General features: G+C 74.3%; 53 protein-coding genes and 1 tRNA gene (1 of these 54 cut by a window edge). 33 read left to right on the top strand and 21 right to left on the bottom strand.

The features are described 5' to 3' along the window. Window positions 1-2,931: the 3' portion of a transcription-repair coupling factor gene (mfd, locus tag ACFVS0_RS04130; RefSeq protein WP_430587238.1), read on the top strand. Its footprint begins 675 nt before the window's first position; only the last 2,931 of its 3,606 coding nucleotides appear in the window; its start codon lies beyond the left edge, outside the window; it ends in the stop codon at window positions 2,929-2,931. Window positions 2,932-2,963: 32 nt separating this feature from the next. Here mfd and ACFVS0_RS04125 read toward each other — a convergent pair whose 3' ends face one another. Then, window positions 2,964-4,163 carry an oxygenase MpaB family protein gene (locus ACFVS0_RS04125; RefSeq protein ID WP_430587237.1) on the bottom strand — a complete coding sequence of 400 codons (1,200 nt, stop codon included), beginning with the start codon at window positions 4,161-4,163 and terminating at the stop codon, window positions 2,964-2,966. Between the two features lie 201 nt (window positions 4,164-4,364). Next, window positions 4,365-4,799, bottom strand: coding sequence for a TIGR03618 family F420-dependent PPOX class oxidoreductase (locus tag ACFVS0_RS04120; protein WP_430587236.1), 435 nt, complete (start codon window positions 4,797-4,799; stop codon window positions 4,365-4,367). Between the two features lie 189 nt (window positions 4,800-4,988). Between ACFVS0_RS04120 and ACFVS0_RS04115 the strand changes: the two genes are divergently transcribed. Together ACFVS0_RS04115 and ACFVS0_RS04110 are read left to right on the top strand one after the other, a co-directional pair. Then, window positions 4,989-6,407 carry a hypothetical protein gene (locus tag ACFVS0_RS04115; protein ID WP_430587235.1) on the top strand — a complete coding sequence of 473 codons (1,419 nt, stop codon included), beginning with the start codon at window positions 4,989-4,991 and terminating at the stop codon, window positions 6,405-6,407. A 79-nt stretch (window positions 6,408-6,486) separates the two neighbouring features. After that, window positions 6,487-7,158: a DNA alkylation repair protein gene (locus tag ACFVS0_RS04110; protein WP_430562388.1), complete on the top strand. Its 672-nt coding sequence runs from the start codon at window positions 6,487-6,489 to the stop codon at window positions 7,156-7,158. 20 nt (window positions 7,159-7,178) lie between these two features. Here ACFVS0_RS04110 and ACFVS0_RS04105 read toward each other — a convergent pair whose 3' ends face one another. Further along, the gene (locus tag ACFVS0_RS04105) at window positions 7,179-7,871 is read right to left on the bottom strand and encodes a hypothetical protein (protein ID WP_430587234.1); all 693 of its coding nucleotides are present in this window, start codon (window positions 7,869-7,871) and stop codon (window positions 7,179-7,181) included. A gap of 177 nt (window positions 7,872-8,048) precedes the next feature. Here ACFVS0_RS04105 and eno point away from each other — a divergent pair, with 177 nt between their 5' ends. Both eno and ACFVS0_RS04095 read left to right on the top strand, forming a co-directional pair. Further along, a complete protein-coding gene (gene eno / locus ACFVS0_RS04100) occupies window positions 8,049-9,332 on the top strand; it encodes a phosphopyruvate hydratase (RefSeq protein WP_430548825.1) in 1,284 nt (427 codons plus the stop codon). Between the two features lie 263 nt (window positions 9,333-9,595). After that, complete coding sequence (locus tag ACFVS0_RS04095) at window positions 9,596-10,435, top strand: septum formation initiator family protein (RefSeq protein ID WP_430587233.1); 840 nt, start codon at window positions 9,596-9,598, stop codon at window positions 10,433-10,435. A gap of 55 nt (window positions 10,436-10,490) precedes the next feature. Here the strand turns inward: ACFVS0_RS04095 and ACFVS0_RS04090 are convergent, their stop codons facing one another. Further along, window positions 10,491-11,342, bottom strand: coding sequence for an IclR family transcriptional regulator (locus tag ACFVS0_RS04090; RefSeq protein ID WP_430587232.1), 852 nt, complete (start codon window positions 11,340-11,342; stop codon window positions 10,491-10,493). Between the two features lie 71 nt (window positions 11,343-11,413). Here ACFVS0_RS04090 and ACFVS0_RS04085 point away from each other — a divergent pair, with 71 nt between their 5' ends. The 10 genes from ACFVS0_RS04085 to ACFVS0_RS04040 all read left to right on the top strand — a co-directional run bounded on the left by ACFVS0_RS04085 (window position 11,414) and on the right by ACFVS0_RS04040 (window position 19,962). Further along, window positions 11,414-12,484, top strand: coding sequence for a 2-dehydro-3-deoxygalactonokinase (locus ACFVS0_RS04085; RefSeq protein ID WP_430587231.1), 1,071 nt, complete (start codon window positions 11,414-11,416; stop codon window positions 12,482-12,484). Further along, a complete protein-coding gene (locus ACFVS0_RS04080) occupies window positions 12,481-13,098 on the top strand; it encodes a 2-dehydro-3-deoxy-6-phosphogalactonate aldolase (protein WP_430548829.1) in 618 nt (205 codons plus the stop codon). The genes ACFVS0_RS04085 and ACFVS0_RS04080 overlap by 4 nt, the downstream gene beginning before the upstream one ends. Before the next feature lie 28 nt (window positions 13,099-13,126). Continuing rightward, window positions 13,127-14,275, top strand: a complete 1,149-nt coding sequence (dgoD, locus tag ACFVS0_RS04075) for a galactonate dehydratase (RefSeq protein ID WP_430562382.1) — start codon at window positions 13,127-13,129, stop codon at window positions 14,273-14,275. A 90-nt stretch (window positions 14,276-14,365) separates the two neighbouring features. Next, the gene (locus tag ACFVS0_RS04070) at window positions 14,366-14,890 is read left to right on the top strand and encodes a DUF501 domain-containing protein (RefSeq protein WP_430587230.1); all 525 of its coding nucleotides are present in this window, start codon (window positions 14,366-14,368) and stop codon (window positions 14,888-14,890) included. Between the two features lie 67 nt (window positions 14,891-14,957). Next, window positions 14,958-15,938, top strand: a complete 981-nt coding sequence (locus ACFVS0_RS04065) for an exopolyphosphatase (RefSeq protein WP_430587229.1) — start codon at window positions 14,958-14,960, stop codon at window positions 15,936-15,938. 103 nt (window positions 15,939-16,041) lie between these two features. Further along, on the top strand, window positions 16,042-16,374 hold the full coding sequence (locus ACFVS0_RS04060) for a PadR family transcriptional regulator (RefSeq protein WP_430548833.1): 333 nt from the start codon (window positions 16,042-16,044) through the stop codon (window positions 16,372-16,374). Next, on the top strand, window positions 16,374-17,666 hold the full coding sequence (locus ACFVS0_RS04055; RefSeq protein ID WP_430587228.1) for a hypothetical protein: 1,293 nt from the start codon (window positions 16,374-16,376) through the stop codon (window positions 17,664-17,666). Before ACFVS0_RS04060 ends, ACFVS0_RS04055 begins: the two co-directional genes overlap by 1 nt. A gap of 112 nt (window positions 17,667-17,778) precedes the next feature. Then, window positions 17,779-19,230 (top strand): NAD(P)/FAD-dependent oxidoreductase, encoded by a 1,452-nt coding sequence (locus tag ACFVS0_RS04050; RefSeq protein WP_430548835.1) that lies wholly within the window; start codon window positions 17,779-17,781, stop codon window positions 19,228-19,230. A gap of 71 nt (window positions 19,231-19,301) precedes the next feature. Further along, window positions 19,302-19,375 (top strand) — tRNA-Leu (locus ACFVS0_RS04045). Between the two features lie 158 nt (window positions 19,376-19,533). Then, window positions 19,534-19,962: an Ltp family lipoprotein gene (locus ACFVS0_RS04040; RefSeq protein ID WP_430587227.1), complete on the top strand. Its 429-nt coding sequence runs from the start codon at window positions 19,534-19,536 to the stop codon at window positions 19,960-19,962. An 18-nt stretch (window positions 19,963-19,980) separates the two neighbouring features. On the opposite strand, the gene ACFVS0_RS04035 is transcribed toward ACFVS0_RS04040, so the two are convergent. Beyond that, window positions 19,981-20,898, bottom strand: coding sequence for a LysR family transcriptional regulator (locus ACFVS0_RS04035; RefSeq protein WP_430587226.1), 918 nt, complete (start codon window positions 20,896-20,898; stop codon window positions 19,981-19,983). Between the two features lie 72 nt (window positions 20,899-20,970). Here ACFVS0_RS04035 and ACFVS0_RS04030 point away from each other — a divergent pair, with 72 nt between their 5' ends. From ACFVS0_RS04030 to ACFVS0_RS04020, 3 genes are read left to right on the top strand one after another with little or no spacing between them, the layout of a single operon-like run. Beyond that, entirely contained in the window at window positions 20,971-21,909 is a 939-nt protein-coding gene (locus ACFVS0_RS04030; RefSeq protein WP_430562376.1) for an EamA family transporter, read from the top strand. Window positions 21,910-21,919: 10 nt separating this feature from the next. Then, a complete protein-coding gene (locus tag ACFVS0_RS04025; RefSeq protein ID WP_430548839.1) occupies window positions 21,920-22,327 on the top strand; it encodes a helix-turn-helix domain-containing protein in 408 nt (135 codons plus the stop codon). 14 nt (window positions 22,328-22,341) lie between these two features. Continuing rightward, window positions 22,342-22,908, top strand: coding sequence for a YciI family protein (locus ACFVS0_RS04020; RefSeq protein ID WP_430587225.1), 567 nt, complete (start codon window positions 22,342-22,344; stop codon window positions 22,906-22,908). On the opposite strand, the gene ACFVS0_RS04015 is transcribed toward ACFVS0_RS04020, so the two are convergent. The 4 genes from ACFVS0_RS04015 to ACFVS0_RS04000 all read right to left on the bottom strand — a co-directional run bounded on the left by ACFVS0_RS04015 (window position 22,905) and on the right by ACFVS0_RS04000 (window position 27,402). After that, window positions 22,905-23,513, bottom strand: coding sequence for a ClpP family protease (locus ACFVS0_RS04015; protein WP_430548841.1), 609 nt, complete (start codon window positions 23,511-23,513; stop codon window positions 22,905-22,907). The genes ACFVS0_RS04020 and ACFVS0_RS04015 overlap by 4 nt on opposite strands. Before the next feature lie 11 nt (window positions 23,514-23,524). Next, the gene (locus tag ACFVS0_RS04010; RefSeq protein ID WP_430587224.1) at window positions 23,525-24,166 is read right to left on the bottom strand and encodes a ClpP family protease; all 642 of its coding nucleotides are present in this window, start codon (window positions 24,164-24,166) and stop codon (window positions 23,525-23,527) included. Window positions 24,167-24,268: 102 nt separating this feature from the next. Continuing rightward, complete coding sequence (locus tag ACFVS0_RS04005; RefSeq protein ID WP_430587223.1) at window positions 24,269-26,737, bottom strand: hypothetical protein; 2,469 nt, start codon at window positions 26,735-26,737, stop codon at window positions 24,269-24,271. A 143-nt stretch (window positions 26,738-26,880) separates the two neighbouring features. Beyond that, complete coding sequence (locus ACFVS0_RS04000; RefSeq protein WP_430548844.1) at window positions 26,881-27,402, bottom strand: MarR family winged helix-turn-helix transcriptional regulator; 522 nt, start codon at window positions 27,400-27,402, stop codon at window positions 26,881-26,883. A gap of 135 nt (window positions 27,403-27,537) precedes the next feature. Here ACFVS0_RS04000 and ACFVS0_RS03995 point away from each other — a divergent pair, with 135 nt between their 5' ends. Together ACFVS0_RS03995 and ACFVS0_RS03990 are read left to right on the top strand one after the other, a co-directional pair. Then, window positions 27,538-28,770, top strand: coding sequence for an MFS transporter (locus ACFVS0_RS03995; RefSeq protein WP_430587222.1), 1,233 nt, complete (start codon window positions 27,538-27,540; stop codon window positions 28,768-28,770). A gap of 223 nt (window positions 28,771-28,993) precedes the next feature. Continuing rightward, window positions 28,994-32,404 carry an efflux RND transporter permease subunit gene (locus ACFVS0_RS03990; RefSeq protein WP_430587221.1) on the top strand — a complete coding sequence of 1,137 codons (3,411 nt, stop codon included), beginning with the start codon at window positions 28,994-28,996 and terminating at the stop codon, window positions 32,402-32,404. Between the two features lie 83 nt (window positions 32,405-32,487). On the opposite strand, the gene ACFVS0_RS03985 is transcribed toward ACFVS0_RS03990, so the two are convergent. Beyond that, the gene (locus ACFVS0_RS03985; protein WP_430562367.1) at window positions 32,488-33,357 is read right to left on the bottom strand and encodes an ABC transporter permease subunit; all 870 of its coding nucleotides are present in this window, start codon (window positions 33,355-33,357) and stop codon (window positions 32,488-32,490) included. Beyond that, window positions 33,354-34,322, bottom strand: coding sequence for an ABC transporter ATP-binding protein (locus ACFVS0_RS03980; protein ID WP_430548848.1), 969 nt, complete (start codon window positions 34,320-34,322; stop codon window positions 33,354-33,356). Before ACFVS0_RS03980 ends, ACFVS0_RS03985 begins: the two co-directional genes overlap by 4 nt. 411 nt (window positions 34,323-34,733) lie before the next feature. Here ACFVS0_RS03980 and ACFVS0_RS03975 point away from each other — a divergent pair, with 411 nt between their 5' ends. Continuing rightward, a complete protein-coding gene (locus tag ACFVS0_RS03975) occupies window positions 34,734-35,606 on the top strand; it encodes a Bax inhibitor-1/YccA family protein (protein WP_430548850.1) in 873 nt (290 codons plus the stop codon). A gap of 51 nt (window positions 35,607-35,657) precedes the next feature. Here the strand turns inward: ACFVS0_RS03975 and ACFVS0_RS03970 are convergent, their stop codons facing one another. From ACFVS0_RS03970 to ACFVS0_RS03960, 3 genes are read right to left on the bottom strand one after another with little or no spacing between them, the layout of a single operon-like run. Then, window positions 35,658-36,413, bottom strand: coding sequence for a hypothetical protein (locus ACFVS0_RS03970; protein WP_430587220.1), 756 nt, complete (start codon window positions 36,411-36,413; stop codon window positions 35,658-35,660). Next, a complete protein-coding gene (locus ACFVS0_RS03965; protein ID WP_430587219.1) occupies window positions 36,410-37,027 on the bottom strand; it encodes a TetR/AcrR family transcriptional regulator in 618 nt (205 codons plus the stop codon). Before ACFVS0_RS03965 ends, ACFVS0_RS03970 begins: the two co-directional genes overlap by 4 nt. Next, on the bottom strand, window positions 37,020-37,901 hold the full coding sequence (locus ACFVS0_RS03960; protein ID WP_430587218.1) for an alpha/beta fold hydrolase: 882 nt from the start codon (window positions 37,899-37,901) through the stop codon (window positions 37,020-37,022). The genes ACFVS0_RS03965 and ACFVS0_RS03960 overlap by 8 nt, the downstream gene beginning before the upstream one ends. Window positions 37,902-38,055: 154 nt before the next feature. Between ACFVS0_RS03960 and ACFVS0_RS03955 the strand changes: the two genes are divergently transcribed. Together ACFVS0_RS03955 and ACFVS0_RS03950 are read left to right on the top strand one after the other, a co-directional pair. After that, the gene (locus tag ACFVS0_RS03955; RefSeq protein WP_430548854.1) at window positions 38,056-38,493 is read left to right on the top strand and encodes a YciI family protein; all 438 of its coding nucleotides are present in this window, start codon (window positions 38,056-38,058) and stop codon (window positions 38,491-38,493) included. After that, window positions 38,490-39,800, top strand: a complete 1,311-nt coding sequence (locus ACFVS0_RS03950) for an RNA polymerase sigma factor (protein WP_430587217.1) — start codon at window positions 38,490-38,492, stop codon at window positions 39,798-39,800. The genes ACFVS0_RS03955 and ACFVS0_RS03950 overlap by 4 nt, the downstream gene beginning before the upstream one ends. An 84-nt stretch (window positions 39,801-39,884) precedes the next feature. Here the strand turns inward: ACFVS0_RS03950 and ACFVS0_RS03945 are convergent, their stop codons facing one another. Beyond that, window positions 39,885-40,847, bottom strand: coding sequence for a DMT family transporter (locus ACFVS0_RS03945; RefSeq protein ID WP_430548856.1), 963 nt, complete (start codon window positions 40,845-40,847; stop codon window positions 39,885-39,887). Window positions 40,848-40,931: 84 nt separating this feature from the next. On the opposite strand from ACFVS0_RS03945, the gene ACFVS0_RS03940 reads away from it, so the two are divergent. After that, window positions 40,932-41,837: a LysR family transcriptional regulator gene (locus tag ACFVS0_RS03940; RefSeq protein ID WP_430562360.1), complete on the top strand. Its 906-nt coding sequence runs from the start codon at window positions 40,932-40,934 to the stop codon at window positions 41,835-41,837. A gap of 83 nt (window positions 41,838-41,920) precedes the next feature. Continuing rightward, a complete protein-coding gene (locus ACFVS0_RS03935; protein ID WP_430548858.1) occupies window positions 41,921-42,322 on the top strand; it encodes an FKBP-type peptidyl-prolyl cis-trans isomerase in 402 nt (133 codons plus the stop codon). A gap of 116 nt (window positions 42,323-42,438) precedes the next feature. On the opposite strand, the gene ACFVS0_RS03930 is transcribed toward ACFVS0_RS03935, so the two are convergent. Then, window positions 42,439-43,716 (bottom strand): class I SAM-dependent methyltransferase, encoded by a 1,278-nt coding sequence (locus tag ACFVS0_RS03930; protein WP_430587216.1) that lies wholly within the window; start codon window positions 43,714-43,716, stop codon window positions 42,439-42,441. 68 nt (window positions 43,717-43,784) lie between these two features. Here ACFVS0_RS03930 and ACFVS0_RS03925 point away from each other — a divergent pair, with 68 nt between their 5' ends. Further along, window positions 43,785-44,120 (top strand): SelT/SelW/SelH family protein, encoded by a 336-nt coding sequence (locus ACFVS0_RS03925; protein ID WP_430548860.1) that lies wholly within the window; start codon window positions 43,785-43,787, stop codon window positions 44,118-44,120. Window positions 44,121-44,207: 87 nt separating this feature from the next. On the opposite strand, the gene ACFVS0_RS03920 is transcribed toward ACFVS0_RS03925, so the two are convergent. Continuing rightward, window positions 44,208-44,615 (bottom strand): DUF5997 family protein, encoded by a 408-nt coding sequence (locus tag ACFVS0_RS03920; RefSeq protein WP_430562358.1) that lies wholly within the window; start codon window positions 44,613-44,615, stop codon window positions 44,208-44,210. Window positions 44,616-44,669: 54 nt separating this feature from the next. On the opposite strand from ACFVS0_RS03920, the gene ACFVS0_RS03915 reads away from it, so the two are divergent. Continuing rightward, window positions 44,670-45,602 carry a LysR substrate-binding domain-containing protein gene (locus tag ACFVS0_RS03915; protein WP_430587215.1) on the top strand — a complete coding sequence of 311 codons (933 nt, stop codon included), beginning with the start codon at window positions 44,670-44,672 and terminating at the stop codon, window positions 45,600-45,602. A 34-nt stretch (window positions 45,603-45,636) separates the two neighbouring features. Here ACFVS0_RS03915 and ACFVS0_RS03910 read toward each other — a convergent pair whose 3' ends face one another. Next, complete coding sequence (locus ACFVS0_RS03910; protein WP_430548863.1) at window positions 45,637-46,233, bottom strand: biotin transporter BioY; 597 nt, start codon at window positions 46,231-46,233, stop codon at window positions 45,637-45,639. A gap of 301 nt (window positions 46,234-46,534) precedes the next feature. Between ACFVS0_RS03910 and ACFVS0_RS03905 the strand changes: the two genes are divergently transcribed. Then, window positions 46,535-47,431 (top strand): hypothetical protein, encoded by an 897-nt coding sequence (locus ACFVS0_RS03905; protein WP_430562355.1) that lies wholly within the window; start codon window positions 46,535-46,537, stop codon window positions 47,429-47,431. A gap of 13 nt (window positions 47,432-47,444) precedes the next feature. Here ACFVS0_RS03905 and ACFVS0_RS03900 read toward each other — a convergent pair whose 3' ends face one another. Further along, entirely contained in the window at window positions 47,445-49,001 is a 1,557-nt protein-coding gene (locus ACFVS0_RS03900) for an ATP-dependent DNA ligase (protein WP_430587214.1), read from the bottom strand. A gap of 101 nt (window positions 49,002-49,102) precedes the next feature. Here ACFVS0_RS03900 and ACFVS0_RS03895 point away from each other — a divergent pair, with 101 nt between their 5' ends. Continuing rightward, window positions 49,103-49,918, top strand: a complete 816-nt coding sequence (locus tag ACFVS0_RS03895) for a metallophosphoesterase family protein (RefSeq protein WP_430587213.1) — start codon at window positions 49,103-49,105, stop codon at window positions 49,916-49,918. Here the strand turns inward: ACFVS0_RS03895 and ACFVS0_RS03890 are convergent. Next, window positions 49,903-50,760, bottom strand: a complete 858-nt coding sequence (locus ACFVS0_RS03890; protein WP_430587212.1) for an aldo/keto reductase — start codon at window positions 50,758-50,760, stop codon at window positions 49,903-49,905. The two genes, ACFVS0_RS03895 and ACFVS0_RS03890, sit on opposite strands and share 16 nt — an antisense overlap. 59 nt (window positions 50,761-50,819) lie before the next feature. Between ACFVS0_RS03890 and ACFVS0_RS03885 the strand changes: the two genes are divergently transcribed. Next, a complete protein-coding gene (locus ACFVS0_RS03885; RefSeq protein ID WP_430587211.1) occupies window positions 50,820-51,704 on the top strand; it encodes an aminoglycoside phosphotransferase family protein in 885 nt (294 codons plus the stop codon). A gap of 78 nt (window positions 51,705-51,782) precedes the next feature. Here the strand turns inward: ACFVS0_RS03885 and msrA are convergent, their stop codons facing one another. Then, entirely contained in the window at window positions 51,783-52,457 is a 675-nt protein-coding gene (msrA, locus tag ACFVS0_RS03880; RefSeq protein ID WP_430562350.1) for a peptide-methionine (S)-S-oxide reductase MsrA, read from the bottom strand. 106 nt (window positions 52,458-52,563) lie between these two features. Between msrA and ACFVS0_RS03875 the strand changes: the two genes are divergently transcribed. The 3 genes from ACFVS0_RS03875 (at window position 52,564) to ilvA (ending at window position 55,827) form a co-directional block, all read left to right on the top strand. Beyond that, window positions 52,564-53,178, top strand: coding sequence for a YdeI family protein (locus ACFVS0_RS03875; protein ID WP_430548873.1), 615 nt, complete (start codon window positions 52,564-52,566; stop codon window positions 53,176-53,178). Window positions 53,179-53,340: 162 nt separating this feature from the next. After that, on the top strand, window positions 53,341-54,600 hold the full coding sequence (locus tag ACFVS0_RS03870; protein WP_430548874.1) for an AI-2E family transporter: 1,260 nt from the start codon (window positions 53,341-53,343) through the stop codon (window positions 54,598-54,600). Then, on the top strand, window positions 54,601-55,827 hold the full coding sequence (gene ilvA, locus ACFVS0_RS03865) for a threonine ammonia-lyase (RefSeq protein ID WP_430548875.1): 1,227 nt from the start codon (window positions 54,601-54,603) through the stop codon (window positions 55,825-55,827). It abuts the gene before it with no gap. The last annotated feature ends 92 nt before the right edge of the window (window positions 55,828-55,919 follow it).

The following is a 55,919-nucleotide window of genomic DNA, read 5'->3' as shown; positions in this document are numbered from 1 at the left end:
GCCGAGCACGGCCTGTGGGCCCCGCCGTGCCGCGAGATCCTGCTCACCGACACGGTGCGCGAGCGCGCGGCGGGCCTCGTGGAGCGCCTGCCCGGCGCGATCGAGATGCTCGACAAGCTCGCCGCGGGCGTCGCCGTCGAGGGCATGGAGTCGCTCGCGCCGGTGCTCGTGGACCGCATGGTGCCGGTGCTGGAGCTGGTGCCCGACGACGCGCTGCTGGTCATCGACGAGCCCGAGCGGGTCCGCCGCCGCGCGCACGACCTCGTCGCCACCACCGAGGAGTTCCTCGCCGCCGCCTGGACGGGCGCCGTCGCGGGTGGGGCCGCGCCGATCGACCTGTCCGCCGCGTCGTTCGAGACGTTCACGGAGGTGCGCGACGTCGCCGCCCGCCGTGGCCTGGGCTGGTGGACGCTGTCGTCGTTCGCGCTCGACGCGGGGGGTGACGAGGGCACCGAGCCCGAGGCCGAGGTGGACGGCGTCACGACCTTCACCGTCGGCGCGCGCGACGTCGAGTCCTACCGCGGCGACCTCCAGCGGGCGCTGGACGACGTGCAGACGCTGCAGCGCGCGGGCTGGCGGCTGCTGCTCACCACGGAGGGCCACGGGCCCGCCAAGCGCATGGTCGAGCAGCTGGCCGCGCAGGACACGGCGGCGCGCATGGTCGCCGAGCTGGGGGAGGAGCCCGAGGGCGGCGTCGTCCTCGTCGCGCCGGCGCTGGTGGGCAAGGGCTTCGTCGCGACCGACCTGAAGCTCGCGGTGTTCAGCGAGTCGGACCTCACGGGGCGGCAGGGCTCCACCACCCGCGACATGCGCAAGATGCCGAGCCGGCGGCGCAACGTCGTCGACCCGCTGCAGCTGCGCGGCGGCGACTACGTGGTGCACGAGCAGCACGGCGTGGGGCGGTTCGTCGAGATGGTGCAGCGCACGCTCGGCGCGGGCGCCAACGCGGCGACCCGCGAGTACCTCGTCATCGAGTACGCGTCGTCCAAGCGCGGGCAGCCGGGCGACCGGTTGTTCGTGCCGATGGACCAGCTCGACCAGGTCACCAAGTACACGGGCGGCGAGGCGCCGTCGCTGTCCAAGATGGGCGGCGCGGACTGGAAGAACACCAAGGCGCGCGCCCGCAAGCACGTCAAGGAGATCGCGGGCGAGCTGATCCGCCTGTACTCGGCGCGCATGGCCACGCAGGGGCACGCCTTCGGCCCGGACACCCCGTGGCAGCGGGAGCTGGAGGACGCGTTCGCGTACGTCGAGACGCCCGACCAGCTCGTGACCATCGACGAGGTCAAGGCCGACATGGAGAAGGCCGTGCCGATGGACCGCCTGGTCTGCGGCGACGTCGGCTACGGCAAGACGGAGATCGCGATCCGCGCCGCGTTCAAGGCGGTGCAGGACGGCAAGCAGGTGGCCGTGCTGGTGCCGACGACGCTGCTGGTGCAGCAGCACTTCGACACGTTCTCCGAGCGGTACGCCGGGTTCCCCGTGACGGTGCGGGCGCTGTCCCGCTTCCAGTCCGACAAGGAGTCGGCCGAGACGGTGGAGGGGCTCGGCAAGGGCACCGTCGACATCGTCATCGGCACGCACCGCCTGCTCACGGGGTCGGTGCGGTTCAAGGACCTCGGCCTCGTGATCGTGGACGAGGAGCAGCGGTTCGGCGTGGAGCACAAGGAGACGCTCAAGCAGCTGCGCACCAACGTCGACGTGCTGGCGATGTCCGCGACGCCGATCCCGCGCACGCTCGAGATGGCGGTCACCGGCATCCGCGAGATGTCGACCCTCGCCACCCCGCCGGAGGAGCGCCACCCCGTGCTCACCTACGTGGGCGCGTACGAGGAGAAGCAGATCGGGGCGGCGGTCCGGCGCGAGCTGCTGCGCGAGGGCCAGGTCTTCTACGTGCACAACAAGGTGGAGACCATCCAGAAGACGGCGTCGCGGCTGGCGGAGCTCGTGCCCGAGGCCCGCATCGGCGTCGCGCACGGCAAGATGAGCGAGCACCAGCTCGACCAGGTGATCCGCGCCTTCTGGGAGAAGGAGCTGGACGTGCTGGTCTGCACGACGATCATCGAGACCGGGCTGGACATCTCCAACGCCAACACGCTGATCCTGGAGCGCGCGGACGTGCTGGGCCTGTCCCAGCTGCACCAGCTGCGTGGGCGCGTGGGCCGTGGCCGCGAGCGCGCGTACGCGTACTTCCTGTACCCGCCGGAGCGGCCGCTCACCGACACCGCGCACGACCGGCTGTCCACGATGGCCGCGCACACGGACCTCGGCGCCGGCATGCAGATCGCCATGAAGGACCTGGAGATCCGGGGCGCGGGCAATCTGCTCGGCGGCGAGCAGTCGGGCCACATCGCGGGGGTCGGCTTCGACCTGTACGTGCGCATGGTCGGCGAGGCCGTGGCCGCGTTCCGCGGCGAGCGCGAGGAGGAGCAGCCCGAGGTCACCATCGAGCTGCCCGTGGACGCCCACCTGCCCGAGTCGTACATCGCGACCGAGCGGCTGCGCCTCGAGGCGTACAAGAAGATCGCCGCGGCACAGGACGCGACCGCGCTCGCGGAGGTGCGGGCCGAGCTGGTGGACCGCTACGGCAAGCTCCCCGAGGTCGCCTCCGCCCTGTTCGACGTCGCCGACTTCCGCAACCACGCCCGCCGTGCGGGCCTCGCGGACGTCACGGCGCAGCGCAAGTTCGTCCGGTTCGCGCCGGTGGACCTCGCGGAGTCGGCGCAGCTGCGCCTCAAGCGGCTGTACCCGGGCACGATCCTCAAGCCCGCGATCCGCGCCTTCCTCGTGCCCTTCCCGACGACGGCGCGCATCGGCGGCCGCCCGCTGCGCGGCGCCGAGGTGCTCGCGTGGGCGCGGCAGCTCATCGACGCGGTGGTGCTCGGGGAGGTCTCGGCCGCGGCGAGCGTCGGCACCGGGTCGCCGAGGTAGTCCCCGGCACGGGGACCACCTCGGCGGGGGCGTCAGACGCCGGGGCGGTTGCCGTCGGGGATGGTGATGGGCGTGGTCTTGCCCGACTCGCCCTTGTTGAGGAACGCCATGCCGAGCGCCTTGACGAACTGGTCGAACAGGCGGAACGACACGGGCGCGACGGGGATGAGGCCCTCGCGGAACTTGATGTACGCCGGCCAGACCGTGCGGATGAGGGCTCGGGAGGCCGGGTCGCGCTTGAGGTTCAGCCACTCGGCGACGTCCTCGCCCAGCTGATAGACCACGAACTCGTTGAGGAACCCGCGCGTGACGCCGAGGTCGACCTGGGCGGTGAGGCCGAGGAGCACCTCGGCGAGGTCCTTGCCCTCGGGCGTGGGCGCCAGCAACGGCGTCAGCACCTGCTCGGACTGGGCGTGCGCGTCGGCCCAGGTCGCGGGGATGTACTCGTCCCTGACGCCCAGGAAGTGCAGCGCCACCTGCCAGTGGTGCAGGAACGCCTCCTCCTCCGCCGCCGACATCCTGATGCCCCACTTCTTCATGGTCTGGTGGGCGAAGGTGCCGGTGCTGTGGAAGGTGACGAGGATGTCCATGTTGCTGATCGGGATCGTCTCGTCCGCGACCGCCTTCCAGTACGGGGACTGGGGCAGGAGGTGGCGCACGGCCGCGTGCACCATGCGGGTCTTGTTCGCCGTGACGATCATCTGGCCGTCGGGCTCGTAGGCGTTGAGGTCGGTGAGGTCGTAGCCGAACGTGAACGTCTTCGCCGCCCGGTCCTGCATGTCGGCCCCGCCCTTGGACCAGTACACGGACTTCGCCTCGCGCGGGATTACGGTGCTCATGATGCCGCCGCCGAGGCCGTAGATGAGGAAGAGGTACAGGTCCTTGCGCCGGTTGAAGTCCGCGGCGAGGCGCAGCTTGTCGCGGTCGGCCCAGTCGGGCAGGCGCGTCGAGCGCTGCAGGAAGCCGGCCAGGTCGGTCGGCAGGCCCGCGGGGACGGGGTGGTCGTTGTCCACCCACGGGCCGATGGCGTCGTTCACCGCGGGAACCTTGCCCGCGTCGAGCACCGACGCCATGATCGCGTCGATCTCGTCGTCCCAGACCCACAGGGGGTCGACGCCGGTGCCGCTGCGCGCCACCGATCGAGACGGGGACCAGGACCAGGCCGCGCCCGGCGCCGCCACGCTCGTCAGGCCGAGCGCCGCGCCCAGGGTCAAGAGGGTGCGTCTGTTCATCTCGTTCACGGGGACCACCTGTTTCCGACGGGGACGGGGCCCCGCGGCGGCATCGTCGTCGACGCCGTCCGGGGGCGGGGCGCCCGTCCGGACCGATGTGCTGGCCGGTTGTTCACGTGTGATTCGCCGTTAACATATGACCGTTGGCGGCGCGGCACAACCCCTGGCCGGGACACGGTAGCCCTCGACGTGCCCGCCCCGTCAGCCGAACGACTGCGCGGCGGCGTGCTCCACGTCGACGAGGAAGGCGACGCGCTCCTCCCCGCGCGGGTAGTCGGCACCGGTGTGCACGCGGGCGATCCTGTCGACGACGGCCCACCCGCGGTCGCCGTCGAGCACCTGAACGACGCGGCCGCGCAGCATGGCCATCTCCCAGGGACGCTCGGTGTGCATCACGGACACGGCGACGCGCGGGTCGCGCCCCACGTTGCGTGCCTTCTGCGAGCGCGGGCCCGTGAGGAACGCGAGGTGGTCGCCCTCCCAGGCCACCCACAGCGGCACGCTGTGCGGCGAGCCGTCGGCCAGCAGCGTCGCCAGGTGCGCCACATGGGGCTCGGCGACGAGACGGCGGGCGGTCTCGGGCAGGTGGGCGGGACCGGGCATCGGGTCGAGGCGGGGCTCGGGTGCGGTCGTCATGACGGGTCGACCCACGCGGGCGCCGGGAATGAGCGCTGGTGCCGCACCCGGGTGGATTTGCCGTCCCGCCAGGTGGAGCGCGGCTTCCGTTCCTAGCATGAGGAGCGGACGGCGCGGCGCGGGCTGGCCGCGCCCTCCGCGAGGGCCCGCGACCCGCGGGCCGGGCACGGGGCGGCGGACGGGGACGCGATGAGCGGCACGATCGACGACGGCGGCACCGGGGTGCCGGGCGACGCGGCGGCTAGGCTCGCCGCGCTCGAGCGCGAGAACGCCGAGCTGCGCGCGCGGCTCGCGGCGGTCGGCGGCCAGTCCGTCGTCGTGGCCGCGGCGCCGGCGGCGCCCCGCGAGCCGCGCCACCGCGGCCGGGCCGCGGCCGCCGTCGTGCTCGTCGTCCTCGGCGCGCTGCTGGCGCCCGTCGCCGTGGTGGCCGCCTGGGCGGAGCGCACGCTCACCGACACGGACCGGTACGTCGCCACGGTGGGGCCGATCGCCTCGGACCCGGCGATCCAGGGCGCCGTCGCCGGCCGGCTCACCGACGTCGTGATGGAGCAGATCGACGTCAACGCCATCGTCGGCACGGTGGTCGACGGCCTGGAGGAGCGGGGGGTCGGGCCGCGGGCGACCGAGGCGCTCACCCAGCTCGAGGGCCCGCTGACCAGCGGCGTCGAGTCCTTCGTGCGTCGCGCGGCCGACGGCGTCGTGACCAGCGACGCGTTCGAGGACGCCTGGGTGCAGGCCAACCGGGTCGCCCACCAGCAGCTCGTCGCGACGATGCGCGGCGAGGGCGGGGAGCTGCTGCAGATCGGGCAGGACGGCCAGCTCACCATCCAGCTCTCCGGCATGATCGACCTGCTCAAGCAGCGGCTCGTCGACCGGGGCCTCGGCATCGCGGCGCGGATCCCGGAGGTGAACGCGACGTTCACGCTCATGCAGACGTCGCAGCTCGTGCAGGTGCAGAACCGGTACGCGCAGGTCGTGGCGCTCGGGACGTGGCTGCCCTGGATCTCGCTCGGCCTGCTGGCCGCGGGCGTGCTCGTCGCGCGGCACAAGGCGCGCACCCTGGTCGTGGCCGGGCTTGCCCTCGCGGCCGGGATGGTGGTGCTCGCCGTCGGCCTCGCGATCGCGCGGGGGATCTACCTCGACGCCCTGAAGGACGTGGTGCTGCGGCTGGACGCGGCCGAGGTGCTGTTCGACCAGGTGGTGTCGTTCCTGCGGGTCACGCTGCGCACGGTCGGCGTGCTCGGCCTCGTGGTCGCGATCGTCGCGTACCTGGGCGGGAGCAGCGCATCGGCGCGGTCGCTGCGCGCGGGCGCGGGCCGCGGGTTCGCGCGGCTGCGGGACTACGGCGAGGGGCGCGGGGTCTCGACCGGGCCGGTGGGCGACTGGCTGGGCCGGTACCGCACCGTGGTCCGCGTGGCGATCATCGTCCTCGCCGCTCTGGTGCTGCTGCTCGCGGGCAGCCCCACCCCGGGGCTCATCATCGGCACCGCGCTGGTGGCCGGCGTCCTCATCGCCCTGCTGGAGCTGGTGGCGCGGCCGCCCCGGCCCGACGTCGAGGCCGCGACCGGCGCGCCCGACGTCCCCGATGTGGCGCAGCCCAGCCGCTGACGGTCGGCGCCGCGCCGACGCCGGCCGCCTGAACCGCGCGCGCCGGGCGGGTGCCGGCCCGGGTCCCTACCGTGGTCCCGTGGACCTCACCGCCGACGCCGTCGTCGCCGACCTGCACGCCGTCGCGGACCCGGCGGCGCACCCGAACCGGCACTACGCCGGGAGCGGCGAGGTGCTCGGCGTCCGGATGGGCACGCTGTTCGACGTGGCGAAGCGGTACGCCGCGATGCCGCTGGACCAGGTGCACCGCCTGCTCGACGAGCCCGCTTACGAGCCGCGGCTCGCCGCGTTCTGCGTGCTGGACTTCGCCGTCCGGCGCCCGCGCGTCACCGACGCCGAGCGGGAGGCGCGGTACCGCACCTACCTCGACCGGCACGACCGCATCGACACGTGGGACATGGTCGACCGGGCGGCGCCGCGCGTCGTCGGGCTCTACCTGCGCGACCGTTCCCGCGAGCCGTTGTTCGACCTCGCCCGCTCGGACGACCCGCTGCGCCGCCGCACGGCGCTGACCGCGCCGCTGGCGTACACGCGGCCGCCGCACCCCGCCGGGATCGCCGACCTGCTGCGCCTCGTCGAGCTGCTGCACACCGATCCCGACCCGGTGGTCCGCAAGCCGGTGGGCATCGCCCTCAAGCACGCCGGCGGTGCCGATCCCGCGGCCGTCCGCGCCTTCCTGGACCGGATGGGCGACGCGCTCGCGCCGCCCCTGCGGCGCGAGGCCCGGCAGAAGCTGCCCGACGAGCGCTGACCGGTGCCGGCCCGGGCGGGTCAGTCGCCCGCGGCCCGCCCCAGCTCGCCCGCGATGCGCTGCTCGAGCGCGTCGGTGGCGGCGTCGGGCAGCACGACGATCCCCTCGAGCTCCTTCATGGCCCGCCGGTACGCGGACTGCCGCTCGGCCTGCGACGAGCCCTCGTCGTCGGCCATCGCCAGGAGCTTCTTCGCCCGGTCGAGGGCCTGCCGCTCGGCGGGGGAGAAGTCGGACGCGCGGCGCCGCTTCGCCTCCCGCTCCGCGACGTCGAACCGGACCTGCATCTCGCGGACCGCGTCGCGGTAGCGGTCGAGGCGGCGGCGGTCGCGCAGCCCGTCCAGGTCGTCGGGTCGGAGGTCCTCGGCCGCCCGGCGGGCGCGGTGGAAGTCGACGGTGACCTGCTCCCGCATGTCGGACATCAGGGGGTACTCGAGCGACTTCACGGCGTCGAGCTCGTACGCCAGCCAGCGCTGCTGCGTCGCGTCGTGCGCGGCCACGGTGCGCTCGATCTCGCTGGTCAGGGCCTCCTCGTCGGCCTGCGCGGCCGGGGCGGCGGGCGGCGGGGCGCCGTGCTTGATGCGGTACATCTCGAGCTTGTCCTGGCGGCGCTGCCGGTCCCAGCTCGAGATGCCCCGCGCGGCACCGCCGACGGCCGGGCCGACGAAGAAGATCAGCCACCAGTACGAGCCGAGGAAGTCCCAGACGCTGTCCACGGGGTCCACGCTATCGGCGCGACCGTGACCGCTGGGTGGTCGAGGGAGCCACCGGGTGGACGCCGGTCTAGGCTGGGCGGGTCAACCCAGCACCGTCGCGGGCGTCAGCGGCCCCGGGCACCTTCGCCTGGGCCTTGCCGCGCGGTCGCCCGCGAGCCCCGTCTGAAGGAGCAGCCCGTGGCAAGCATCGAAGCCGTTGGAGCACGCGAGATCCTCGACTCGCGCGGCAACCCCACCGTCGAGGTGGAGATCGCGCTGGACGACGGCACGTTCGCCCGTGCGGCGGTCCCGTCGGGCGCCTCGACCGGCGCCTTCGAGGCCGTCGAGCGTCGTGACGGCGACAAGGGGCGCTACCTGGGCAAGGGCGTCGAGGGCGCGGTCAACGCGGTCATCGACGACATCGCCCCCGAGCTCATCGGCTACGACGCCGAGGAGCAGCGCATCATCGACCAGACGCTGATCGAGCTGGACGGCACCCCGAACAAGGGCAAGCTGGGCGCCAACGCGATCCTGGGCGTCTCGCTCGCCGTCGCGAAGGCCGCCGCGAAGTCGGCCGGCCTGGACCTGTTCCGCTACGTGGGCGGCCCGAACGCGCACGTGCTGCCCGTGCCGATGATGAACATCATCAACGGCGGGTCGCACGCCGACTCGACGGTGGACTTCCAGGAGTTCATGATCGCGCCGATCGGCGCGCCGACCTTCAAGGAGGCCCTGCGCACGGGCACCGAGGTCTACCACGCGCTCAAGAGCGTGCTGAAGGGCAAGGGCTTCTCCACGGGCCTCGGCGACGAGGGCGGCTTCGCCCCCGACCTGCCGTCGAACTCCGCCGCCCTGGACCTCATCGTCGAGGCGATCGAGAAGGCGGGCTTCACGCCGGGCTCCGACGTCGCCATCGCGATGGACGTCGCCGCGACCGAGTTCTTCAAGGACGGGGCGTACCACTTCAAGAACGGCGAGGTGCACTCCACCGCGGACATGATCAAGCTCTACGAGGGCCTGGTCGCGAACTACCCGATCGTCTCCATCGAGGACCCGCTGTCCGAGGACGAGTGGGCCGCCTGGACGCAGTTCGTCTCCGAGGTCGGCGACAAGGTGCAGGTCGTCGGCGACGACCTGTTCGTCACCAACCCCGAGCGCCTCGCCCGCGGCATCGAGGAGAAGGCCGCCAACTCGCTGCTGGTCAAGCTCAACCAGATCGGCACGCTCACCGAGACGCTCGACGCCGTCACGCTCGCGCAGCGCAACGGCTTCACGACGATGACCTCGCACCGCTCCGGCGAGACCGAGGACACCACCATCGCCGACCTGTCCGTCGCGACCAACGCCGGCCAGATCAAGACCGGCGCCACCGCCCGCGGCGAGCGCATCAACAAGTACAACCAGCTCCTGCGCATCGAGGAGGCGCTGGACGACGCCGGTCGGTACGCCGGCCGTTCGGCCTTCCCGCGCTTCCAGGGCTGACGCCCCCGGACGCCGCACGACGACGGCCGGTCGCTCCCGCGGGGGCGACCGGCCGTCGTCGTCCCGTGAGGTAGTACGAGCCGTGCCGAGGTAGTGGTCCCACCTACTGCCTCGGCACGATCCGAACTACCTCGGCGCGATCCGGACTACCTCGGCGCGATCCGGACTACCTCGGCGCGATCTGAACTACCTCGGCGGGTCTGCTCGCGGGCGCGCCGACGACGGTCCCCGGCCCGGGCGGTGCGGCTCGGCAGAATCGGGGCGTGCCTGCCCGTCGCCCGACCTCGCCCGCCGCCCGCCGCCCGGCGTCGCGGCCCTCGGGGGCGCGCGGCGGCTCCGCACGGCCCACGACGACGTCGAACGCGTCGGTGGGCACCAAGCCCAAGGCGCCGGCGAAGGGCACGAGCAAGGCCGCGAGCAACGGCACGAGCAAGGGCGCCGGCAGCGCGAAGGGCGCCGCCCCAGCCTCCGGCAAGGGCTCCGGAAAGGGCTCCGGCGCGAGCACCGGCAAGGGCACGGCGAGCGGGCGACGCGGGTCGCGTCGGCCGGCGGGGCCGGCGCGCGAGGACCGGCGCCGCAGCCGTTACGGGCTGGTGCTGCCGGAGGTGCTCACCGTCCGGCTCATCGTGCTGTCGGTGGTGGTGCTGCTCGCGGTGGTGCTCCTGCTGCCCACGGTGCGCGGCGCGGTGACCCAGGCGCACGAGCTGGACCGGCTGCGCACGGAACTGGCGCAGAACCGGGCCGAGCGCGACCGCCTGGAGGTGGAGCTCGGCCGCTGGGAGGACCGGTCGTACGTCGAGGAGCAGGCGCGGTCGCGGCTCAGCTTCGTCATGCCCGCCGACAAGGTGTGGCGCGTGGTCGACCCGGACGCCGCGGGGGACGACGACGTCGACCCGGTGACGGGCGAGGCCGTCGGCTCCGGGCCGGTGGGGACGTCCACCGGGCCGAGCGTGCCCTGGTACCAGTCGGTCTGGGAGTCGGTGCGGGTCGCCGACGGCCCCGCGGCCACGGACGACGCCGCGGACGATGCCACGGAGGACGACACCGCGGGCGACGGTCCCGAGCCCGGCGGCTCGGGGACCCCGTCGTCCGGGGCCGGCTGAGCAGCACGATGCGCCGGGCGTGATCCGCTGGGCCGGGCCGCGGACGGCGCCGCGCTCAGCGGCCGCCGGGGCGGTAGCCGAGCCCGGCCGCGACGGCGGCGGCGGCGCCGAGCACGACGGGCACGAGCGACTCGACCCGGGCCGGCGGCATGTACGGGCGGGTGGCGGAGACGCTCACGGCCGCGGCGACGGCGCCGGAGGCGTCGCGCACGGGCGCGGCGACGCAGAGGATGCCGGGTTCGTTCTCCTCCAGGTCGAACGCGACGCCCCGGCGGGCGGACGCCTCCATGACGGCGACGAACTCGTCGGGCGTGAGCACGTCCGCCGCGGGGCCGTCCGAGGCGTCCCCGCCGACGCGCCGATCGGCGACGAACTGCTCGCGCCACCGCTCGGGCTGGTCGAGCAGCAGGGCCTTGCCCACCCCGGTACGCGTGAGCGGCATCCGGTGCCCGACCCGCGAACGCATCTCCGCGCCGCGGGTGCCGGGGATCTTGTCGAGGTAGAGCACCTGGCCGCGGTCCTCGATGGCGAGGTGCACGGTGTCCGAGACCCGGGCGGCGAGCGCCCGGAGCGGCCCGGCCGCGACGTCGGCGACCGGGTTCTCCTGCAGCGCCTGGTAGCCGAGCTCGATGAGCGCGGGGCCGAGCGCGTACCGCCCGTCGTCGAGGTGGCGCACGTAGCCGGTCGCGAGCAGCAGCTGCAGGAGGCGGTGGGTGGTGCTGCGGCCGACGCCGGTCTCGGCGGCGATGTCGCGCAGGCGTCCGTGCCCGCGCGCGACGGCGTCGACGACGGCGATGCCGCGGGCCAGCGTCTGCGTGCCGGGGGGCGGGGGCGCCGCCGGGGCGCGGGTGCCGGCCCGGGCCCCGGGAGGGGGCGCGGGGGCGTCCGGGGAGGCGGAGGGGCTCACGGCGAGGAGCATATCCCGATAATAGGGACGCGGTTCTCATAGTCGGGATCGGCTGCCTACCGTTCCCGATCATGGCCGATGACGCACCCCGGCGCGACGCAGCGCTCGTCGCCCTCGACTGGGGCACCTCCAGCTTCCGCGGTTGGCTCCTGGACGCCGCGGGCGGTGTCCTCGACGAGGTCCGCACGGACGACGGCACCCTCCGCTGCTCCGCGGGAACCGGCTCCGCGCCCGAGCGCGCCGCCGCGTTCGAGCGGACGTTCGCGCGCCTGTGCGGGCCCTGGCTCGAGCGCCACCCGGACCTGCCCGTGCTGGGCGCGGGCATGGTGGGCTCCAACCACGGCTGGGCCGACGCGGGGTACCTCGACGTGCCCGCCCGGCTCTCGCGGCTCGCCGACCACCTCACGCCGGTGCCGGCCGCCGGTTCCGTCGTGCACCTGGTGCCCGGCCTGCGGGTCGTCGGACCGGACCCCGACGTGCTGCGCGGGGAGGAGGTGCAGCTGCTCGGCGCGCTGGAGGAGACCCGCGAGGAGGGCGGGGCGCCGCTCGCCACGGCGGTGCTGCCCGGCACGCACTCCAAGTGGGTGCGCCTCCACGGCGACCGCGTCACGGGCTTCGCCACCGTCATGACCGGCGAGCTCTACGGCCTCCTGCTGCGCGACAGCATCCTGGCCCGCCTCGCCGAGGACGGCCCCCACGGTGACCCGGCGGCCGGGCGGGACGCCGTCGACCGGGAGGCCTTCGACCGGGGCCTCGACACCGACGCGCGGCGGGGGGACGAGCGCGGGCTGGCGGCCCTGCTGTTCACGGCCCGCACCCTGGTCATGGCCGGCGCGCTCCGGCCCGCCCAGGTGGCGGACTACGTGTCGGGCCTCCTCGTCGGCTCGGAGGTGCGGCACGCGCTGCGCGCGGACCCGGCCGCCCTCGTCACGGTGTGCGCGTCACCCGCGACCGCGCGGCGCTACCGCCGGGCGCTCGAGCGACACGGCGCCGCGGTGCGGACGGCCGGGGAGGACGTCGCGGTGCGCGGCCTGTGGCGCGTCGCCCGCGACGCCGGGCTCGTGACGGCCGCGCCGCTCCCCGGGGCCCGGACTTCCGAGCGCACCACGACCCTGTCCAGCACCGAGGAAGGAACCTCATGACGCACCGACCCACCGGCCTCGTCGCCATCCTGCGAGGCGTCACGCCGCCGGAGTCCGTCGACGTCGCGGCCGCCGTCCTCGAGGCGGGGTTCGACGCCGTCGAGGTGCCCCTCAACTCTCCCGACCCGCTCGGGTCGGTCCGCCGCATCCGCGACGCGGCCGGCCCGGACGCCCGCGTCGGCGCGGGCACCGTGCTCACGCCCGAGGACGTGCGCCGCGCCGCCGACGCCGGAGCCTCGCTCGTCGTGTCGCCGAACACGCGGCCCGACGTCGTCGCGGAGACGGTGCGCCTCGGGCTGGAGAGCTACCCGGGGGCGGCGACGCCCACCGAGGCGTTCGCCGCGCTCGACGCCGGGGCCACGGCCGTCAAGCTCTTCCCGGCCTCCGCGGTCGGGGTGTCGGGCCTGCGCGCCTGGGCGAGCGTGCTGCCGACCGGCACGGCGCTCGTCCCGGTGGGCGGGGTCGACGCCACGAACCTGGGCGAGTGGGCGCGCGCCGGCGCGGCGGGCGCGGGCCTGGGCACCTCGCTGTACCGGCCGGGCGACGCCGCCGAGACCGTCGCCGCGCGCGCCGCCGAGCTCGTCCGCGTCTGGGCCGACCACACCGACCACTGACCACGCGTCACACGCTGAAAGGCAAGCCGTGAAGATCACGTCGTTGACGACGTTCGTCGTCCCGCCCCGCTGGCTCTTCCTGAAGATCGAGACCGACCAGGGGATCGTCGGCTGGGGAGAACCCGTCCTGGAGGGCCGTGCCGCGAGCGTCGCGGCCGCCGTCGAGGAGCTGTCCGACTACCTGGTGGGCAAGGACCCCCGGCAGATCGAGGACCACTGGACCGTGCTGTACCGCTCCGGGTTCTACCGGGGCGGCGGCGTCCACATGAGCGCGCTGGCCGGCATCGACCAGGCGCTGTGGGACATCAAGGGCAAGGCGCTCGGCGTCCCCGTGCACGAGCTGCTGGGCGGGCGGGTGCGCGACCGCATCAAGGTGTACTCGTGGATCGGCGGCGACCGGCCGGCCGAGACCGCCGCGGCCGCGCGGGAGGCCGTCGCGCGCGGCTTCTCCGCCGTGAAGATGAACGGCCCGGAGGAGCTCCAGTACCTCGACACCCGGGACAAGGTCGAGAAGGTCGTCGCCAACGTCGCCGCCGTCCGCGAGGCCGTGGGGCCCGACGTCGGCATCGGCGTCGACTTCCACGGGCGCGTGCACCGCCCGATGGCGCGCGTCCTCCTCGAGGCGCTGGAGCCGTACCACCTGATGTTCGTCGAGGAGCCGGTGCTGTCCGAGCACGTCGACGGCATCGCGGACGTGCTCCGCGCGTCGAGCACGCCGATCGCGCTGGGGGAGCGGCTGTACTCGCGGTGGGACTTCAAGGACGTCATCACGTCCGGCGTCGTCGACGTGATCCAGCCCGACCTCTCGCACGCCGGCGGCATCACCGAGGTGCGCAAGATCGCGGCGATGGCGGAGGCCTACGACATCGCCGTCGCCCCGCACTGCCCGCTCGGGCCGATCGCGCTCGCCGCCTGCCTCCAGCTCGACGCCGTCGCGTACAACGCGGTGATCCAGGAGCAGAGCCTGGGCATCCACTACAACACCTCCAACGACCTGCTCGACTACGTCGTCGACCCGACCGTCTTCGCCTACTCCGACGGGTCCGTCGAGATCCCGCGCGGCCCCGGCCTCGGCATCGAGGTGGACGAGGACTACGTGCGCCAGCGGGCCGCCGTCGGGCACCGGTGGCGCAACCCCGTGTGGCGGCACGCCGACGGCTCGTTCGCGGAGTGGTGAGCGGGCGCACCCCGGCAGCGGCGCGACCGGGGCCGGGCCCGGGGGAGAATGGGGGCTGCCCCGCCCGCGAACGCCCCGAGGACCGCCCCTATGACCGACCACTCCGCCCCCGTCGGTGACGCCGACCCGACCGTGGTCACCGAGCGCGACCTCGAGGTGCTCGCCGAGCAGCTCGGGCGCGAGCCGCGCGGCGTCGTCGGCATCGCCGCGCGCTGCGTGTGCGGTCGCCCGCTCGTCGTGCGCACCGCGCCGCGGCTGCCCGACGGCACGCCGTTCCCGACCACGTTCTACCTCACGCACCCGGGGGCGGTCGCGGCCGCCTCGCGGCTGGAGGCGGACGGCGTGATGAAGGAGATGACGACGCGCCTCGCCGAGGACGAGGAGCTCGCGGCCGCCTACCGCCGGGCGCACGAGCACTATCTGGCGCGGCGCGCCGAGCTCGGGCAGGTCGACGAGATCGAGGGCATCTCCGCCGGTGGCATGCCCACGCGCGTCAAGTGCATCCACGTGCTCATGGGGCACGCGCTGGCCGCCGGTCCGGGCGTGAACCCGCTCGGCGACGAGGCGCTCGCGCTGGTGCGCGACCAGTGGCGGCCCGACCGCTGCAGCTGCTGAACGACGTCCGTCACACGTCCCGGTCCCGAGAGGCGTGGCGTCGGTGTCGGATGAGATCGTGTCGCCCGTGACCGAACGCCCCGCGCCCTCCGCACCGTCCACGTCGACCCGGGTCGCCGCGATCGACTGCGGCACCAACTCCATCCGCCTCCTGGTCGCCGACGTCGCGCCCGGCGGCACCCTCACGGAGGTCGACCGGCGGCTGCGCATCGTGCGCCTCGGCCAGGGTGTGGACCGCACGGGCGAGCTCGCCCCGGAGGCGCTGGCGCGGACGCTGGAGGCATCGCGCGAGTACGCCGCGGTGATCGCCGAGGCAGGGGCCACGCGGGTCCGCTTCGTGGCGACGTCGGCCACGCGCGACGCGCGCAACCGGCGGGAGTTCTTCGACGGCGTCCGCGCGGCCGTGGGCGTCGACCCCGAGGTGGTCTCCGGGCGTGAGGAGGCGGAGCTCTCCTTCCGCGGCGCCACCGCGGGCGTGGCCTCGCAGCACCCCGGGCCGTACCTGGTCGTGGACCTCGGCGGCGGCTCGACCGAGCTGGTGCTCGGCACGACGACGCCGGAGGCCGCCCTCTCGCTCGACGTCGGCTCGGTGCGGATGACGGAGCGCCACCTGCACTCCGACCCGCCGGCGCCGGCCGAGGTGGAGGCCGCCCGCGCCGACGTGCGCGGCGCGCTCGACACCGCCGCCCGGACCGTCCCGTTCGGCCGGACCACGACGCTCGTCGGCCTCGCCGGCTCGGTGACGTCCGTGACCGCGCACGCCCTGGGGCTGGCCGAGTACCGGCGCGACGCCGTGCACGGCGCCGTCCTGGGCGTCGACCGGGTGCTCGCCGCGTGCGACGACCTGCTGCACCGCAGCCGCGAGCAGCGCCTCGCCCTCGGGTTCATGCACCCCGGTCGCGCGGACGTCATCGGCGCGGGCGCGCTGGTCTGGGCGGAGGTCGTGCGGCGGGTGCGCGACGACGTCGCCGCCGCGGCCGGCGAGCTCGCGGACGTCGTCACCAGCGAGAGCGACATCCTGGACGGCATCGCGCTCTCCCTCGCCTGAGCGCACGCCGGCCGAGACGCGCCGACGGCTCGTCGGCGCGTCGCCTGTACTACTGCGCATCGCGCACTAGTGTCTGTCGCGAAGCAGTCGGGAGGAGAGGTCGATGGACACGACGCAGCTGCTCAAGGGGGTGCTCGACGCGGCGGTCCTCGCCGTCGTCGAGGACGAGGACGGGTACGGGTACGACGTGGTGCGGCGCCTGCGCGCCCGAGGGCTCGACGACGTGGGCGACGCCTCCGTCTACGGGACGCTCCGGCGGCTCTACGCCGCAGGGTCTCTCACCAGCTACGTGGTGCCGTCGGGGGCGGGCCCGCACCGCAAGTACTACGGCATCACCGCGCACGGGCGGCAGACGCTCGCGATCCAGCGCAAGGAGTGGCAGGAGTTCGCCGGCACCGTCGGCGGCCTCCTCGGGAAGAGGGACGAGGCAGCCTGATGACCAGCATCGCGCCCGGCGAGGACGCCGGCACCGCCACGACCGCGACGTCGCTCGCCGACGTCCTCGCCACGCACGCCCGGGGCTACGCCCAGGCGGTCCGCCTCAACCTGGCAGACCTCGGGCCGGAGGTCGTGGACGAGCTGACCGACGGGATGGAGGCCGACCTCGCCGAGGCGTTCACGGAGGCGACGGCGCCGCTGAGGGCGGGGCGGGCCCGGTCCGACGACGACGTCGCGCTCGACCTCGTCGCGCACTTCGGCCCGGCCGCGGACTACGCCGCCGAGCTGCGGGCAGCCGCCGGCCTGCCCGCAGAGCTGCCGGGCGCACGGAGGCGTGCGGGTGCGCGGCCCACGCTCGCGGCCCGGCGCGTCCTGCTGGGCGAACGGTGGCGCCGGGCCTGGCAGCCGGTGACCAGCACTCCCGCATGGGCGCGGCTGCGCGGGCTGGGCCGGGACGTGCGGCCGGCGTGGTGGGTGGCGCGCGGCTGGATCGTCGGCGCGCTGCTCGTCGCCTTGTTCACGCGGTCGACGGACGGTCAGCCGTCGCTCGTCCCGGAGGGAGCGGGAGACCTGTTGGTCATGGGCGGGTCCGCCCTGGTGAGCGTGCAGTGGGCGCGCGGTCGATGGCTCCCGCGCCGGTGGCAGCCGCGGCTCACGGTCGCGGCGTCGCTCGCCGCGGTGCTGCTGGTGCCCGCCGTGGCGGTCGCGACGCACGACGAGTCCGTGCGGGGCTCGGCCTCGGGCGGCAGCTCGTACGACGCCGGCTACAGCGCCGGGCACTCCGACGCGCTGAACGTCGGCTACGGCGACGGTGCCGAGGGCGACGGCGTCTGGGTGGACGGCGAGCCCGTGGCCAACCTCTTCGCCTTCGACGCGAACGGCGACCCCATCAAGAACGTCCAGCTCTTCGACGACCGCGGCCGGCCCGTGCGCACCGTGACGACGGAGGGAGACGAGCAGGCATGGTCGGTGCCCGACCTCGACGGCATCTGGTACTTCCGGCCGGCGACGGCGGACGACGGCCGCAAGCGGTGGAACGTCTACCCGATGCGCGCCGTGCCGGAAGAGGGCATGGAGTGGTCGGAGGACGGCGGATCGTGGCAGCCGCAGGTCGGCGTGCAGCCCGAGGACATGCCCTGGCCCTTCCTCAAGGCACCGACCGCGATCGGCGAGCGGACGGGCGACGCGACGGAGGAGGACCCGGCGCCGGAGCCCTCCGCGGAGAGCACCGCCGGTCGCTCGGGCGGCGCCGTGGCCAGGACGACGGCCGCCGTGGCGACGGGCCGCTGACCTGCGGCTCCGTGGCGCGTCGGCACCCGCGCCGGCGCACCACGGAGCGGGGGAGGGTCACGGGCTGGACGGCCCGACTGCATGCCCCCGGCACGGTCGTAGAATGGTGTTCATGCCTCAGAACGTTCTGTCGTCGGACACCTCTGTCCAGGACGCGCCCGCCGCGGCCCCGCGGCCCCGCAAGGTGCCCCGCATCGTCGTCCTCGGCGGTGGTTCCGTCGGCCTCTACGCGGCGCGTCGCCTGCGCCGCAAGCTCGGCAAGCAGGACGCGGCGATCGTGGTCGTCGACCCGCGGCCGTACATGACCTACGCGCCGTTCCTGCCGGAGGCGGGCGCGGGCTCGATCGACGCCCGCGACGTCGTCGCCCCGCACCGCAAGGCGCTCAAGGGCATCGACGTGCTGCAGGGCCTGGTCAACCACATCGACCACGCCGGCCACAAGGTCACGATCCACCCCGAGGAGGGGCCGGACTACGAGGTCTCGTACGACCAGCTCGTCATCGGCCTCGGCTCGGTGTCCCGCACGCTGCCCATCCCGGGCCTCGCGGAGAACGCGATCGGCTTCAAGAACGTGGAGGAGGCCATCGCGGTCCGCAACCACGTGCTCAACCGCATGGACGTCGCCTCGTCCACCTGGGACGCAGACGCGCGCAAGCGCATGCTGACGTTCACCTTCGTCGGCGGCGGGTTCGCCGGTATCGAGGCCCTGGCCGAGATCGAGGACATGGCGCGCTACGCCACGCGCAACTACCCGACGATCGACGCCGAGGACCTGCGCTTCGTCATGATCGAGGGCTCGGGCCGCATCCTGCCCGAGGTCTCCGAGCCCATGGGCCTGTGGGCGCTCGACGAGATGAAGAAGCGCGGCATCGAGTTCCACCTCAACACGTTCCTGTCGTCCTGCGTCGACGGGCACGTCGTCACCTCGACGGGCGTCGAGTTCGACACCGAGACGATCGTGTGGACCGCGGGCGTCAAGGCGAACCCGGTCATCAAGGAGGAGTCGGACCTCCCGTTCGACCGGATGGGCCGCGTCATCGTCAAGCCCACGCTCCAGGTCGCGACGGAGGACGGCGAGATCGTCCCCGACGCCTGGGCCGCGGGCGACTGCGCCGCCGTGCCGGACGTGCTCAACCCGGGCCAGTTCTGCCCGCCGAACGCGCAGCACGCGATCCGCGAGGCCACCAAGCTCGCCGACAACCTGGTCGCCGTCCTCAAGGGCCAGCAGCCCGAGGACTACGCCCACAAGAGCGTCGGCGTCGTCGCGTCCCTCGGCCTGTACAAGGGCGTCGCGGAGCTGTTCGGCTTCCTCAAGCTGCGCGGCCCGCTCGCGTGGCTCGCGCACCGCGGCTACCACGTCATGGCGATGCCGACCGGCAACCGCAAGGTGCGCATCCTCATCGGCTGGATCGGCCAGTTCCTCATGGGCCGCGAGATCGTGTCGCTCGGCTCCCTGCACGACCCGCGCGACGAGTTCCGCAAGGCGTCCGTGCCGCCGAAGCAGCCGGGCGAGAAGGTGGAGCAGAAGGCCGAGTCGTCGGCCGCGCGCGCCGAGAAGGGCTGACCTTCCCTAGTACCGTGAGCGGGCGTCGGCGATCTCCCTCGAGAGGTCGCCGGCGCCCGCTCCGTCGTCCCGCCCCCGTAGCCCAACTGGCAGAGGCAGCCGGCTTAAACCCGGCCCAGTCCCGGTTCGAACCCGGGCGGGGGCACCCTCTCTGGCCCTCGTCGCCCTGTCCGTGGCGCGTCGCGCCGGCGTTCCGTGCACCGGACGTCGGCGGGCGTGTGCGCGGGGCAAGTGTCACGATCCGAGATATCGACTCGCTCGGAGGGGGCAGTGATGATTTCTCGACGCACGCAGTCGCTCAGGGTGGCTGTCGCGATCGCGGCGGCCGGATTTCTTGTCGGGTGCGGATCTGCGGACGACGGTGACTCGCCGGAACCCGCGGAGTCCGTGGCCTCGGAACCGGCGGCGGAGTCGCCCGAAGCCGGTGACGAGAAGGACGACGCGACGGTCGCGCAGGAGAACGCCGTGGCGAGCGCCCAGAGCTATCTCGAGATGGGTGGCTTCTCGAAGCAGGGCCTCACGGACCAGCTGAAGTTCGAGGGCTACTCGAACGCTGACGCGAAGTACGCCGTGGCGCACGTCGACGTCGACTGGAACGTGCAGGCGGAGATCGCTGCCAAGAACTACATGGACACGCAGTCGTTCTCGCGTTCGGGTCTCATCGAGCAGCTCGAGTTCGACGGTTTCACCGCGAAGCAGGCTGAGCATGGAGCCGATTCCGTGGGGCTTTGACGTCACGTCATCTCGCGGTCATCCCGCACCACCGGCCGTCTCCGCTTCGACGTCGGCGCCGGCACGGCGGAAGGCGTCGACGACGCGGCGCACCGCGAGCCGCTCGGCGCGGTCGGGGCGGAGGACGGCGGAGACGTGCCGCGCGGACGCGATGTCGGCGAGCTCGCGCAGCACGAGTCGGTCGCCGGTGGGCGTGGTGAAGCGGGGCAGGACGGCGACCTGGTCGCCGGCGGCGACGAGCGCCTCGATGAGGCGGTTGTCGCGCAGCCGCTGGACGACGCGCAGCTCGGCCCCGGTCGCCTGCTCGACGGCGAGGCGCACGGTGTCGAACGGGTAGCCCAGGGGCACGCCGATCCAGTCCTGGTCGACCAGGTCCGCCGGCCGTACGCGCGGCAGGCGGGCCAGCGGGTGCCCCGCGGCCATCGCGATGTCGAGCGGCTCGCGGGCCAGCGGCACGACGGTGAGCCCCTCGGCCCCGGCGGGCCGCACGCTGGTGAGCGAGTGCGCGACGACGACGTCGTGGTCCGCGGTGAGCGGACCGTACTCGGCCTCGGCGATGTCGACGTCGACGCACCGCAGGGTGATGGCGGTGCCCTCGAGGTCGGCCATGGCGCGGGGGAGCAGGAACGTGGCGGCGCTGGCCAGGGCCGCCACGGTGACCGTGCCGGACGGCTCGCCCTGGAACTCGTCCCAGCGGGCTTGCACCTGCGCGAGCGCGGCGGCGACGCTGGCCCCGCCCTCGGCCAGCAGCCGGCCGGCGTCCGTGAGGCGCAGCCCGCGGCCGGACGGCTCGACGAGCGGGGTGCGCAGCTCGCGCTGGGCGGTGCGCAGCTGCTGGGAGACGGCCGACGGCGTGCGGTGGGTGGCGCGTGCGACGGCCGTGACGCTGCCCCGGTCGGCGAGCTCGCGGAGCAGCTCGAGGTGCCGGACATCCATGAAGCCAGCCTACAGACACGATGAAGCAACTTTCGCTTGTCCTTCACCGTGCCGCCGGGTGAGGCTGGGCGCATGCCCGCCCGCCACCGGCTGCTCGCCGTCCTCGTCGCCCTCCTGTGGGGGTTGAACTTCATCGCCATCGACGCGTCGCTGCAGCACTTCCCGCCGATGTTCCTCGTCGCGCTGCGGTTCGCGCTCATCGCGCTGCCGACCGTGTTCCTGGTGCCGTGGCCGGACGTCCCGGTGCGCTGGGTGGTCGGCTACGGGCTCGGGTTCGGCGCGCTGCAGTTCCTCTTCCTGTACTGGGGCATGGCGGCCGGGATGCCCGCCGGGCTCGCGTCGCTCGTGCTGCAGATGTCCGGCCCGTTCACCGTGCTGCTCGGCGCCACGTTCCTGCGCGAGCGCGTGAGCGGCCGGCAGGTGCTCGGCATCCTCGTGGCCGTCGGCGGGCTCACCCTGGTGGCGTGGCAGCAGGCCGCGACCGCCACCGTCGTGCCCTTCCTGCTCACCCTGGCCGGCGCGTTCGGCTGGGCGATCGGCAACATCTGCAACCGGCAGGCGAAGCCGCAGAGCCCGCTGCGCCTCACCCTGTGGATGTCCGTGGTGCCTCCGCTGCCGATGCTCGCGCTGTCGCTGCTGGTCGAGGGGCCGGGAGAGATCGCGCACTCCCTCACGTCGTGGGACGACCCGGGGGCCGTGGGCGCCGTCGTCGGCCTGCTGTACACGGTGCTCGTCGCGACGGTGCTCGGCTCCGGCGTCTGGACCTGGCTCATGGCCCGGCACCCGGCGGGCGTGGTCGCCCCGTTCTCGATGCTCGTGCCCGTGGTCGGGATGTCGGCGGCCTGGGTGCTGCTCGGCGAGCGCGTGACCCCGCTCGAGGGCCTCGGCGCCGTGCTCGTCGTCGGCGGGGTCCTGTTCGGCAGCACCCGGGCCGCCCGCCGCCTTCTGCCGTCAGCAGAACGGCCGACCGCGGAGCCGCTGGCGGAGCCGTCGGCCGCCGGTCGCGGGTAGCGTCGTCGGCATGACGGCGGACACGGGGTTCGGCACGACGACGACGGAGCACGTGCGCGAGCCGCTGCTGCGGCACCTGGTCGGGGCGATCCTGCGCCGGGCGCGCCTGGCGCAGGGCCGCACGCTGCAGGAGGTCTCCGGCACGGCGCGCATGTCCACCGCGTACCTGTCCGAGGTGGAGCGCGGGCGCAAGGAGGCGTCGTCCGAGGTGCTCGCCGCGGTGTGCGCGGCGCTCGGCATCCGGCTCGTCGACCTCGTCGCCGAGGCGCACGACGCGCTCGCCGCGAGCGCCGAGCACCAGGAGCGCGTCCGCGTGCTCACGTCCCTGCGCGACCGGTCGCCGTCGTCGTCCCGGCACGTGCGCTCGGCGACGGCCGTGCGCACGACGACGTCGGACGTCGTCGCCCTCGCCGCGTAGCGCCGGCGCCGAGCATGGAGTTCTTCGTCTACCACCGTGACCGTGCCGGGTCGATCGCCCTGCGCGAGGCGCTCAACGACGAGCACCTGGCCTACATGGACCGGTTCGCGGACGGGATGATCGCGCGTGGTCCGACGACGACGGACGGCGGCGAGACGCTCACCGGGAGCGTGCACGTCCTCGACCTGCCCGGGCCCGAGGCCGCCCGGGCGTTCGCGTTCGACGAGCCCAACTACCAGGCCGGCGCGTACCGCGACGTGCTGCTGCGCCGGTGGCGCAACACGCTCGGGCGCACGATGTGGGACTACCCCGGCGGGCCGGAGGGGGATCCCCGGTACCTGGTCCTCGGGCTCGGGTGGCGGGGGACCGGCGAGCCCTTGGTCGCGCCGGGAGCGGGGGTCGGCCTGGTCGCGGCGGGACCGCTCCTGTCGGACGACGGCGCCGCGGTCCTCGGCGCCGCCGTGCTGGTCGAGGCCGCCGGGCCCGACGACGCCCGCCGGGTGCTGGTCGCGGACGACTACGCGGACGTCGAGGTTCACGACTGGCACGTCGGCGGCCGCCCGGTGCCGCGGGACGGCTAGGCCGCGGCGCGGTCCGACAGCTTGCGCGAGGTGACGACCGCGTCCGCCACCCCGTAGTCGACGGCGTCCTGGGCCGACAGGATGAGGTCGCGGTCGGTGTCGGCGCGCAGCCTTTCGGCGGTCTGCCCGGTGTGCCGGGCCAGGAGCTGCTCGGTCTCGGCGCGCAGGCGCAGCACCTCGCGCGCCTGGATGGCGAGATCGGACACGGTGCCCTGCCCCTGGGTGGACGGCTGGTGCAGCAGCACGCGGGAGTGCTCCAGCACCGTGCGCTTGCCGGGCGTGCCGGCGGCCAGCAGCACCGCGGCGGCGGACGCCGCCTGCCCCATGCAGGTGGTGGCGACGTCGCTGCGCACGTACTGCATGGTGTCGTAGATCGCGGTCATCGCGGTCGCGGAGCCGCCGGGGGAGTTGATGTACAGCCCGATCTCCTGCTCGGGCGCCTCGGACTCCAGGTGCAGCAGCTGCGCCATGACGACGTTCGCCACGCCGTCGTCGATCTCGGTGCCGAGGAAGATGATCCGGTCGCGCAGCAGGCGGGAGAAGACGTCGGAGTAGCGCTCGCCCAGCGGGGTGCGCTCGACGACGTTCGGGATCGTGTAGCTCATCCGCTCGTCCATCACAGCCCCGCCTTCCGGCCGCCGGCCGACGGCCGCACGTCCTCGACGCTCTCGACGATCCGGTCGACCATGCCGTACTCGACCGCCTCGGTGGCCGTGAACCAGCGGTCGCGGTCGCTGTCGGTGGCGATCTGCTCCACCGTGCGGCCGGTGTGCTGCGCGATGAGCTCGTGCATCACGCGCTTGGTGTGCTCCAGGTTCTCCGCCTGGATCGCGATGTCGACGGCGGTGCCCCCGATGCCGGCCGACGGCTGGTGCATCATCACCCGCGTGTGCGGCAGCACGTAGCGCTTGCCCTTGGTGCCGGTGGTGAGGAGGAACTGGCCCATGCTGGCGGCGAAGCCGAACCCGACCGTCACGACGTCGTTCGGCAGCAGCCGCATGGTGTCGTAGATGCCGAGCCCCGCGGTGACGGAGCCGCCGGGGGAGTTGACGTACAGCGCGACGTCGGACCGCGGGTCCTCCGCCGACAGCAGCAGGAGCTGCGCGACGACGCGGTTGGCGACGGCGTCGTCGATCTCGGTGCCGATCACCACGATGCGCTGGTGCAGCAGCCGCGCGGTGAGCTGGTCGTCGAAGGCGGGCGCGGTGGGCGGTGCCGGGGTGCTCAGGGTCGGTGTGCTCTGGGTCGGTGTGCTCATGTCCCCACCGTCCGACGACGACGGCCGCAGCGGGAGGGTTCTCTGCCGGGAGCGCATCTGCTCAGGGCAGATCCGGTGGGAACCCTCTCGCGGGGCGGGCGGTCAGAGTCGCGGGAACCAGCGTCGTCGGACACCGACGAGGACGAGCCCCACGAGCACCAGGACGATCGCCGCCACCATCAGCCCGACGTCACCGAAGCCGGTGGATGCCAACGCGCCCGGCAGCGGGGCCTGGGACGACGGCGGTGCGTCGGCGTGCGGTGCCCCGGGCCGTTCGTCACCTCGACCGGCGGGCCCGTCGGAGGCGTCCGGGGGCACCGCGTCGTCGCTGCCGTCGCCACTGTCGCCACCACCGCCACCGCCATTGCCGCCACCGCCACCGCCGTTGCCACCGTCGCTACCGCCATCGCCCGGCGGGTCGGTCGGGTCTGGCTCGTCCGGCGGGTCGGTGGGGTCGGGCTCCTCGGGTTCGGCGAGCGTCCCGCCGCCGAGCCATGCCGTCGTGGTCGCGTCGTCGAGCGTGCCGACCTCGTCTCCCTGCGGCACCTGGACGCCCACGGGAAGGCTCGTCGCCTCGAACCGAGCGGTGCGGACGGTACGTGGCAGCTTCGGGTGGTCGCGCTCGAACTCCGCCTTCGGCGTCTGGTCCCGCGGCGCGTCGGGGAGCACGATGCCGCCGAAGATCTCGATGTAGAACTCCTGCTCGCCGTGCTCGTACTCGTAGCGGTATTGCACGGTCTTCAGCAGCTCGCGGTACTCGTCGTACACGTCCTTCGGGTCGTACTCGGTGCGCGCCGGCCAGGCGCTGACGTCGCCCGAGCCGACGACGTCGTGGAAGGCGCCGGGGCGCTCCGCGTCGCGGTCCTTGATCCACTCGGCGGCGACCCGGGCCGTGTAGACGCGGCGCAGGTCCGCGTACTCGGGGGCGGAGTTGACGTAGTCCTCGAGCGGTTGCTCGAAGTCGTCGACGATGCGCTGCGTGTTCCGCTCGACCATCTTCGGGGGCGCGTCCTGGCAGACCTCGTTGCCGGGTACCTCCCAGTCCACGTCGAACGGCTCGATCTGGACCTGCAGCGGGGCGTCCAGGATGTAGAGCTGGTCGTCCTCGACGCGCACCTTGGCCGGCTGCGGCTCGATCCACAGCCGGGTCCAGTCGGAGCAGATCAGGCCGTCGTCGGTGCGCTCCAGCGACTCCCAGTGCTTCTTGCCCTGCTCCGTCTCGGGGCGCATGAGGTCGTTGAGGCTCTGCTTCATCTCCAGGTCCGCCTCGAGCAGCACGCGACCGGCGTCGGTGGAGCCGAACTCCTCGTCGACGATGGTGTCGGGCGTGTCCGGGTTGAGGTTCACCCAGAACTGCTCGGGGTCGAGCGCGAGCCACGTCATGAGGGCGTCGGAGGACAGGTCCAGCGCGGCCTCGCCCCCGTACCCGGGTTCCGCCACGCCGTCGTCGGGGAGCTCGTCCGCCGAGAAGGCGTACCCGTAGTCGCCCGCCTTCGGGTCATCGGTGACGTAGCGCAGCTCGAGGGAGCGCCAGTCGATCCCGCCGGGGCTGCGCGGCATGAACCCCTGCCGGCGGCCGTCGGCGCCGAACGAGGCCTGCATCCGCTGGCCCTCGCGGGCGAGCGCCGGGGTGCGTCCCGATCGCTGGGCGAGATCCTTCGCCGGCCCCGCCGTCGAGCGGCGCGGGCACGTCGCCGAGAGCGTGGACGGGCCCGCGGACTTCGGGGCGGGCCCGCACGTCGGGTTCATCGCGGTGCTCGACGACGGTGACGGGTTCTTCTGGACCGCGGTGGAGCGCAAGGTCGTGTGCTCGACCTTGTGCGTGCGCATCTGCTCGAGCTGCTTCGGTGTCGGCTCCTTGCTGAAGATGTAGACGACGCGCCAGCCCTTCGCGCGCAGCGCGGCGTCGGCCTTGAGCTGGCTGGCGCGCAGCGAGGAGTTCCCGGACTTGACCTCGTACGCGATCTTGAGGGTCCGGTTGACCGAGTCGTAGCGGCGGTTGGAACCGAGCTTCTGCTCCTTCGCCAGCTTGGTGTCCTCGCACATCCAGCTCGGGCCGCCGAGCTTGAGCCGCCGACCCACGTTCCCGTGGAACGCGTCGCCGCGGGCGTCGTTGGCCTGGTTCGGGATGTAGGAGTTGCGCCACTGGTCCCACCCCCACGTGCCCTTGTAGACGTTCCATCGCCGGATCATGCGGTCGCGGGAGCCGACCGGGAACGTCTTGTAGCTCCCCTTGAGCTTCTTCAGCTCGGCCTTCGTCGGCTCCTTCTCGCCGCTGAGGTGCTCGGCCGGGTTCTCGTACTCGTAGTCGGCGATCGTCTCGGCGTGGCCGCTGGGCAGGCCGCCGCCGGGCAGGTCGACGGGATCTGCTGCTTCCGCGATGCCGTCGATGAGCTCGTCGCACTGGACGTTGAACTTGGGCGCGCCCTCGCTGGCGAGTCCGGGCACCAGTACGAGGGAGACGGCGAGCACGAGGGCTGTGGCCACGGCGGACGCGACGGCGCGTCGCAGGCGGTCGCGTCGCAGCACGGCGGCGGTGGACTCGTCGACCTCGTTGGCGTGCCTGCTCACGACGCTCTCCTTCGACGCGGGGTGGGTCTGCCGCCGGGGCGGTCACACGTCTGTGACGCAGGCAACCCTCCCGACGGTAGCCAGGAGCGACCGGTTCCGCGCTCGTGACAAATATTGCGTGAGGCAACCGAGTGTCGCGACGGTCAGGCCGGGGGCGTGTCCCGCTTGTAGGCGTCGAGGTCGGCGTTGAGGCGCTCGACGAGCTCGGCGAGCAGGGTGCGGTCGGCGGGGCTCCAGTCGGCGAGCACGGTGGAGTAGGTGGCGCCGCGCCGGCGTCGCTGCGCGCGCAGGGCGTCCCGGCCGCCGGCGGTCGCGGAGACGAGGACGGCGCGCCCGTCGTGGGGGTCGCGGGAGCGCTGCACGTGGCCCGCCCGTTCGAGGGCGACGACCTGGCGCGTCACGGTGGAGGCGTCGATCCCGAGGCGGTCCGCGAGCGCCTGGACGCGCTGGGGGCCGCCGTCGCGCAGGGCGTGCAGCAGGAGGTAGCCGGAGCGGTCGAGGTCGTGGCCGCCGGTCCGGACGGTGGTCGCCGCGGTGGTGCGCTCGGCGCGGCGCAGCAGCTGGGCGAGGCCGAGCTCGACGCGGGCGACGACCTCCGCCGTCGCGGCGTCGTCGCCCTGGTCGGGGCGCTTCTTCTCGACATTGTTTCCCCGGGAAGCGGTCATAGGTGTATCCTACAGGTAATTACCTGCACCATGCAGGTATCTCGGCGCCCGAACGGCCCGTGGCCGGCGACGACGACGGCGCAGCAACCAGCAGACGACGCCCGCGACCGACCGTGGGGCAGGAGTGAGGAGTCCGTGGCAGGCACACGCAACGAACCGAACAAGACCGCGATCTACGCGACCGCGCTGACCGCGTTCTTCGCGATCGCCGGCATCGCCGTCGTCGACCCGATCCTCCCGGTGATCGGGGAGGCGATCGGTGCCACCACGTGGCAGATCGAGCTCCTGTTCACCGCGTACATCGCGGTCATGGCCGTCGGCATGATCCCGGCCGTGCTCGCCACGGGGAAGTTCGGCTACAAGAAGATCCTGGGCGCCGGCGTCACCATCGTCGCGATCGCGGCGATCCTCGCCGCGCTGAGCACGTCGATCGGCCAGCTCGCCGCGCTGCGCGGTCTGTGGGGCCTCGGCAACGCCATGTTCTTCGCCACCGCGATGGTGCTGCTCGTCTCGCTCGCCAACGACCGCGAGTGGGTGGTCGGCATCTTCGAGACCTGCGTCGGCCTCGGCTTCGCCGTCGGCCCCCTCATCGGCGGCCTGCTCGGCAGCATCAGCTGGCGCGTGCCGTTCCTCGCCTGCGGCCTGTTCATGATCGTGGCCCTCGCGATGTCGATCACGAAGCTCAAGGACCCGGCCGAGAAGCCGGCGCCGCTGCACGTGGGCCAGGTCTTCGGGCTCTTCCGCAAGCCCGCGTTCCTCGCGCTCGCGGTGGTCACCGCCACCTACAACTTCGTGTTCTTCGTCATCCTCGGCTACACGCCGATCTTCCTCGGGCTCGACGTCATCCCCCTCGGCCTGGTCTTCACCGCCTGGGGCCTCGGTCTCGCGTTCGGCATCCTCGTCGTCGGCCACAAGCTCGCGCACACGATCGGCGCCGTGCAGACCCTGGGCGTCGCCGTCGCCGGCGTGCTCGTGATGACCCTGCTGCTCGCCCTCGGGCTCCCGACGGCGGCCTCCATCGTCGTGCTCGTCGTCGCGGGCGTGTTCATGGGTATCGCCAACGCCATCCTCACCGACCTGTCGCTCGCCCTCGGCGACCCCGACCGCCGCGTCACGACCGGCGCCTTCAACCTCGTGCGCTGGGGCTTCGCCGCCCCCGCCCCGGTGATCGCCGGCCTGCTGCACCCGGTCGGCGCGTCCGCCCCGTACTGGGTCGGCGTCGGCGTGCTGGCCGTGGGCGTGATCGTCTTCCTGCTCACCGCGCACAAGATGGCCGGCCAGCTCGGCGAGAAGGTGCTGTGGGCGCGGTGGAACCGCGCCGCCCGCGCCGCCGAGGGCACGCCCGAGGAGGCCATGTCCGAGCTGTGACACCCCCGTCGCGCACCGGCGCGACGCGGACACCGGCGGGCGTCGGGCGGGGGACCGCCCGGCGCCCGCCGCCGTCCGCGCGACGCACCCGTCCGACCTTCGGCCACGGCCGTCAGCCCTTCGGACGATGTCCCGGGGAACTCGGGCGGCGTATCGTCCGTTCAGCCCAAGCGTCACGACAGCGGAGTCGTGCCCCCCTGCCGACCGCCCGTCTGGAGTGAGCGTGTTCCGACTTGCCCGCCTGTCCCTGGCGAACCGCGCCGTCGTCGCCCTGGCGACGATCGCGATCTTCGTCTTCGGGGCGATGAGCCTGGGCTCCCTCAAGCAGGAGCTCATCCCGTCCCTGGAGCTCCCGGCGGGCGCGGTCGTCGCGACCTACCCGGGCGCCTCGCCGGAGGTGGTCGAGCAGCGCGTCACCGAGCCGCTCGAGGCCGCCGCGCAGTCCGTCGAGGGCATCGAGTCCATCGGCTCGACGGCGTCCACCGGCAGCTCGGTCACCACCGTGCAGTTCGAGTACGGCACCGACATGGACGCGGCGACCCAGCGGCTCCAGACCGCCGTTACCCGCATCCAGTCCCAGCTCCCCGAGGACGTCGAGCCGCAGGTCGTCACCGGCTCGCTCGACGACCTGCCCGTCATCCAGCTGGCGGCCGCCGGCAGCCAGGACTCGGGCGAGGACGTGGACGCCGCGGCGCTCGCGGACACCGTCGACTCCGTCGTCGTGCCCGCGCTGGAGGACCTGGACGGCGTCCGCTCGGTCGCCGTCACCGGCGGCGAGACCGACCAGGTGCTGGTCGACGTCAAGACGAAGAAGCTCGCGGCGGCCGGCCTGACGACGCAGGACGTCGCCGACGTGCTCAAGGACAACGGCGTCGTGCTGCCCGCCGGCACCATCACCGACGACGACGTCACCTACTCCGTCCAGGCCGGCTCCAGCATCGACAGCGTCAAGGAGCTCAAGGCGCTCCCGCTCGTGCCGGACCCGGCGGCGGCGGGCGCGACGACGGGCGCGGGCGACGCGACCGGCGGCACCACGGGCGAGGTCGGCGACGGCACGGGCGCCCCGCCCGCGGCCGACGGCTCTGCGCAGGACCCCGCGCAGGACCCCGCGCAGGGCGCCGAGGGCGCCACCACCCCGCAGACCCCGGCCGCCCCCGAGCCCGTCACGCTCGCCGACGTGGCCACCGTGCAGGTCGTGCCGGTCGAGGCGACGTCGCACTCCCGGCTCGACGGCGAGTCCTCGCTGGGCGTCGCCATCACCAAGACCCCCGACGGCAACACCGTCGACGTCTCCCACGCCGTCCAGGACGCGATGGACGACCTGCGGCCCGAGCTCGAGGCCGCCGGGGTCACCACCGCCGTCGTGTTCGACCAGGCGCCGTTCATCGAGGAGTCGATCGAGGGCCTCGCCACCGAGGGCGGCCTCGGCCTGCTGTTCGCCGTGATCGTCATCCTCGTGTTCCTGGTCTCCCTGCGCTCCACGCTCGTGTCCGCGGTGTCGATCCCGCTGTCGCTGGCCGTGACCTTCGTGGTCATGAACGCCACCGGGTACACCCTGAACATCCTCACGCTCGGCGCCCTGACCATCTCGATCGGCCGCGTCGTCGACGACGCCATCGTGGTCATCGAGAACATCAAGAGACACCTGTCGTACGGCGAGGACAAGAAGGCGGCGATCCTCACCGCCGTGCGCGAGGTGGGCGGCGCCATCACCGCGTCGACCATCAGCACGGTCGCCGTCTTCCTGCCGATCGCGCTGGTCGGCGGCATGGTGGGCGAGCTGTTCCGGCCGTTCGCGATGACCGTCGCGATCGCGATGCTCGCGTCGCTGGTCGTGGCCCTGACGATCGTGCCCGTGCTGGCGTACTGGTTCGTCAAGGCGCCTGCCGTCGCCACGGACCCGGCCGAGGCGGAGCGTGTCCGCGAGGCCGCCGAGGCCAAGGAGCGCCGCGGCCTGTGGCAGCGCGCGTACGTGCCGAGCCTCGGCGCCGCGCTGCGCCACCCGTGGGTCACGCTCGTGGTCGCGGTCGCCGTCCTCGGCGGCACGCTCGCGCTGGTGCCGCGCCTGGAGACCAACTTCATCGGCGACTCCGGCCAGGACACCGTCACGGTGACGCAGTCGTTCGAGACGGGGGCGTCGCTCGAGGCGCAGGACGCCGCGGCCACCGAGGTCGAGGACGCCCTGGCCGACGTCGACGCGGTCGAGAGCGTGCAGACCACCGTCGGGTCGGGCGACGCCGCGATGGCCGCGTTCATGGGCGGCGGCTCCGCGCCGCAGGCCACGTTCGCGATTACGCTCGACCCCGACGCCGACGGCGTCGAGGCGCAGACCGAGATCCGCGACGCCGTCGAGCCGCTGGCCGAGACCGGCGTCACCACCGGGGTCAGCGTCTCCGGCGGGGACTCCGGCTTCGGCTCCAGCACCGTGGACCTCGTCGTGCAGGCGAACGACAGCGACGACCTGGACGCCGCGGCGCAGCAGGTCACCGACGCGGTGTCGGGCCTGGACGGCGTGGCCGAGGTGACCAACGACCTCGCCGCCGCGCAGCAGGTCGTGCAGGTGTCCGTCGACCGTGAGAAGGCGGCCGAGGCGGGGCTGACCGAGACCCAGGTCTCCGGGATCGTCTCGGCGGCCATGGGGCCCGAGCAGACCGTGGGCGAGGTCGACCTGGGCGACGGGCCCACCGACGTGGTCGTGAAGACCGGCGACGCCCCGGCCACGCAGGGCGAGATCGAGGACCTCGAGGTCCCCACCGCCGCAGGCATGGTGCCGCTCACCGACGTCGCGACCGTCGAGAAGGTGGACGTGCCCACGTCGATCTCCCGCACCGACGGCGCGCGGTCCGCGACCGTGTCGGTGACGCCCGAGACGCAGGACGTCGGCACGCTCACCGCGGACATCACGGCCGCGACCGACGACCTCGACCTCCCCGCGGGGGCGACCGTCGAGATTGGCGGCGTCGCCTCCGACCAGGCGGACGCGTTCGCCGACCTCGGGCTGGCGCTGGTCGCCGCGATCGCCATCGTCTACCTGGTGATGGTCGCGACCTTCGGGTCGCTGGTGCAGCCGCTGATCCTGCTGGTGTCGGTGCCGTTCTCCGCCACCGGCGCGCTGCTGGCGCTGCTCGCCACCGACACCCCGCTGGGCGTCCCGGCGCTCATCGGCGTGCTGATGCTCGTCGGCATCGTGGTGTCGAACGCCATCGTGCTCATCGACCTCATCAACCAGTACCGGGACCCGGCGCACGGGCACCCCCGGTCGCTGGAGGAGGCCGTGCGCGAGGGCGCCCGCAAGCGTCTGCGCCCCATCGTCATGACGGCGCTGGCGACGATCTTCGCGCTGACGCCGATGGCGATCGGCCTCACCGGCGGCGGGTCGTTCATCAGCCAGCCGCTGGCGCTGGTGGTCATCGGCGGGCTCATCTCCTCGACGCTGCTCACGCTGTTCGTGGTGCCCGTGCTCTACGAGCTCATCGAGCGCCGCAAGGAGCGCCGGCACACGAAGCGCGACTCGCGCGTCGTGCGCCGGGCGGAGAAGGCCGAGCGGGCCGCGGCGCGCGCCGCGGAGAAGGCGGAGGCGGCCGAGGAGGCCGCCGCCGTCGCCCGCCGTCAGGCGGGTACCGACCCCGCCTGACCGCGCTCCGTGGGGGTGAGCGTGATCGTGGCCCTGTTCCGGTCGTGACCCAGGGCCACGATCACGCTCACCACGAGCGCGGGTCAGGCGTCGCGGCGCTTGAGCGTGATCGCCGCGGCGACGAGCAGCACCACGGTGTACCCGACGAGGACGGCGTAGCCGACCCACGGGTCGAGCAGGGCGTCCGTCTCGGCGCCGCGGGAGATGATCCGCTCGCCGGCCACGCTGGGCAGCAGCTTGTTCACCCAGTCCGTCCACGCGGCGTCGGACGCCTGCACGACGATGCTGAAGATGAGCGGCACCACGAAGAAGATCGCGACGATCGTGAAGATCGCGCCCGCGCTGTGGCGCATCAGCGTGCCCACGGCCAGCGAGAACGCGGCCACGGTGGCGAGGTAGAGCACGCAGCCGGCCAACGCCCGCACCTGCTCGGAGTCGGACAGGTCCACGCTCATCCCGGCGTCCTCGAGCAGGGGCGCGGTGGCGACGTACGCGATCACCAGGGCGAGGGCCACCACGACGGCGGTGGCGAGCACGATGACGACCAGCTTGGCCCACAGCACGGGCAGGCGGCGGGGCACGGCGGCGAACGTGGACCGCACGGTGCCCGTGGAGTACTCGCTGGTGACGATGAGCGTGGCCAGCACGCCCACGGCGAGCGCGCCGAACGAGTAGCCGAACGACACGATCGTCGTGCCGGTGAGGCCGATCGCCTGGAGCCCCGGGTCCTGCGACATGCCCTCGGCCATCTCGGGGGTGTCGACCATCGTGCGCACGATCGCGGCCATCATGAGCGCCAGCCCCACCATGACGACGGCCGTGATCACCACGGTCCACACCGTGGAGCGCAGGGTGCGGAACTTGATCCACTCGCCGCGCAGCACGCGGCCGAACGTCACCCGCTGCACGACGACGGCCGGCGCGGCCTCGCGGGTGGGTGCGGTGGCGGTCATCGGGGCGCTCCGTCCGTCGTCGCGCCGGTCTCGGCGCCCGGCGCCGGGGCGGCGCCGTCCAGGGCCTCGGCCTGGTACTCGACCGAGTCGGCGGTGAGCTCCAGGTAGGCCTCCTCGAGGGTGGAGGACACGGGGGTCAGCTCGTGCAGGACGACGCCGCCCGCGGCGGCGAGCTCGCCCACGCGGGCCGCCTCGACGCCCGTGACCTCGAGGACGCCGTCCTCGGCCGGGGCGACGTCGCCGCCCTCGCGCCGCAGGACGTCGGCGAGGTCGGCGGCCTGCGGCGAGCGCACCCGCACGAGCCGGCGGGAGGCGCCGTCGACCAGCTGCTGCACCGGCATGTCCGCGAGGATCCGCCCCCGCCCGATCACGATGACGTGGTCGGCGGTGAGCGCCACCTCGCTCATGAGGTGGCTGGACAGGAAGACCGTGCGGCCCTCGCCCGCCAGGAAGCGCGCGAGGTTGCGCACCCACAGCACGCCCTCGGGGTCGAGGCCGTTGACGGGCTCGTCGAGGATGAGGGTGCGCGGGTCGCCCAGCAGCGCGACCGCGATGCCGAGCCGCTGCCCCATGCCGAGGGAGAAGCCGCCCACGCGCTTGCGCGCGACCGCCGTCAGGCCGGTGAGCTCGACCACCTCGTCCACCCGCGCCGGCGCGATCGCGTGCGTGGCGGCCAGCGCCTGCAGGTGCTGGCGCGCCGTGCGGCCGGGGTGCACCGCCTTGGCCTCCAGCAGCGCGCCCACCTCGGCCAGCGGCCGGGCGTGCTGCGCGTACGGGCTGCCGTTCACCGTGACCCGTCCGGCCGTCGGGCGGTCCAGGCCCATGATCATCCGCATCGTGGTGGACTTGCCGGCCCCGTTCGGGCCGAGGAAGCCCGTGACCGTTCCGGGCCGCACGGTGAACGTCACGTCGTCCACCGCGAGCTTGGGTCCGTATCTCTTGGTCAGGCCGTGTGCTTCGATCATGTCGCCCCTGGAGGTCATCTCGGGTGCCGTCGTCGCGGGATCACGGGTCCTTCCCGAGCCTACGTGCTGGTCATCGCCGCGTCACGGGCAGGGAGCGGGTGATCCGGGCGGACAGGGCATGATGCGGCCATCCCGTCCGAGCTGCCGTCCGAGCTGCCGCCCGAGTGACCGAGGCCGACCTCGCGGTCGAGGAGCGGGTGCGCGCCGTGTTGGTCGCCGCGCGGCCCGACGACGCGTTCCTCGGCGAGGAGACGGGGGAGCGCGCGCGGCGTCCTCGGAAAAGCTCGCCGACCTGGGAACGTCTGAGGAACGCCGCGCGTTCACTACGATGGATTGCACGGCCAGCGACCCGGCACTGCGCGCGCGACGACCCGTCGTCGGGCACCCGGCAGCCGCGACCAGGAGGAGTACATGACCAACCCCGTCTTCTCGAGCAGCAACGTCTTCGGCGAGCCGCGCCGTACCGGGGCTCGCCGGGGCGGCACCGCCACGGCCCAGCCGCAGTACGGGCAGGTCGCCTACGGTGCGGGCACCGCCGGTGCGCAGACCGCCGACGCCGCGAGCCTCGACGCCATGTACCAGGCGCCGTCCGCCACCACGGCCGACACCAAGCGCCTCACCTACGACGACGTCATCATCAAGACCGGCGGCCTCCTCGCGCTGCTGATCGTGGTGGCGGCCGCGACGTGGAACTTCGCCCCGAACCTGTGGCCGATCGGCATGATCGCCGGCCTCGTGCTGGGCCTGGTGAACGCCTTCAAGAAGAAGCCCAGCCCCGCGCTGATCGTGGCCTACACGGTCGCCGAGGGCGTCTTCCTGGGCGGCATCTCGATCGCCTTCGCGTCGATCGCGGTCGGCAGCTCCGGCGCCCCGCTCTCCGGCATCGTGCTGCAGGCCGTCGTGGCGACCCTGGCCACGTTCGCCGCCGCGCTGTTCCTGTTCAAGTCCGGCAAGGTGCGGGTCACCCCGAAGTTCACCCGCTGGCTGCTCATCGCCATGGTGGGCTACCTCGTCTTCTCGCTCGTCAACGTCGTCCTGACCTGGACCGGGGTCCTCGACGGCTGGGGCATGCGGGGCGGCGCGCTCGGCATCATCGTCGGCCTCGTCGCGGTCGGCCTGGCCGCCGCGTCGCTCATCGTCGACTTCGACTCGATCAAGCGCGGTGTCGAGCAGGGTGTCCCGGCGCAGTTCGCCTGGACCGCGGCCTTCGGGCTGATCGTCACCCTGGTGTGGCTGTACCTGGAGTTCCTGCGCCTGCTGGCGATCTTCCAGAGCGGCGACTGACGCTCCGGCTCGCCTCCGGCAGGCCTCTGACGGTCGAGGCCCGACGGCCGGTCACCCCTCGGGGTGGCCGGCCGTCGTCGTGCCCGGCGCCGTGCTGCGCCGCACCGCCCACGCGACCAGCAGCAGCCCGGCGGCGACGAGGACGCCGTGCCCGACGCGCGCCGCCGGGGTGCCGAAGAACTGCGGCAGGTAGAGCAGCAGCCCGGCGGCCAGCGGGACGCCGACCCAGCGCGGCCGACCGCCGCCGCGCCACAGCGCGACGGCCGCGAGCACGCCGGCCGCTGCGACGAGGGCCAGGCCGACGCCGAAGAGCGTCATCGCCGCGGGCTGGAGCCGCAGCACCTCGACGTCGGCGAGCAGCGCCGGGTCGTCCGTGCGCAGCGCGGCCTGCGCGATCGTGCGGATGCCGAAGATCTCGGCACCGAAGTAGAGGGAGCTCAACGCGGCCCCGGCCCAGGCGGTCGCGACGGCGGCGGTGGCGGCACGGGCTCCCGGGGCGGACCCCGGGGCCGACCCCGCGCGCAGCAGCGCCCGGAGGCCGAGGAACGTCGGCGCGAGCAGGCCGAGCCCTGCGATCCCGCACAGGTGCGCCAGCACCCACCGGTCGGAGGCGAACGCCTGGGCGAGCGCGAGGGTTGGCACGGACTCGTCGGGCCACGGTCGGAGCACGGGGAAGAGCAGCAGGAGCACGCCCGCCGCGACGGCGCCGGTCGCCGTCCAGGCCACGACCCGAGCGGTGCGCGCCGGGGCGAGAGCCGGGTCGGATGTCGTCGTGCGGACGGCGGGGGAGGACGTCGTGCGGGTCATGGCTGCTCCTTCGGTGCGGGTGACGACGGTGCGTCGGCGAGGGCGGCGAGCCCGACGACGAGCATGTCGACCAGGGCGTCAAAGCTGCGGTCGAGGTCCTCGGGCAGGCGGAAACCGCCGCCGAGCTCGAGGACCACGAAGCCGTGCACCCCGGCGCGCACCACGCGGACGGCGTCGATCGTGCGGTCGTCGGGGAGGCCGAAGCCGTGCAGCACCGCCCCGACCAGCGCGACGACGCGCGCCGCCGCGGTCCGGTGCCCGGCGTCCTCGGGGGCGTCGGGGTCCGGCGCGAGCTGGACGGCGGCGTACCGGCCGGGGTGCGCGAGGGCGTAGTCCCGCCACGCGCGGGCGAGGGCGCGCAGGGCGTCGGGGCCGGCCCGGCCGACCGTCGCTGCCGCGCTCGTCGTCGTCAGCTCCTCGAGGGCGACCAGCGCGACCTCCCGGCGCAGCGCCGCGAGCGACCCCACGTGCTTGTAGAGGCTCGGGGTGGCGACCCCGGCGGAGGCGGCGACCTTCGCGAGCGTGAGGTCGGCGAGCCCGGTGGGCCCGCCGGCGTCCACCTGCTCGAGCGCGATGCGGACCACGGCGTCCCGCGACAGCCCGGCCCTAGGCACGGGCGCCCCGCTCGTCGGCGCCGTGGCGCTCGTCGTCGTGCCGGGTGACGGGCAGGCCGGCGACGAACTCCAGGACGGCCGGGGTGACGACCTCGGGTGCCTGGTGCTGCGGGTAGTGGCCCACGCCGGGCACCAGGAGCTCCTGGCCGCCGAGCGCGTCGCGCATGCGGGCGAGCTCGGCTCCGGCGTCCTTGTAGTCGGGGTCGAGCTCGCCGACGACGATGAGCGACGGCGCCTCGACCGAGGGGACCAGCGGCTCGATGACGGAGTGGTCGAGCGCGACGGCCAGGTCGCGGAACGACCGGAGGTGCGCCGGGTCGGCCATGCTGCGCCGGATCTCCGCGACGTGCTGCGCGTGCCCGGGCGAGCGGCGCCCCTTGGCGAACATCGAGGTGTAGAGCCACGCCCACGCCGCGGCGCCCCACGGGCGACGGAACAGCACGCGGTAGAGCAGGCGGTAGGTCCGGGCCTGGGCGGGCGAGGCGGTCTCGCGCAGGTGCGGGGCCACCAGCACCAGGGCCCGCACGAGCTCGGGCCGCTCGGCGGCGGCCCACACGGCGGCGGACCCGCCCATGGAGCTGCCGACCAGCACCGCCGGCCCGGCGTCCAGGTGCTCGACGAGCGCGACGAGGTCGGTCCCGGTGGCGATGTCGCCGTGCGTGGTGAAGGTGGTGTCGGAGTCGCCGTGGCCGCGCAGGTCCGCGACGACCACCCGGTGGCCGGCGGCGACGAGAGCGGGGACGAGGTCGTCGTAGGTGGAGCGGAGGTCGCCCATCCCGGGGACGGCGACGACGAGCGGGCCGCTGCCCGCGTCGGTGTAGGCGATCCGCCCCTCGGGGCGGGTGAGGTACCGGACGTCCGGTGTTGTGGTCATGTCCATAGCCACAAAGCTAATACCGTTAGCCAGCGATCGCAAGAGGCTCCTCGAAGAACCTTCTGGGGCGATGTCGATCCCGCGGTTCCCCGTTCGACCTGGGGATGAGAAGGTCGCCACGAGGGTGACCGCGATCACGACAGGGAGCAGGACGATGGCCAAGTACATGCTGATCATGCGGGGGACCGACGAGGGCCAGGCTCAGTTCGAGCAGATGGACTTCACCGAGGTCATCGCGGCGATGGGCCGCTACAACGAGTCGATGATGAACGCCGGCGTGCTCGCCGCGGGCGAGGGGCTGTCCGACGCGTCCGAGGGCGCCGTCGTCGACTTCTCCACCGACACGCCCGTCGTCACGGACGGCCCCTACGGCGAGACCAAGGAGCTGTTCAACGGCTTCTGGATCGTCGACGTCGCCACCAAGGAAGAGGCGATCGAGTGGGCCAAGCGGGCGCCGCTGGGCGGGCCCGGGACCAAGCTCGAGGTGCGCCGGGTCAACGGCCCCGAGGACTTCCCGCAGGACGACGAGTGGATCCAGAAGGAGCAGGGGTGGCGCGAGGAGCAGGCCCAGCGGGCCGAGCAGGCGCAGTGACCCCGAGCGCTCCCGACGGAGGCCGCGCCGACGACGGCGCGGCCTCCCGGCGCGTCGTCGAGGCGGTCTGGCGCATCGAGTCCAGCCGCATCGTCGGCGCGCTCGCGCGGTACACGAACGACTTCGCGCTCGCGGAGGACGTCGCGTCGGAGGCGCTGGCGGAGGCGCTGGTCGCCTGGCCGCGCGACGGCGTCCCGCGCGACCCGGTCGCGTGGCTGCTCGCGACCGGGCGGCGTCGCGCGATCGACGCGTTCCGGCGGCGCTCCGGGCGGGACGAACGGTACGCGGCGCTGGCCCGCGACCTCGGCGAGGGCGGCGCCGTCACGGGCGGGCCGGGCTCCGTCCCCGAGCCCGCCGACGACGTGCTGTGGGACCCGGACAAGATCGAGGACGACCGTCTCGCGCTGCTGTTCGTGGCCTGCCACCCGGTGCTGTCCAAGGAGGCGCGGGTCGCGCTGACCCTGCGCGTGGTGGCCGGCCTGGGCAGCGAGGAGATCGCGCGCGCCTTCCTCGTCCCCGTGCCCACCGTGCAGGCACGCATCACCCGGGCGAAGAAGACGCTGACGGCCGCGCGGGTGCCGTTCGAGGTGCCGGCCGCCGAGGACCGCGCGGAGCGGCTCGGTTCCGTGCTGAACGTCGTCTACCTCATCTTCTCGGAGGGGTCGACGGCGTCGGGCGGCGACGACTGGATGCGGCCGGACCTGGCGTACGAGGCTGTGCGCCTCGCGCGCGTGCTGACGCGGCTCGCCCCCGAGCCGGAGACGTTCGGGCTGCTCGCCCTGCTCGAGCTCACCGCGGCGCGGTTCCCCGCGCGGACCGGGCCGGACGGCGAGCCCGTGCTGCTGGAGGACCAGGACCGGCGCCGCTGGGACCGGTCCGCGATCCGGCGCGGGCGCGACGCCCTGGCCCGGGCCGTCGCCGTCGGGCGCGGGCTGGGGCCGTACGGGCTGCAGGCCGCCATCGCGGAGCAGCACGACACGGCCCGGTCGGTGCCTGAGACGGACTGGGACCGGATCGTGGTGCTCTACGAGGCGTTGAACCGCGTGGCGCCGTCGCCCGTCGTCGAGCTCAACGGCGCGGTCGCGGTGGCGATGGCGTCGGGCCCGGCCGCCGGGCTCGCCGTCGTGGACGACCTCGTCGCGCGTGAGGTGCTGTCCGGGTCGTACCTGCTGCCGTCCGTGCGCGGCGAGCTGCTCGCCCGCCTCGGGCGGAACGACGAGGCGCGGGGCGAGCTGGAGCTCGCCGCGCGCCTGTGCGGCAACGCCCGCGAGCGCGGCGTGCTGGAGGCGAAGGCCTCCGCCCTCTGACCCGCGACCTGTCGGGCCGAGGTGCATGGACACATGCACGTGGCTCTGACGGCTCCACGGGCCGGAGGGTTGTCGGGGCCCGGTTCACGTATCGGTGCGCGTCGCCCTGACAGGTCGGCGGGGGAGGGTCGCCACGGCGACGCCCGCCAGGGCCAGCACCCCGCCGAGCAGCACGACGGGAGCGGGCACCTCGTCGAGCAGCGCCCAGGACATCAGCACGACGAGCGGCGGGACGGCGTACGTGGACGCCGCGGCACGACCGGCGCTGACCCGGGCCAGGGCGTATCCCCAGGTGGTGAAGGCGATCGCGGTCGGGAAGACGCCCAGGTAGACGACCCCGAGCAGGGACGACGCCGGCGCGACGGCGGCCTGCGACACGAGCGCGGGCAGGAACGGCAGCGCCGCGACGGTGCCCGCCAGGCAGCCCAGCCAGGTCATGGTGAGCGCGTCGAGCTGGGGGAGCAGGCGCTTCTGCAGGGTCGCCGCGCCGGCGTACAGGACGGCCGAGGCGAGGCCCAGGGCCACGCCCGCGGCGTCGAACCGGCCGGACGTCGTGGCGACGGCGATGACGACCACGCCGCCGAACGCGACGGCGATGCCCACGAGGAGGCGACGCGGGAAGCCCTCCCGCAGCAGGAAGCCGGCGAGGACGGCGACGAGCATCGGCGCGATGTTGACCAGCAGCGCGGTGGTGCCCGCGTCGAGGTGCTGCTCGGCCGCGTTGAGGGTGAGGTTGTACGCGCCGAACCAGGCCACCCCCCAGGCGAGCACGAGCAGCAGCACGCGGCCGCGCGGGAGGCGCACGGGGGTGCGGCGCCGGGCGCGGGCCACGGCCAGGATGACGGTGAGGGCGGCGGACCCGACGGCGACCCGGCCGAGGGTGAGCGCCCCGGCGTCGAGGTCGTGGCCGACGGCGCGCACGCCCACGAACGCCGACGCCCACAGGACCACGGTCACGGCCATCGCGGCCACGGTGAGCGGGCCGACCCCGAGAGACCGGGCGGGGGCGGTGGTGGCGGGCGCGGTGCCGGCGGCGGTCTGGGCCATGCGGTCGATGATGCCCTGGAACTTTCCGTGAGCACCAGTTCAGATATCTACCGAATGCTTCAGTGTCGCTGTATCGTCGCGAGCATGCTCGACGTCCACCGGCTCCGCGTCTTCCGCTCCGTCGTCGCCAGCGGCTCGGTCGCCGCGGCGGCCGCCAACCTCGGGTACACGCCGTCCGCGGTCAGCCAGCACGTCGCCGCGCTCCAGCGTGAGACCGGGCTGCAGCTGCTCGCCCGGCACGGGCGCGGCGTGCGCCCCACCGCGGCGGGCCAGGCGCTCGCCGCCCAGGCGGACGGCCTGCTCGCCCGGCTGGGCGAGGTGGAGACGTTCGTGGCCGACCTGCGCTCCGGGCGCTCGGGCAGCCTGTCCCTCGCCTACTTCGCCTCCGTCGGGGCGGCATGGCTGCCGGCCGTCGTCAGCGCGCTCAGCACCGGGTTCCCCGGGGTGCGGCTCGACCTCGAGCTGACGGAGGAGATCCCCACCGACCCCTCGAAGCGCGCCGACCTCCAGCTCGCCGTCGCGCAGACGGACTTCCGGCCCGCCGCCGGGACGACGGCGCACCACCTGCTCGACGACCCGTACGTCGCCGTCGTCCGCCAGGACCACCCGTTGGCCGGGCGCGACGAGATCGAGCTCGCCGAGCTGGTCGGCGACCGGTGGATCGACAACGACTTCGCGCGCGGCTGGTGCCGCCGCAACCTGCTCGAGGCGTGCCGCGCCGCCGGGTTCAGCCCGGCGTTCGCGGTCGAGGCGCACGACTACCCGACCGCCCTCGCGTTCGTCGCCGCCGGCATCGGGATCACCGTGCTGCCTGCGCTCGGCTCCGCGCGCCCCGCGGCCGGGACGGTGGCGGTGCCCGTGGTACGGCCGGTGCCGGTGCGGTCCATCTACGCCCTGGTGCAGGACGCCGTCGCCGACACCCCGCCGGTGCAGGCCGCGCTCGCGGCGCTGCGCGACGTCGCCGGGTGCCCGGTCCCGTCCGCCGCGTAGGCTGGACGGCGCAGCTCCGCCGGGCCGGTGCCCGGCGGCCTCTGCACCCCGACTCTGCACGACGACGAAGACGAGGTACCCCTGTGACCACGCTCCCCACCGCCACCGGCGGCTTCGGCGACAAGCCCGAGATCACGTTCCCCGAGGGCGACGCCCCCGCCGGCCTGCAGGTGCAGGTGCTCGAGGAGGGCACCGGCCCGGTGGTCGACGCCGGCCGCACCATCGTCGTCAACTACCTGGGCCAGACCTGGGCCGGCGGCGTGTTCGACAACTCCTACGACCGCGGCCAGACCATCGACTTCCCGATCGGCGTCGGCGCGGTCATCGGCGGCTGGGACAAGGGCCTGGTCGGCCGCAACGTGGGCGACCGCGTGCTGCTGTCCATCCCGTCCGAGCACGGCTACGGCCAGCGCGGCGTGCCGCAGGCCGGCATCCCCGGCGGCGCGACGCTCGTCTTCGTCGTGGACGTCGTCGGCGTGCGCTGACCGCTCACGGCGAGGTAGCTCGATCCGCGGCGAGGTAGTCCCCTCTGCGCCGAGGTAGTTCGTGACACCGTGTCACGAACTACCTCGGCGCGACCCGGGCTACCTCGCCGTTCGGGTCAACGGCGGCGGGACCGCGTGACCGTGAACTTCGGGTTCTGCGCGATGTGCACGGTGGGCCCGGCGGCGCGGGTCAGCGCGTCCCGGTAGTGCAGCGCGGTGTTGAAGACGCACCACAGCTCGCCGCCCTGGCGCAGCGCGCGGCCGGCCGCACGGAACATGCGATGGGCGGCGTCGGTGCGCACGGCCGTGCGGTCGTGGAACGGCGGGTTGAGCAGGATCAGGTCGACGCTCGCGGGCTCGAGGTCCTCGCCGGCGTCCCCACGCAGCGCGACGACGCGCCCGTCGACGCCGTTCGCCTCCGCCGTCGCCCGGGTCGACGCGACGGCCGCGGCGGAGCGGTCCGTGCCGACCACGCGGGCCTCCGGGTACCGGAGCGCGAGCACCGTGGCGAGCAGGCCGCTGCCGCTGCCCAGGTCGACGGCGTCGTGCACGCGGTCGGATCCCGGCCACTTGTCCGCCGTCGTGAGCAGGAAGCGGGTGCCGAGGTCGAGGGTCGTGCCCGCGAACACCCCGCCGTGCGCGACGACGGTGACGCCGTCCGGGGGCGGCCCGGCGGCCGGGGTCGCGGCCGCGAGCAGCTCCCGGTCGCGCAGCACGGCGCGCGCAGGGAAGGCGGGGGCGGCGTCGCGTGCCTCCGGCCGGACGCCGGTCGCGACGAGCACCCGCGACTTCTGTCGCGCCAGCGTGGCGCGCACCTCGGTGAACGACGCCGCCAGCACGTCGTTCATCGCGCGCGTCATGTGCTTGACCCGCCCGCCGGCCAGCACGACGACGTCGTCCGCGGCGTGCCGGGCGATCGCCTCCGCGATCTCCGTGAGCTCGGCCAGCGAGCTCGGAAGCTGCAGGAGCACCAGGCGCGCGCCGCCCAGCAGGTGCTCGTCGACGCGGTCGCGGACGGCGATCTCCACGGTGGGCCGGTCCCCGCGCACGACGTCGAGGAGGTCGGCGTCGGCCATGTTCCGGTCGAGCGCCGCCTCGGCGGTCACGGTGTCGGCGCACGACCGCACGTCCGGGGCGCCGAGCGTCACGGCGCCGAGGGTGAGCGCGCCGAACCGGTCGCCGATGACGACGACGTCGCCCGGCCCTGCCGTGGCGAGCTGCGGAGCCGCTTCGTCGAGCAGCAGCCGGTCGGTCGCGTCGACGGCGACGGGGCCGTCCGGCCGCGAGCCGTCCTCGGGCCACGGGACGAGCGCGCCGAGGACGGCGGCCAGCCGCGCGGCGGGGTCGAGGGGTTCGGAGGGGGCGGGGGAGTCGGGCTCGGAGGCGTGGTGCACCCGACCAGTCTCCCCGACCCGGCCGGAACCGCCCGACGGTGCCCGGACCGGCGCCCTACCCTGGCGCCATGAGCGAAGCCACCGTGCCGGAGCAGACGTCGACCGCGCGCGTGTCGATCACCTACTGCACGCAGTGCCGGTGGCTGATGCGCGCGGCGTGGGTGGCGCAGGAGCTGCTGCAGACGTTCCGCACGCGGCTCGGCGAGGTCGCGCTGGTGCCGGGCACCGGCGGCGTCTTCCGCGTGGAGCTCGACCCGGGCGACGGCCGCGCGCCGGTGCTGCTGTGGGACCGCGCCGCCGAGGGCGGCTTCCCGGAGATCCCGCCGCTCAAGAAGGCGATCCGGGACGCCGTCGCGCCGGACCTCTCGCTGGGCCACACCGACCAGGTCCGGTCGACGCGATGACCTGATCAGTTCGGCAGGAGATCAATCTCTTCGGCACGACGAGCTGCCGAAGAGATCGATCTCCTGCCGAGCTGATCTGGAACAGGGTCAGCGCGAGCGGCGGGCCTGGCGCTCGGCCTGCTCGGCTTCCCTGGCCTTGACCCGGTCCTCCTCCTCGCGCACCTTCGCGGCGGTCTCGCGCTCGGCGAGGAGCCACGCGGGCGGCTCGTCGCGCAGCTCGTCGATCTGCTCGGTGGTCAGCGGCTCGGTGATGCCGCCGCGCGCGAGGCCGGCGATGGAGATGCCGAGGCGGCCCGCGACGACGGGCCGCGGGTGCGGCCCCTGGCGGCGCAGCTCGTCGAGCCACTGGGGCGGGTTCTTCTCGAGCTCCTCGAGCTCGGCGCGCGTGATGCCGTGCTCCTGGAACTCGGGCGGGGTCGCGGGCAGGTACACCCCGAGCTTCTTCGCCGCGTTCGTCGGCTTGAGGACCTGCTGGGAGAAGGGTGTTCCGGCCATGGGCACCAGGGTAGTCGCGGCGGGCGGCGCGGCACGCCCACGTAGCCTGGTGCCGTGACCGACCAGCCGGGCGAGGCCCCTGACGACGCCATCGACGACGCCTTCGACGACGCCGTCGACGACGCCGTCGACGACGGGCCCGACGACGGGCGTCCCGCCTTCCGTCTGGGGTACGTGCCGGGCGCGACGCCGGGCCGGTGGGCGCGCACGTGGCGGGACCGCCTCCCGGGCGTCCGGCTCGTCCTGGTCCAGGTCGACGCCGCCGACGCGGCCGCGGCGCTGGCCGAGCGGCAGGTGGACGCGGCGATCCTGCGGCTCCCGGTCGACGGCGAGGTGCTGCACGCCATCCCCCTGTACACGGAGCTGCCGGTGGTCGCCGTCTCGCGCGACCACCTCCTCGCGGCGACGACGGAGGACGAGGTCGTCACGGCCGACGACGTCGCGGACGACGTCGTCTGGCTGCCCGCGGACGACGTCCTGTACCCGGACGAGCCCGCGCCCGGGCGGACGCCGGAGGCGTACGACGACGGCGCGGGCGGCGTCGTCGAGCCGGAGCGGCCGGCGACGGCGGCCGACGCGATCGGGCTGGTCGCGACCGGGGTCGGTGTCACGGTGGTGCCCATGTCCCTGGCGCGCTTGCACCACCGCAAGGACGTCACGTACCGGGTGCTCGACGGCGGGCCCGGGGCGCCGGTCGGCCTCGCGTGGCTCGTGGACGGCCTGACCGACGACGTCCGCGACCTGGTGGAGGAGATGATCGGCATCGTGCGCGGCCGCACGGCGAACAGCTCCCGGGGCCGCGCCGCGGCCGGGCGGACGGACGCGAAGCCCGTGGAGGTCACGAAGCCGGCGAAGGGGCAGGGCCAGCGGGGCGGGGGCGGTTCCTCCGCCCAGGGGCGCGGCGGCGGTCAGCGCGGCGGCGCGCGGCGCGGCGGGGGCTCGCGGGCGTCGTCGCCGCGCAAGGGCCGCAAGCGCGGCGGCCGCTGAGGCAGCCGACCGCCGCGCCCGGTGGGCGCCCCGCTCAGCCCCTGCGCCGGGCGGCGAGCCGCTCCGCGCCCTTCCACGCCACGGGCAGCAGGCCGGCGACGACGGCGGCCTTGAGGAGGCCCGGCAGCACGAACGGGTAGAGCCCGTTGGCCAGCGTGCCCTGGAGGTCGAGCCCAGCGACGACGGCGAGCCACGGCAGACCGACGACGAACGTCACGCCGGTCCCGGCGACGAACGTGACGAGCGCCTTCGGGAACGTGCGCTCCCAGCTCCGCTCGGCGAGCCGGCCGACGAGAGCGGCGGCCGCGACGAAGCCGACGATGTAGCCGCCGCTGGCGCCCAGCACCACCGACATCCCGCCGCTGCCGTCGGAGAAGACGGGCAGTCCGGCCATGCCGAGCAGCGCGTACAGGCTCATCGACGCGGCCCCCCGGGAGGCGCCGAGCGTCGCACCGACGAGGAGCACCGCCATCGTCTGCCCGGTGATCGGGACCAGCGGCAGCGGCACGGTGACCTGGGCGAGGAGCGCCGTGAGCGCGGCGCCGCCGATCACGAGCCCGACGTCGGTGGCGAGGCTGCGCGGCAGCACCCGGTCGGCGAGCAGGACGGTGGGCGTGGCGACGGTGGTCACGGAGGACTCCTTCTCGGCGGGGTGGTGGACGCGGGCGACGTGCGGCTCGCACGGCAGCACCGACCGTCGACGCTAGCGGCCTGGGGCACACGGCACAGAGGTGGGGATCCTCCGAGGTTCGTGCTGATTCGTTGTGGCCATCGCTCCCTGCATCGCTCCCTGGTGCGGTCAGACGGGTCCGGTCGAGTCGTCCGGAAATTTCACCCTTCCGCCCAAAGGTCGGAATCGCTAGCATTCCGGCGCGGCCGGAGGCCGTACCACCTGCTGAAGCGGTCGATCCCGCCTGCCCCTTGGAGCGTTCGTGCGCACACCCGCCGTTCTCGGAGCCTCGCTCCTCCTCGTCGTCGGCCTCGCAGCCGGCCCCGCCGCCGCGCTGCCCGCGGGCCACGGGGACCGGGACGGCTGGGGCGGGACCGGGGACTCGCGCACGGGTGCGTCCTGGGACGGGGGCTCGGGCTGGGCCGACGGCGAGCGCTTCTCGTGGCCGGACGACACGCGGTCCTGGGACGGCAACGTCTGCCCGGACATGGACGAGCCGAAGACGGACGTCGACGGCGAGAAGCAGACGATCACGCTGGTGGCGCCCGAGGGCTCGCTGATCTCCGCGTACTGCGTGAAGGCCGGGTCCGCGAGGCACGGCGAGGGCCCCAAGATCGTGGAGCTCGACAAGCCCGTCGCCGAGGTGACGATCGCCTACCCGACCGGCGGCAAGTGTCGGGCGATCAGCCACTACGCCGTCGAGTACGTCGACGCCCCGAAGCCCTCCCCGAGCCCGTCGCCATCGACGACGACCACGCCTCCCGCGACGCCGACCCCCACCCCCGCGCAGGAGACGACGGCCCCCGCCGAGGAGTCGCCGACCCCGGAGGTCACCACGCCGGCGCCGCCGGTGGAGCCGTCCCCGACGGCGTCGGAGACCGCGCCCGCCGTCGTCGCCGAGGAGGGCCCGTCCGACGGCGGGACGGTGGGCATGGGCGGTGCCGACTACGTGGACGACGAGACCGAGGCCGTCGAGGCCCGCACGCAGACCGTGGGCGGCAGCTCCGGCCGCGTGAGCGCGGACCTCGAGGCCGCGGCCGCCCCGGAGTCGCTGCCGGTCACGGGCGCGCAGCTGCTCGGCATCGTCATGGCCGCCGTCGCGCTCGTGGGTGCCGGCGTCGGCGTGCTGATCTGGACGCGCCAGCGCCGCACGAGCTGACGACCCCGCCGGCTCAGCCGGCGGTGCTCCCGGAGGCCGCCGCCAGGGCGCGCACGGTGTCCACCGTGTCCGCCTCGGCGGCGGTCTTGTCGTCCCGGTAGCGCACCACCCGCGCGAACCGCAGCGCCATGCCGCCGGGGTAGCGGGTGGAGCGCTGCACGCCGTCGAAGGCGATCTCGACGACCTGCTCGGGGCGGACCTGCACGACGTACGACGACCCGTCGGCGGGCGTCGTCGCCAGCTCGGTGAACCGGTCCGTCTGCCACGCCAGCACCTGGTCGGTCATGCCCTTGAACGTCTTGCCGAGCATGACGAAGCCGCCGGTGCCGGGGTCGCGCGCGCCGAGGTGGATGTTGGACAGCCAGCCCTGGCGGCGCCCGGAGCCCCACTCGACGGCGAGCACCACGAGGTCGAGCGTGTGCCGGGGCTTGACCTTGACCCAGCCGGCGCCGCGGCGGCCGGCGGCGTAGGGCGCGTCGAGGTCCTTGAGCACCAGGCCCTCCTGCCCGGCGGCGACGGTGTCGGCGAAGAACCGCTCGACCTCCCCGACGTCGGCGGAGACCAGCCGCGGCACCACGACCTCGGGTGGGAGCACCCGGTCCAGCACCTCGAGCCGCTCGGCCGCGGGCGCGTCGATCAGGTCGGTGCCGTCGTGGTGCAGCACGTCGAAGAACCGCACGCTGAGGGGCACGGCGGCGCTGCCCGCCTCGGCGTCGTGGCTGCCGGTGCGGGCGGCGGTCTCCTGGAACGGGCGGGGCCGGCCGTCGTCGTCGAGGGCGATCGCCTCGCCGTCGAGCACCACGGTGCGCACGTCGAGCGAGCGCGCGACGGCGACCACCTCGGGCAGCCGTTCCGTGACGTCGTCGAGCGAGCGCGTGAACACCACGACGTCGTCCCCGCGGCGGTGCACCTGCACGCGGATGCCGTCGAGCTTGGTGTCGGCGGCGACGGCCGCCCGCTCGAAGCGCTCCAGGGCGGCGGCGACGTCGGGCGCGGACGACGCCAGCATGGGGCGCACGGGGCGGCCTGGCTCGAGGCGGAACGCCTCCAGGGCGGGGGCGCCGCCGTCCAGCGCCGCCCGCGCGATGGGGCCGGTGAGGGCGCTGAACATCGCCGCGCGGCGCACCACCGGCAGCGGGACGTCGGCCGCGGCGGCGACGGCGTCCAGCAGCAGGGAGTCGAGCGCGCCCTGCCGCAGCTCGCCCAGCACGAGGCGCCGCACGAAGTCCTGCTCGTCGGCGGTGGCGCGCCCGAACAGCTCGTCGACGGCGGACCGGCGGGCGGCCTGCGACCCCGCTCCCGCGAGCCGCTCGAGCCGGCCGAGGGCCGCGTCGACGGCGGCGGGGCTCAGGGTGGGCTCGGCGGCGGGGTCCGGCAGGCTGCCCAGCGTGCGCCAGCCCAGGCCGGTGCGGCGCTGCCGCGGCCTGCCCGAGAGGAACGCCGCGACGACCTCCACCTCGTCGCCCGGCTCTGCGGCGCGCAGCGCGTCCGCGAGCAGCTCCCGCTTGCGCAGCCGCGAGCGCGTCGCGGCGACGGCGGCGTGGGTGGTGACCAGCTCGGCGAGCAGCACCCGTCGATCGTCGCACCGGCCACCGACGTCGGCGCGGCGTCGCCGTGCTGCCGTCGGCGAAAGCGGGTGCGGCGGTGGCGTCCGCCTGGGAACGTGACGGGATGCGAGCGGAGACGGGCGGGCTGGGCACGGTCGCGGTGCTCTCGGACGTGCACGGCGTGCTGCCCGTGCTGGACGCGGTGCTGGCCGAGCCGGACGTGCGCGCGGCCGACGCCGTCGTCGTGACGGGCGACCACGCCGCGGGGCCGCAGCCGGTGGAGGTGCTCGACCGGCTGCGGGCGCTGGGCGACCGGGCGGTGCTGGTGCGCGGCAACGCCGACCGTGAGCTCGTCGCGCACGTCCGCGACGGCTCCGGGGCGGTGCCCGACCCGATCGCCCCCTGGGCGGCGGCGCAGCTCCGGCCCGCGGACGTGGAGCTCCTGGCCGGCCTGCCGCACCCCGCCGAGCTGCGCGTGCGCGGGTTCGGCCGGGTGGTGGCGTGCCACGGGACGCCGCGCGACGACGAGGAGGTGGTGCTCGTCGACTCCTCGCTCGAGCGGTGGGCCGACGTGCTGGGCGGCCTCGACGACGACGTGACCACGGTGCTGTGCGGGCACACGCACATGCCGTTCGTGCGGCTGGTGGACCGGCGCCTGGTCGTGAACCCGGGCAGCGTGGGGATGCCGTACGGCCGCCCCGGCGGGTCGTGGGCGCTGCTGCGCGACGGCCAGGTGGAGCTGCGGCACACCGACCTCGACGTCGACGCCGCGGTGGAGGCGGTGGCGGCCGGCTCCGCCTACCCCGGCGCGCGGGCGTGGGCGGACGAGTACCTGCGGTCGGCGGCGAGCGACGCCGACGCGCTGCGCGTCTTCGGCCCGCGGGCCGGGCGTGCCGCCCGCCCCACGGGCGGCGACGAGGAAGGTCAGAGCTCCTCGTAGACCGCCGGGTCCTGGTCCGCGGTGCGGCCGTCGGGGCGGCCGAGGCCGGTGATGCGGGCCATCTCGTCGTCGGTGAGCTCGAAGGAGAACAGGTCGAGGTTGTCGGCCTGCCGCTGGGGGCTGGACGCCTTGGGGATCGGCACGACGCCGAGCTGCACGTGCCAGCGCAGGATGGCGCGCACGGGCGAGACGCCGTGGGCCGCGGCGACCTCCGCGATCACCGGGTCCTCCAGCATGTCGCTCGCCCGGCCCAGGGGGCTCCACGCCTCGGTGACGATGCCGCGCTCGGCGTCGGCCGCGCGCTGGGCGGCCTGCGGGAAGTACGGGTGCAGCTCGACCTGGTTCACGACCGGGGTCACGCCGGTGGCCTCGATGACGGCGTCGAGGTGCTCGGGCAGGAAGTTCGACACCCCGACGTGGCGGATCAGGCCGCGCTCGCGGCAGTCGACCAGCGCCTGGTAGGCCTCGACGTACTTCCCGATGCGCGGGTTGGGCCAGTGGATGAGGTACAGGTCGAGGTGGTCGAGGCCGCTGCGGTACACCGACTCCTCGACGGTGGCGACGGCGTCGTCGTAGGCCTGGCGGCGGCCGGGCAGCTTCGACGTGACCAGCAGCTCCTCGCGCGGCACCGACGCGGCGCGCACCGCGCGGCCGACGGTGCCCTCGTTCTCGTAGCTAAACGCGGAGTCGATCAGGCGGTAGCCGGAGTCGATCGCGCGGGCGATCGCGTCGGCGCCGCCCGCGCCCTTGAGCCTGTACGTGCCGAAGCCGACGGCGGGGATCGCGGTGCCGTCGGCGGCGGTGCGGGTGGGGACGTCGGGCGTGGTGCGCTGCTCGCTCATGCCCCCATTCCACACCCGCCGCCCCGTCGGCCGTCCAGCGGGCGCCCTAGGGTGGCGCCGTGATCACCGTGCCGCCGTCGTTCCGCGCCGTGCCGCGCTGGTGGCACGACGACGCCGGCCGCGGCTGGCTGGACGACCTGCCCGCCCGGGTGGCCGCGCGGTGCGCGGCCTGGGGGCTCGCCGTCGACGGCGAGCCTACCCACGGCTCGAACGCGCTGGTCGTGCCCGTGCGCCGGGGCGACGAGCGCCTGGCCCTGCGGCTCGCGCCGCCCGGGGACGACGTCGCGACGGAGGTGCGTGCGCTGCGGGTGTGGGCCGGCCGCGGCACGGTGCTGCTGGTCGACGCGGACGAGGGCGAGGGCGCGACGCTCCTGGAGCGGCTGGACGGCGGCCGGTCCCTGGCGGACGAGCCACTGGACGCCGCGATCGAGGTGCTCGCCGGGCTCACGCGGACCCTCGCCGTCCCCGCGCCCGACGACGCGCCGTCGACGGCGGGGATCGCGGCCGGCCTGGCGGAGTCCTTCCCGCGCGAGTGGTCGGCGCTGGGCGAGCCGCTGCCGGCACGGCAGCTCGACGTCGCGACCGCGCTGGCCGCGGAGCGCGCGGCCGCGCAGACGTCGTCCCTCGCCGTCGACGGCGACCTGCACCACGCGCAGGTGCTGGCCGGTACGCGCGCACCGTGGCTCGTCGTCGACCCCGTGCTGTGGCGCGGCGACCCGGAGGCCGACCTCGCCCGCGTGCTGTGGACCCGCCTCGACGAGCTGCCCACCGAGGCCGCCGTCGTCGTCGCCTTCGACGCCTTCGTCCGTGCCGCCGGTGTCCCGCGCGAGCGGGCGCGCGCCTGGGTGGTGCTGCGCGCGACGTCCTACCTGCTGTGGGGGCTGACGCACGGCCTCACCGAGGACCCGGTGCGCTGCCGGCGGCTGCTCGACGTGTTCGCCTGACGCGCGGACGGCCCGCCCCCGGTGCGGGGACGGGCCGTGCGGGGACGGGCGGTGCGGTGCGGGCTCACCCCGCGCCTGTCAGGCGGCGTCGGGGTACGGGACGCCCGTCGTCGCGTGGCAGCGGTACCCGTGCGGGTTCTTGTCGAGGTACTCCTGGTGGTAGTCCTCGGCGTAGTAGAACGGGCCGGCCTCGACGGCCGGTCGCAGCTCCGTGGTGATCGGGTCGTAGCCCTTCGCGGCGAGCACCGCGGAGTACCGCTCGGCCGTCTCGCGCACCGCCTGCTCCTGCTCCGGCGTGGTCCAGTAGACCGCCGACCGGTACTGGGTGCCGACGTCGTTGCCCTGCCGGAAGCCCTGCGTCGGGTCGTGCCGCTCCCAGAAGATCTTGAGCAGCTCGGCCTCGGAGACCCGCTCCGGGTCGTACGCCACCAGGGTCGTCTCGGTGTGCCCGGTGCGGGCCGTGCACACCTCCTCGTACGTCGGGTTCGGCGTCGTGCCGCCCATGTAGCCGACGGCCGTGCTCACCACGCCCGGGACCTGCCAGAAGATCTCCTCGGCGCCCCAGAAACAGCCCATCGCCAGGTACAGCACCCGCGTGCCCTCGGGCCACGGACCCGTGAGGGACGTGCCGAGCACCGTGTGCGGGCGGGCGGCGGGCAGGACGGGCGACTCGCGCCCGGGCAGCGCGTCCTCCGGCGCCACCATGGTGGTCCTGCCGGAGCGGCCGAGCAGCTGGTCGAAGATCGAGTTCATCGGGTTACCTCCTATGTCGGGACGTGTCCGTCCCGACATGCGCAACGACGGCGCGGGAGCAGGTGTTCCCTCGCTGGGACGGCACGAGTGGCGCTACGGTCCCGTCATGGCCGACGACCGCCCTGACCTGCCCGACCAGCTCGTGCTGCCCGACCCGGCGGGGTGGCGGGCGTGGCTGGACGAGCACGAGGACGACACCCCCGACGGCGCGTGGCTGGTGCTGGCGAAGAAGGGCCGCCCGGCGCCGACGACGCTCACGCACGCGACGGCGCTCGAGGAGGCGTTGTGCAGCGGGTGGATCGACGCGCAGATGCGGAGCCTGGGCGCCGACACGATGCTGCAGCGGTTCTGCCCGCGCCGGCCGCGCAGCCGGTGGTCGGTGCGCAACCAGGAGATCGTGGCCCGGCTGACCGACGAGGGCCGGATGCGGCCCCGCGGGCAGGCGGAGATCGACGCCGCGCGGGCGGACGGGCGCTGGGAGGCGGCCTACCACGGGTCCGCGCGGGCCGAGGTGCCTCCCGACCTGGCGGCGGCGCTCGCGGCCAGCCCGGCGGCGACGGCGATGTTCGAGGTCCTCACGTCCCAGAACCGGTACGCGATCCTGCACCGCCTGGGTGCCCTCAAGACGGCCGAGGCGCGCGAGCGGAACGTGGCGAAGTACGTCGCCATGCTGGAGCGCGGCGAGACCGCGTACCCGCAGCGCCGGCGTCCGACGGGCTGAGCGCGGGCGCCCGGCCCGACGCCCCGTCGCGCGGCTCACCGTGCGCCGGGGCGACCGATCTGTGGACGCGCCGTGAAGATCCCGGTCGGTGCCTGGGCACGCCGGCCCGGCGCGCGGGGGCGTCCTCGCGCGTTGTGACCGCAGGACACCTAGGGTTTCCGCGTGAGCTCGGAACGCACCTCTCCCTCCGGCGCGGACACCGTCCCGCTGAGCGTCCGCGCCGCGGCCTCCTGGTCGTGGCGCGTCCTGCTGATCGCCGCCGCCGTCGCCGCCTTCCTGTGGCTGCTCGCGGCGCTCAAGACGATCGTCGTGCCGGTCGCCATCGCGCTGCTGCTGACGATCCTGCTGGCGCCCGTGCGCCGGACCTTGCAGCGGTGGCACCTCAGCAAGGGCCTGGCGACGGCCGTGTCGATCGTCGGGCTGATCGTGCTGGTGGGCGGTCTCGTCACGCTCGCCGGCACGTCCATCGTCAGCGGCTTCCAGGACCTCGCCGACCAGGCCGTCGAGGGCTTCCGCCAGTTCACGACCTGGCTCGCCGAGGGCCCGCTGAAGCTCGACTCCGACCAGCTGTCCCAGTACGGCCAGCAGCTGCAGAGCTCGCTCGTGGAGAGCTCTGGCCTCGTGTCGGGGGCGCTGGGCGCCGCGACCACCGTGGGGCACGTTCTCGTCGGCGCGCTCATCGCCCTGTTCTGCACGATCTTCTTCCTGCTCGACGGCCGCACCATCTGGACGTGGCTCGTCAACCTGCTGCCCGTGCGGGCCCGGGAGAACGTGCACCAGGCGGGCCGTCGTGGGCTCGTCACGCTGTCGGCCTACGTGCGCACCCAGATCCTCGTCGCGTTCGTCGACGCCGTCGGCATCGGGATCGGGTCGGCGTTCTTCGTCCCCGCGCTCGCGCTGCCGATCGGCATCCTCGTCTTCGTCGGCTCGTTCGTGCCGATCATCGGTGCGATCGTCACCGGCGCCATCGCCACCGCCGTCGTGCTGGTGGCGAACGGCTGGGTCGCGGCCCTCATCATGCTCGGCATCGTGCTGCTGGTGCAGCAGGCCGAGAGCCACATCCTGCAGCCGTTCCTCATGGGCCACGCGGTGTCCCTGCACCCGGTGGCGGTGGTGCTCGTGGTCGCGGCCGGTAGCCTCGCGGCCGGCATCGTCGGCGCGCTGTTCGCGGTGCCGCTGGCCGCCGTGCTGAACACGATCCTGCTGTACCTGCACGGGCACGACAAGTTCCCCGAGCTCGGCACCGAGGACCATGTGCCGCTGCTGCGCAAACGCTCGCAGCTGCCCGGTACCCTGCTCTGGTCGGGTCGGGCGTCGTCGCAGGAGACGACGACGGGCGGCACCACGGACGCCAGCACGACCGGCAGCACGACCGTCGCCCCTGCCTCGCCTGACCCGGGCCCGGCAGGAGAGAACAGGTAAGTGGCAGCAGCACACCCCCCGATCGACCACGTCACCCTCGACGACGTCCGCGCCGCCGCGCGGCTGCTCGACGGCGTCATCACCCGCACCCCGGTGCAGGCGTTCCGCGCGATGTCCGAGGCCGCCGGCGCGCCGGTCGTGCTCAAGTGCGAGAACCTGCAGCGCGCCGGGTCGTTCAAGATCCGCGGCGCGTACACGCGCCTGAGCCGGATGTCCGACGAGGAGAAGGCGCGCGGCGTCGTCGCCGCCAGCGCGGGCAACCACGCGCAGGGCGTGGCGCTCGCGGCCCAGATGCTCGGCATCCACGCCATCGTCTACATGCCGGTGGACGCGTCGGTGCCGAAGCTGCGGGCCACCCGCGGCTACGGCGCCGAGGTGCGGCAGGTCGGTGAGAGCGTGGACGACGCGCTCGTCGCCGCCCGCGCGGAGGCCGCCCGCTCCGGGCGCACGCTCATCCACCCGTTCGACCACCTCGACGTCGTCACCGGTCAGGGCACGGTGGCCCTCGAGATCCTCGAGCAGGTGCCCGACGTCGGCACGGTCGTCGTGCCGCTCGGCGGCGGCGGCCTGGTCGCGGGCATCGCGACCGTCCTCGCCGAGGCCGCCCCGCACGTGAAGGTCGTGGGCGTACAGGCCGAGACCGCCGCCGCGTACCCGGGGTCGCTGGCCGCGGGCCGCCCCGTGCCGCGGGCGCTGGGCGCGACGATGGCGGACGGCATCGCCATCGGCACCCCCGGCGACGTGCCGTTCGAGGTGCTGGCGCGCCTCGGCGTCGAGGTGCGCACGGTCTCCGAGGAGGAGATGTCGCGCGCCCTGCTGCTCGTCGCCGAGCGGGGCAAGCTGATCGTGGAGCCGTCGGGCGCCGCCGGGGTCGCGGCGGTGCTGGCCGCCGAGCCCGGGTCGCTGCCGGGCACCATCGTCCCCGTCCTCACCGGCGGCAACATCGACCCGCTGCTGCTGCTGCGCGTGGTGCAGCACGGCCTCGTCGCCGCGGGCCGGTACCTCCAGCTGCGCGTGTGCATCGACGACAAGCCCGGCTCCCTCGCCGAGCTGCTCGACGTCGTCGCGCGCGCCGGCGCGAGCATCGTGCAGGTGGAGCACACCCGCACCGACACGTCGCTCACCGTGGCGCAGGTGCTCGTGAACCTCCAGCTCGAGACCAAGGGGCAGGAGCACTGCGAGGCGGTCGTCGAGCGTCTGCGCGCCGCGGGGTTCGCGGTCGCGTGACCCGACCGGCGGTGGGCCAGGGCCCCCCGAGGCCCCACCCCACGAGCCCGGGGTCGCCCAGGGTATCCCCCCCAAGCTTTCGGAAAGTTTTT

Origin of the sequence: Isoptericola sp. NPDC058082 (assembly GCF_042885055.1) — a bacterium.
Taxonomy (GTDB): Bacteria; Actinomycetota; Actinomycetes; order Actinomycetales; family Cellulomonadaceae; genus Isoptericola.
This window is presented reverse-complemented; position numbering and strand designations above follow the sequence as displayed.

Excerpts from the sequence above, each read along its gene's own strand:
- ACFVS0_RS03970 (WP_430587220.1), bottom strand. The coding sequence starts at position 36,413 with ATGACCCGCACGACGTCCTCCCCCGCCGTCCGCACGACGACATCCGAC.
- ACFVS0_RS04125 (WP_430587237.1), bottom strand. The coding sequence starts at position 4,163 with ATGAACAGACGCACCCTCTTGACCCTGGGCGCGGCGCTCGGCCTGACG.
- ACFVS0_RS03980 (WP_430548848.1), bottom strand. The coding sequence starts at position 34,322 with ATGATCGAAGCACACGGCCTGACCAAGAGATACGGACCCAAGCTCGCG.
- ACFVS0_RS04030 (WP_430562376.1), top strand. The coding sequence starts at position 20,971 with ATGCCCGCCCGCCACCGGCTGCTCGCCGTCCTCGTCGCCCTCCTGTGG.
- ACFVS0_RS03975 (WP_430548850.1), top strand. The coding sequence starts at position 34,734 with ATGACCAACCCCGTCTTCTCGAGCAGCAACGTCTTCGGCGAGCCGCGC.
- ACFVS0_RS03920 (WP_430562358.1), bottom strand. The coding sequence starts at position 44,615 with ATGGCCGGAACACCCTTCTCCCAGCAGGTCCTCAAGCCGACGAACGCG.
- ACFVS0_RS04015 (WP_430548841.1), bottom strand. The coding sequence starts at position 23,513 with ATGAGCTACACGATCCCGAACGTCGTCGAGCGCACCCCGCTGGGCGAG.
- ACFVS0_RS03985 (WP_430562367.1), bottom strand. The coding sequence starts at position 33,357 with ATGACCGCCACCGCACCCACCCGCGAGGCCGCGCCGGCCGTCGTCGTG.
- ACFVS0_RS03890 (WP_430587212.1), bottom strand. The coding sequence starts at position 50,760 with ATGAGCGAGCAGCGCACCACGCCCGACGTCCCCACCCGCACCGCCGCC.
- ACFVS0_RS03875 (WP_430548873.1), top strand. The coding sequence starts at position 52,564 with ATGGCCGACGACCGCCCTGACCTGCCCGACCAGCTCGTGCTGCCCGAC.
- ACFVS0_RS04080 (WP_430548829.1), top strand. The coding sequence starts at position 12,481 with ATGACGCACCGACCCACCGGCCTCGTCGCCATCCTGCGAGGCGTCACG.
- ACFVS0_RS04120 (WP_430587236.1), bottom strand. The coding sequence starts at position 4,799 with ATGACGACCGCACCCGAGCCCCGCCTCGACCCGATGCCCGGTCCCGCC.
- ACFVS0_RS04050 (WP_430548835.1), top strand. The coding sequence starts at position 17,779 with ATGCCTCAGAACGTTCTGTCGTCGGACACCTCTGTCCAGGACGCGCCC.
- ACFVS0_RS03895 (WP_430587213.1), top strand. The coding sequence starts at position 49,103 with ATGCGAGCGGAGACGGGCGGGCTGGGCACGGTCGCGGTGCTCTCGGAC.
- ACFVS0_RS04025 (WP_430548839.1), top strand. The coding sequence starts at position 21,920 with ATGACGGCGGACACGGGGTTCGGCACGACGACGACGGAGCACGTGCGC.
- ACFVS0_RS04070 (WP_430587230.1), top strand. The coding sequence starts at position 14,366 with ATGACCGACCACTCCGCCCCCGTCGGTGACGCCGACCCGACCGTGGTC.
- ACFVS0_RS04115 (WP_430587235.1), top strand. The coding sequence starts at position 4,989 with ATGAGCGGCACGATCGACGACGGCGGCACCGGGGTGCCGGGCGACGCG.
- ACFVS0_RS04020 (WP_430587225.1), top strand. The coding sequence starts at position 22,342 with ATGGAGTTCTTCGTCTACCACCGTGACCGTGCCGGGTCGATCGCCCTG.
- ACFVS0_RS04035 (WP_430587226.1), bottom strand. The coding sequence starts at position 20,898 with ATGGATGTCCGGCACCTCGAGCTGCTCCGCGAGCTCGCCGACCGGGGC.
- ACFVS0_RS04055 (WP_430587228.1), top strand. The coding sequence starts at position 16,374 with ATGACCAGCATCGCGCCCGGCGAGGACGCCGGCACCGCCACGACCGCG.
- ACFVS0_RS04060 (WP_430548833.1), top strand. The coding sequence starts at position 16,042 with ATGGACACGACGCAGCTGCTCAAGGGGGTGCTCGACGCGGCGGTCCTC.
- ACFVS0_RS03945 (WP_430548856.1), bottom strand. The coding sequence starts at position 40,847 with ATGGCCCAGACCGCCGCCGGCACCGCGCCCGCCACCACCGCCCCCGCC.
- ACFVS0_RS04010 (WP_430587224.1), bottom strand. The coding sequence starts at position 24,166 with ATGAGCACACCGACCCAGAGCACACCGACCCTGAGCACCCCGGCACCG.
- ACFVS0_RS03925 (WP_430548860.1), top strand. The coding sequence starts at position 43,785 with ATGAGCGAAGCCACCGTGCCGGAGCAGACGTCGACCGCGCGCGTGTCG.
- ACFVS0_RS03960 (WP_430587218.1), bottom strand. The coding sequence starts at position 37,901 with ATGACCACAACACCGGACGTCCGGTACCTCACCCGCCCCGAGGGGCGG.
- ACFVS0_RS03955 (WP_430548854.1), top strand. The coding sequence starts at position 38,056 with ATGGCCAAGTACATGCTGATCATGCGGGGGACCGACGAGGGCCAGGCT.
- msrA (WP_430562350.1), bottom strand. The coding sequence starts at position 52,457 with ATGAACTCGATCTTCGACCAGCTGCTCGGCCGCTCCGGCAGGACCACC.
- ACFVS0_RS04085 (WP_430587231.1), top strand. The coding sequence starts at position 11,414 with ATGGCCGATGACGCACCCCGGCGCGACGCAGCGCTCGTCGCCCTCGAC.
- ACFVS0_RS04000 (WP_430548844.1), bottom strand. The coding sequence starts at position 27,402 with ATGACCGCTTCCCGGGGAAACAATGTCGAGAAGAAGCGCCCCGACCAG.
- ACFVS0_RS03940 (WP_430562360.1), top strand. The coding sequence starts at position 40,932 with ATGCTCGACGTCCACCGGCTCCGCGTCTTCCGCTCCGTCGTCGCCAGC.